Origin of the sequence: Bradyrhizobium genosp. P (assembly GCF_049949265.1) — a bacterium.
GTDB lineage: Bacteria > Pseudomonadota > Alphaproteobacteria > Rhizobiales > Xanthobacteraceae > Bradyrhizobium.
The window spans coordinates 9,623,333-9,678,879 of record NZ_CP188195.1; the positions used below are offsets into that span (position 1 = coordinate 9,623,333).

The window sequence follows — 55,547 nt, forward strand, 5'->3', positions numbered from 1 at the left end:
AAGATGTACGGTCAGATCACCGAACACGCGCAGATGGAGATCTTCGTTCGTGGCATGCCGGCGCCGATCGCGAAGGCGCTCGGCGTCAAGACCGGCTCGCCCGCGCTGACCGTGGTACGCCGCTACTACGGCGTCCGTGAGGAGCTGTTCGAAGTCACCATCACCACGCACCCCGAAGGGCGCTACACCTATACGATGGACATGCAGCGATCCGAGCGCCCGCGGCTTTAGTGCGCGCGGGCCAGGTGAGTAGCGGCGAGTGTGTGCGCCGTCTGCGGCGTGCCGGACACGCCCCAGATCGCGACCGCGATCAGTGCGGCTGCCCAGACATACGGCACAGCATTCGGCTGGTTCTTCATTTCCGGCATCGCCCCAAGATCTGGCTGATCGGACAACCATCACGACCGGCACGGTCAGGGTGTCATTAGCCACGTGTTCTTCACAAGATCGACTAACGTTGGACCTTGTCGGTTTCAGGACGTTGTCGTGCGAATCCTGAAATGATTTCGTCGGAACCGGCTCTCTTATCCAAATTGATGAGATCGCGGCATCTGCAAAATTTTTGATCGGTCTGATGCAATAGCGGGAGAATTTTCTGCCTAAATTTGAGTCAGACGCGCATCGATCATTCCAATGCACACCCACTGAATTCTTTTTGATTGTCGCTTCGACTCCGGCCGTGCCAAGACGCGCCGTGACAATTCGATGACAAGGCTTCCCCTGTGACCGCCTCCCCTGCCAAGCCTCATGGCGCCCTGCGCCGCAGTTCCAAGGAAATGCAAGAGGAGGTTGCGCGGTCGCTGGAACGGGAATTGAGCCTGCTGTCGGAGGAGCGCCGCGAGCGGGCGCTCCAGCTTGGCCTCGACCTTGGGGCCGCGACGAAGCCGCCCAACTAGCACCACAGCCGCGGATCGGCTGCGCGGCGCCTAGGTCTTTGGTCGCAGGCCGCGACTGCAATCTCCATAGTTCTGCTGAATGGCGTGACGTTGCGGCACGGACGCAATGCCCGCCGGCGTGCGCCGGTCGCGGCTTTGCGCGGCCCGCATTAGGGTGGCTTTTATCAATTGCGGTTAAGCCTTTCGGAACCATCGGCGCCGGCTGCGGCTGCCGTGCTCCCGAAAAAGGCATCCCATGCTCGGCAATCTGCGAATCTCGTCCAAGCTCATGATCATGGTCGGCGTGGCGCTGCTCGGCATCGTCGCGGTCGCAGGCGTCGGACTGTCCACGCTGCGCAACAGCCTGCTCGAGGATCGCAAGGCCAAGCTGCAGGACGTCGTGCAGCTCGCCAGGCAGGCCGTCGACCTCAACTACCAGGCCTCGAAGGCCGCCGGGCTGTCCGACGCGGACGCCCTCGAGCGCGGCAAGACGCTGCTGCGCACGCTGCGCTTCGGCCAGGGCGACTATTTCTACGCGTTCAATCCGCAAGGCCTGGTGCAATCGCATCCCAATCCCAAAGTCGAGGGCCAGAACCTCTATAATTCGCCTGACCCGGACGGCGTGCCCTTCACCAAGCGGCAGATCGAGCTCGCAGCCCAGGGCGGCGGTTTCGTGAACTATCGTTTCCAGAAGCCCGGCGGCACCGAACCGATGCCGAAGATCTCCTACGCCGTCGAGTTCAAGCCCTATGGCTGGACCATCGGCGGCGGCATCTATCTCGACGACGTCGACGCGATCTTCTGGAGGCAGGCCGAATGGATCGGCGCGCTGGTCGCTGGTGCGTTGCTGCTGGTGATCGCGATGTGCCTGCTGCTCGGACGCAGCATCGTCAGACCGATTACCGGCATGACCGCAGCGATGCGCAAGATCGCCGCCGGCGATACCGCGACAATGATCCCGGCACAGGATCGCCGCGACGAAGTCGGCGCCATGGCGCAATGTGTCCAGGTGTTCAAGGACAGCATGATCGAGGCGGTGCGGCTGCGCGGCGAGCAGGACGAGATGAAGAAGCGCACCGAAGCCGAGAAGCACGGCCTGCTCGGCCGGATGGCCGACGATTTCGAGAACGGCGTGCGCGCCTCGCTCGATGCGTTGGCCGGTGCAGCCGTCGAGCTCCGCACGACCTCCAACAGCATGTCTGACGCTGCCGAGGTCGCCAGCCAGCAGGCCACTACGGTTGCGGCGGTGGCGCGGCAGGCCTCCGCCAACGTGCAGACGGTGGCTGCGGCGACCGAGGAGCTGTCGTCGTCGGTCTCCGAGATCGGCCGCCAGGTCGCGCAATCGACTGCGATCGCCCACAAGGCGGTCGAGGAGGCCAACCGCACCAACACGACGGTGCAGGGACTGTCCGCCGCGGCGCAGAAGATCGGTGACGTCATCAATCTGATCAGCGACATCGCCAGCCAGACCAATTTGCTGGCGCTGAACGCCACGATCGAGGCCGCGCGTGCCGGCGAGGCCGGGCGCGGCTTTGCCGTGGTGGCGAGCGAGGTGAAGTCGCTGGCCAGCCAGACCGCCAAGGCGACCGAAGAGATCTCGGCGCAGGTTGCGGCGATGCAGGAGGCCACCACCGAAGCGGTGCATGCGATCGAGCATATCGGCGGCACGATCGGCGGCATCAACGAGATCACGGTCGCGATCGCATCCGCCGTCGAGGAGCAGGGTTCGGCCACCCGCGAGATCGCCCGCAATGTGCAGGAAGCCGCGCGCGGCACCAGCGAAGTGTCCGGCAATATCGGCGTCGTTACCCGCGCCGCCGGCGAGACCGGCGCCGCGGCCGGCCAGGTGCGGACCTCGGCGGAAGAGCTCAACGCACAGGCGACGATGCTGCGTGACAAGGTCGATGGCTTCCTCGCCAACATCCGCGCGGCTTGAGGCGGTAGCTCGCGATACTCTCAGAGCCGTCGTCCCGGCGAAGGCCGGGACCCATACTCCGCGGCGGGTGTTGTAGGCGGGACTCGTCGTTCCAGCGTTGCAAGATAATCTGCATTTGTGGCTGATGGTGTGGACGGCCCCCTACGGCATCAGTGTGCCAGAATGAGGTTGTTGCAAATCTCAGACAAGGGAGCCGTCCGTGAGAGAGATTATCCGCATTGGAATGGATACGTCGAAGTATATTTTTGTGCTGCATGGGGTTGATGCGGCGGAACAGCCTGTGTTGCGCAAGAAGCTTGCGCGCAAGCAGGTGCTGGAGTTCTTCGCCAAGTTGCCGCCGACCGTGATCGGGATGGAGGCCTGCGGGGCCTCGCACCATTGGGCACGGGAGCTTCGCAAGCTGGGCCACGAGGTGAAGTTGATGGCGCCGCAATTGGTGAAGCCCTATGTGTCGCGGAACAAGAACGACGGTCGGGATGCGGAGGCGCTGTGTGAAGCGATGAGCCGGCCGAGCATGCGGTTCGCGCCGGTCAAGACGGTCGAGCAGCAGGCCGCGCTGATGCTGACGGGTGTCCGCGCTGGATTGATCGCCCGGCGCACCCAGCTCGGCAATATGATCCGCGGCCATGCGGCGGAGTTTGGCCTGATCGGGGCCCAAGGGACCGACAAGATCGAGCCGCTGCTGGCGCGGATTGCGCAGGACGAGACGCTTCCTGCCCTGGCACGCGAGCTGTTTACGGTGCTGGGCCGCGACTACACCAGACTCGTGGGCGAGCTGCAGGAGATCGAAGCCAGATTGATGGCCTGGCACCGCTCCGACGCCGTGGGCCGGCGTCTGGCGCAGATCCCTTCTGTCGGGCCGATCGTTGCAACGACGCTCGTGATGAAGACACCCGATCCCCATGCTTTCCGCTCCGGCCGTCACTTCGCAGCCTGGCTCGGCCTCACCCCCCAGGATCACTCCACCGCCGGCAAAACCAGGCTTGGCAAGATCACGCGGGCGGGCGACGAGGACCTGCGCCGCCTGCTGGTGATCGGGGCAACGGCGGTCATCCAGCAGGCCAGACGCGGGCGCGGCCATCACTCGCGCTGGCTGCTGGCCCTGATCAAGCGCAAGCCACCGAAGCTTGCCGCCGTGGCGCTCGCCAACAAGGTGGCCCGCATCGCCTGGAAGCTGATGGCGACCGGCGAGAGTTATGACGCCGCACGGATCAATGCCACCGCGGCAGTCGCCGTCTAACAGATTGGCCGGCTGGCGGGCTCGCTCGTCAGCCGACCCGGAGCTGCAGGAGCAGATGGAGCGATCGATCGAGCAACGATGCGAGACAGTCCGTGGGACCCATCGGCCGTCAACAGGCCGCGTGGTTGTTTGGAACTCGCATCGCGCAAACCATCTTGGCCAGCGATCCATCCGATCGCACTCAAAAGGCCGGACATATGGATGCAAGCGATCCGATCCGCTCAAAAAGCTCTTGTGCCACGGGGGCCGTCCACATATGGGTCCCGGCCTACGCCGGGACGACACCGAAATTGTTGCGCCGCCTGTGAATCATACATCCGCGTTCTCGCGACATGATCTGCCCGAGTTTTGCATTTCGTTTGCCCTCTTACTTGGTAGAGGGCGCAGGGAAAGCCGGGTGCCGATCGCACCCATGGGCCCGGTGCAACAGAAAGCACCGGGGTAGGACCACAGGTGTAACCGGGAACGCCGGCTTTCCCTGCGCGATGGTTTTACGGTTTCCTTCGTGCTCTCCCCGGTGAGCGCTTTGTTGCCACCGTCGCTCTCGAGAATTGGTAGCTTCTCGAAAGCTTTCCGCCTGCATTGCAGCGTCAGGACCACACGACTTCGCCGTCCGCTTCATGCGCACTCGTCTGTTGCGCAATCCGCGTCCACCGCATCCCACCGCGCGTTCGTGACGTGCGCTCGCCCCTCAATCGGGTGGGACGGGCCAATTCATACTGACTTTCTCTTCGGATAAATAGAAATATTTTTCGAGCGAGGGCTTGCCCCGTCGGGCAAATCAGCGCTAGGGGCGATGCCCGTTCCAGACCCGTGCTGAGCTCGCAGGCTACCGCGCCCCGGCGACCTCGCCATCCACCTGCACATCGCCACCCAATCGATCCTTGCCGCGCAGGCTGGCCTTGGCGCCGTCGAACGACAGCAGCCATTTGCGGTCGGTGTCGCCGCCCACCAGGCGCAGGTCGACCGCAAAGGTCCGGCTGTCCTGCCACGCCCCCTTCAGCGCCAGCACGCCAAGCGGCGTTGGCGGACCGAGACGATAGAGTCCATCGAGCCCGATCGGGCCGGCCAGTTTGATCACCGGATTGGCCGGATCCGGCGTCGTCATCTCCAGTTCGTAGCGCGCGGGCTGGCCAATTAGATTCAGCGCGAGCGCCCGTACATTGAGGGCGTTGGCCGCGAAGCGATAGGTCTTTCCCGAAATGGCGGCAGCGCTCTCCGGCATTGCACTGACGGGAGACGGCTGTTCGGTCGCGATGTTGCCGAGTGCGCCGGCGAGCAGATTGCCACCGGCGGAATTCACCGCCAGTTCCGTATCGGATTTGACGGCGTCCGAGATGTCATCAGCAAGCCTGCCAAACGAACAATAATCGCGCGCGGTCACGACCGTAACGATGTCGAGCGACAGGAAAACCATGATGAGCTGGCAGCGGTCGCCGACCGCCATGTAGACCTGCCGCGGCGGCATCACCCAGAAGAAGTTGGCGTAGCGCAGCGTGGGATCGAACGACGCATGCATGTCTGTTGTCGCGTGCCTGATACGATCGACCCAGTCCAATGGCAGCAGCCGCTGCCCGTCCCATTCGCCGTCATGCAGATAGAGGTAGCCGATCTTGGCGGCATCGCGCGGCGCCAGCAGAAGCCCGCCGCCGCCCTGCGTCAGTCCCGGGCCGATGCTGTGCCAGTACGGCGCGGCGATGCCGAGCGGGCGGAATAGTCTCGACACCGCATAATCCCGCGCACTCTGCCCGCTGAGCTTGCTGATGATGGCGGCCAACAGCTGGGCATTGCCGGTGTTGTAATAAAACTCCTCGCCCGGCGCGTGCGCCATCGCACGGTCGAGGATGAACTGGATCGCGTCGGGGCTGTGCTCCCATTCGATCAGCGAGTCCGGCCGGCCGCCCTCGACGCCTTCCGTCCAGGCCATCCCCGACGTCATATCGAGCATGGTCTGGATCGTGATCGCCCGCTTGCGGTCGTCGACATTGGCAATGGTGCGATCGCCGAAGAAATCCAGCATGCGATGGTCGAGGCTGTCGAGCAGATGGTCCTTGAGCAGCATCGCGACCAGGGTGCCGGTCACCGCCTTGGTGGCGGAGTTGATGAGGTGCGGGATTTCAGGCGTGTATGGCGCGTAATAGGCGTCGAGAACGATCCGGCCATGGCGTGCGATGAGAAGACTGTCGAGGTTATGCGCCGCGCCAAAGTTGACGAGCCTAGCCAGCGCGGCGGAATTCATGCCCTGCTCTTCGGGCGTCGAGGTCGCCCACTGCCGGGTCGGCCATAGCGGATCGGCCGCGGCTTGGGCGCGGGCTGCATCCGGTAAGACCAGGGCAGCGAGCAACAGCCCACCCAACATCGACACGACTAATCGTCTGAGCATGCGCACCTCGCAGGGTTGCGATTGTGAGCATCACCATCCGTGACCATCGGCGCGCCTGTCAACGCCGACCCGTAAGGGACGCACCGGTGAGAGGGTTCCCTCCCCCTCTTGTCCGCCGTAGCCTTGGCGAAGGCGGATACGGGGGAGGGTTAGGCCTGAGCGGCGTGCTCGCCTTACGTCGCGTAGTGATGGCGCAGGTGTCAATGACTGACACTATCCCGCGCGGCGCGTGCCGCCGTCGCGGCGCGGCGCAGCAGCAGATCGCGCTCGCGGGTGTTGCCGGCGAGATCAGCGGCGGTCTCGAACGCTGCGCTCGCCTCGTCGAAGCGGCTCAATTTCTGCAGCAGGTCACCACGCACGCTCGGCAGCAGATGATAGGATTTCAGCGCCGGCTCGTCGGCGAGGCCGTCGACGATCGCAAGCGCAGCGAGCGGCCCTTCCGCCATGCCGATGGCGACCGCGCGGTTGAGCTCGATCACGGGCGAGCGCACCAGCGCCGCGAGATCGCCGTAGAGCGAGGCGATGTGCGGCCAGTCGGTCGCATCGGGCGTATCGGCGCCGGTGTGGCACGCGACGATCGCGGCCTGCAGCGCATAAAAGCCGCCGGCCCCGCCGAGTTCACGGGCGCGCGCCAGCGCCAATTGCCCGCGGCGGATTTGCAGGCGATCCCACAGCGCGCGGTTCTGGTCCATCAGCAGGATCGGTTCACCATCGGCATCGGTGCGCGCTACAATTCGCGACGCGTTGAGCTCCATCAGCGCAAGCAGCCCGTGCGCCTCCGGCTCCTGCGATGCGATCGAGATCAGCACCCGGCCCATGCGCAGCGCCTCGTTGCAGAGCTGCGGCCGCAGCCATTCGTCGCCGCGCGCGGCGGTATAGCCCTCGTTGAAGATGAGATAGACGACCTCGAGCACGGAGGCGAGCCGCTCGGACAGCTCCTCGCCGCGCGGCGTCTCATAGGCGAGGCCGGAGTCCGACAACGTGCGCTTGGCGCGCACGATGCGCTGGGCGATCGTGGCCTCGGCGACCAGGAATGCGCGCGCGATCTCCTGGGTGGTCAGGCCGCAGATCATCCTGAGCGCCAGTGCCGCGCGCGCCTCGCGCGACAGCCGCGGATGGCAGGCGGTGAAGATCAGCCGCAGCAATTCGTCGCCGATGTCGTCGTCGAGCGCGGATTCGAAATCGGGCATGGTCTGCTGCTCCTGCGCCAGATCGTGCGCCAGCATGCCGTGCTTTTGGCTCAGCATGCGGTTGCGGCGCAGATGATCGAGCGCGCGCCGCTTGGCGGTCGCCATCAGCCAGGCGCCCGGCTTCTCCGGTACGTCGGCCGTCGGCCAGTGCTCCAGCGCCGCGATCAACGCCTCCTGGGTCAGATCCTCGGCGAGCGGCACGTCGCGCAGCATCCGCGACAGGCTGGTGATCAGCCGCGGCTGCTCGATGCGCCATACACCCAGAATCTGTTTGTGAAGCGTGGTGCGGTGAATGTCGGCGTCGGTCACAACAGCCACCGGCATCCGGCCGATGCGCCGGTCAGGGATTGATAAACGGGCGAACCTCGCATGACAGGTCCCAATCCGGCTGGTGATCGATATGGAGCTGCATGAACTCAACCGCGCGCGCCACCGCCTCCTCCTTGTCCTTCAGTTCGAAGATGGCATAGCCGCCGACGACTTCCTTGGTTTCCAGGAAGGGACCGTCGATGACGCTGAGCTTGCCATCCTTGATACGGACTTCCGCGCCGGCGGTGCGCGGCAGCAGCGCGCCGGTGTCGAGCATGCGGCCGGCCTTCACCTCGCGCTCGGCCATTTCGCGGATCGCCTCGCCCAACGCGGGATTCGGCATCATCGGTTTCTCGGCCACCAGGACATACATGAAGCGCATCGCTAACCTCCTCTGATTGGAGCATGATCTTTTTCGAAGAACCGGTTCCCGCTTCTTCGGATCGTACCCTATTCCGGACCCTGGCCGGCGAAGCCAGCGAAGGCACGGACCTCGCAGGTGCCTACCCAGCCGGGCATGTGATCCTTGTGGAGCTGCATGAACTCGACCGCCAGCGCCACGGCCTCCTCCTTGCTGCGCAGCTCGAAGATCGCGTAACCGCCGATCACTTCCTTGGCCTCGACAAAGGGACCGTCGACGACGCTGAGATTGCCGTCCGCGATCCGCACCTGTGCGCCGGTCGCAAGCGGCATCAAGCCGGCGGTATCGACCATCCGGCCGGCCTTGATCTCGCGGTCGGCGAGCTTGTGCATGGCCTCCAGCAGCGCCGGGGTCGGACGGGCGTCGGGCTGCGGCGAGGTGACGATCGACATAAAGCGCATGAGATTCTCCTGTTTCGGGCGAGCGGCAGCAAGATCGGCCCGCTATGGGAGACGACGATCCGGAGGTTGCCGGATCGACAGGCGGCGGGGAATTATTTTGGGCGAGTTAGGACGTAGATGCAGCCGCGGCGGGACTGCGCTCCCTCTCCCGCTTGCGGGGGTGGGCTGGGGTGGGGGTTTGGCAGCGAGTCGCGCGGTTCATCGCGTGGAGAGAGCCCCCACCCGCCGCAAGCGGGAGAGGCGGAGCGCGCCGAGCCGAAAAACCTACTGATCCCGCAGCATGATCAGGGGGGCGACGCTGTCGGGGACGCGGCGCCATTGTGCGTTGTCGTCGGCTTCGAACTGCCAGGTCTCGCCCTTGGCCGACATCAGCAGGATCTGGCCGCGATCGAGCCGCCACAGCGTTGGATTGAACGCGGCGACGGCGGGATCGCATTTCGGCTTCAGGAAGACCTGGAAATTGTCGTGGCCCGCATCGGTGTTGGTCAGCGTCAGGCCGCAGATCGTCTGGCCGTCGCCGCGGACCATCGACCAGTCGCCGATCATCTGGTCCATCGACTTCGCAAGCGAGCGGGCCGCGGCGAGGTTTTGCAGGATGTAGACGCCCTCATTGGTCCGCAGCCCCTCGAAAATGCCGGTCTCGACCTCGGTGAAATCGATCACGGATTCGGCCGTGGCGCTCTGCAGCCGCACGATGTCGCCGAGGCCCTTGATGCTCCAGCCCGCGATGTCCTTGGTGAACGGCAGCGCGGTGGCACAGGATGGTTCAAGCTCGAGCCTGAAGCCCTGCGGCGTCGCATCGCCCTTCAGCGTCACGACGCAGGTCTTGCTGCGGTCGGTGGTGGCGAGCTCCCACTGCCCGATCATGTCCTGCTTCAACGTCGTGACGTCCTGCGCGGCGACCGGACAACATCCGGCGAGCAGCAGCGCGAGCACGACAGTGAAGCGGACAAGCTGCATCAGCGGCCCTTCACCGGGGTTTCGGCGACCGGCGTCAGCGGCGGCTTGCCGGCGAACCAGTTCTTGATGTTGTCGACCACAAGCTGATCCATCGCGTTGCGCGTCACCACGGAGGCTGATCCGATATGCGGCAGCAGCACGACATTTTGCATCGCCTTCAGTTCGTCCGGCACGTTCGGCTCGGCCGCGAACACATCGAGGCCGGCGGCGAGGATGGTGCCCGACTTCAGCGCCGCGACCAGCGCCGGCTCGTCGACCACGGAGCCGCGCGCAACGTTGATCAACACGCCGCGTGGGCCGAGCGCCTTGAAGACCTCGGCGTTGATCATCTTGGAGGTCGACGCACCGCCCGGCACGATGACGATCAGGGTATCGACCGCCTTCGCCATCTCGATCAAATCGGGATAGTGCTTGTAGGAGACGTCCTTGGCCGGGTTGCGCGAGTGGTACGACACCGGCACGAGCGAGGCCTCCAGCCGCCGGCCGATCGCCTGGCCGATCCGACCCATGCCGACGATGCCGACCTTGCGATCGCGTAGCGAGCCGACGCTGAGCGGATAGTTCTGGGTCTGCCACAGGCCGGAGCGCACGTAGCGGTCGGCCTTGACGAATTCGCGCAAGGTCGCGATCAAAAGCCCCATCGCGACGTCGGCGACTTCTTCGGTCAGCACGTCGGGCGTGTTGGTCACCACGATATTGTGATCGCGCGCGTAAGCGGAATCGACATGGTCGTAGCCGACGCCGAAGCTCGCGACGATTTCGAGCTTGGGGAATTGCGTCAGCGCGGTCTTGTCGGTCGCCATGGTGTGATAGGTGACGGCGATGCCGCGGATCTTGCCGAGGATTTCAGGCGTCAGGCGCTCGAGGTCGCCGCGGCTTTCCGCCCGGTGCAGCACGTATTGATCGGGAAAGCCGTTTTCGAGAATTGGCCGGATCGGTCCATAAACCAGCAGATCGATCTTTTCGGAAGAAATCGGGGCCATCAACTTTCCTTTCCTAGTGCACTTTCGTGCCAACGCCGCAGCAACAGATGCGAAATTAGCGCCAGCAACCCATAGATGACAATCCCGGCCAGCGACAGCAGCAGAAGTGCTGCGAACATGCGGGGAATATTGAGGCGGTAGCCCGATTCAGCGATCCGGAAGGCAAGACCCGAGCCGGCCCCCGCGCTGCCCGCCGCGATCTCGGCGACCACGGCGCCGATCAGCGATAGCCCGCCGGCGATCCGCAAACCGCCGAGCATATAGGGCAGCGCCGCGGGCAGTTTCAGGAACAACAGGGTCTGCAGCCGTGATGCGCCATAGAGCTGGAACAGGCCGGCCAGGTTGCGGTCGACCGAGTTGAGGCCGAGCGTGGTGTTGGAGAGCACCGGGAAGAACGCGACGATCCAGGCGCAAACGATCACCGCGGTCTGCTGCTGCAGATAGATCAGCAGCAGCGGCGCGATCGCGATCACAGGCGTCACCTGCAAGACGACGGCATAGGGGAACAGCGAATATTCCAGCCATTTCGACAGGTTGAACAGCAGCGCCAGCGCGACGCCGCCGAGCGCAGCTGCGATGAAGCCCTCGAGTGTGGTGAGCAACGTGACACCGAGCGATTGCGAGAGGATCGACCAATCCGCGACCAGCGTCTTGAGCACCAATAGCGGACTCGGCAGCACATAGGGCTGGATGTCGTAGGCGCGCACAATCAGCTCCCAGACCAGGAGGCTGGCTGCAAACACCACGACCGGGAGCAGGATGCGGATGATGTCTTGCGGAGATCTCATGCGCCCGCCAGCCCTGCATAGGACGGCGCCAGCGCGTTGGAGACCTCGCGGCAGAAAGCGGCATATTCGGCCGAGGTGCGGAACGCCTCGCCGCGCGGCTCGGCTGCGGCGATGCGGAATTCCGCGCCGATCCGGCCCGGCCGCGCGGTCATCACGATCACACGCTGCGAGAGATAGACCGACTCGAACACCGAATGGGTTACGAAGATCACGGTCTTCCGGAGATTGCGCCACAGTGACAGCAGGTCATTGTTGAGGCGGAAGCGCGTGATCTCGTCCAGCGCCGCGAACGGCTCGTCCATCAACAGGATATCCGGATCGGTGACCAGCGCACGCGCCAGGGACACCCGCATCTTCATGCCGCCGGATAATTCGCGCGGATAGGCATTAGCGAATTCCGCGAGGCCGACCTGGTCGAGCGCAGCGTCGATACGCGTATCGGCATCGACGGCGGACGTATGCCCGAGCTTCAGCGGCAGGCGGACATTGTCGCGCACCCTCGCCCACGGCATCAGCGTCGGCTCCTGGAACACGAAGCCTATCCTGTGGCTGCCGCGCCGCTCTGCGCCCTGACGCGAGACTTCGACCGTGCCCGCGCTCGGCGCCGCAAGCCCGGCGATCAGGCGAAGCGCGGTCGATTTCCCGCAGCCGGAGGGTCCGAGCAGCGCGACGAACTCGCCTCGCCCGACATCGAGGTCGAGCGGCCCGAGCGCCGTCACGCCGCTGTCATAGATCTTGGTAACGCCGCGCAAGCGCACAGCGAGACTCGAGGCATTGGTCTCTGGCACTGTCCTCTCTACCATCGGACCCTGAGCGTAGCCTGGCGTGATCGTGCCACAAGCGACACCTCTCCCCACCGGGGAGAGGTCGGCGCGAAGCGCCGGGTGAGGGGGCGCAGGTCCCACGAGAGAGCGGAACCCCTCACCCGTATCGCATCTGGCGATGCGATACGACCTCTCCCACAGGGGGAGAGGTGGAGCGCCGATGCCGCAACATCTCGATCCGATCTCATTGCGTGTCTCGGCTGCAATACAAGGCTCAGTTCTTCGGCCTGAGCTCGACGCCGACCGCCTTGTTGACGAAGCGCAGCGTGTAGCCCTGGCGGTAGTCGATGGTGCTCTTGACCACGCCGGCGCTCACCATCTTCTCGAAGAAATCAGCCATCCGCTCGTCGGTCATGGCGCCGATGCCGTTTGCGATGGTGTCGCCGGAATCGACGATGCCGTATTCCTTCATCTTGGCGACCGAATAGGCCAGCAGTTCGTCGGTCATTTCCGGATTGAGCTTCTTGATCATCGCGTTGCCGGCCGAGTTGTCGCCGTAGAGGTAATGATACCAGCCGACGATCGAGGCATCGACGAAGCGCTGGACGAGGTCCGGCTTCTTGTCGACGAGATCACGGCGGGTCTCGATCAGGGTCGAATAGGCATTGAAGCCGTAATCGGCGATCAGGATGACGTTCGGCTTGAAGCCGGCCGCCTTCTCCACCGCGTAAGGCTCCGAGGTGACGTAGCCTTCCATCGCGATCTCCTTGTTCACGATGAAGGGCTGCGAGTTGAAGGTGTAGGGTTTCACCTTGCTTTCGCTGAAGCCGTATTTGGATTTCATCCATTGGAAATAGGTGACGATGCCTTCCTTCGAGACCAGGAGCGTCAGCGGCTTCAGATCCTCGATCTTGGCGACCTTGACCTCGGGGTGGGTCAGGAAGACCTGCGGGTCCTTCTGGAACATGGCGGCGACCGCGACCAGCGGCACGTTGTTGGTGACCGCGTCGAAGGTCTGCAGCGAATTCGCGCTCATGAAGAAGTCGAGCTTGCCCGCGATCAGGAGCATGCGATTGTTCTCGTTGGGGCCGCCGGGCACGATGGTGACGTCGAGGCCGTATTGCTTGTAGGTGCCGTCGGCGACTGCCTGGAAGAACCCGCCATGCTCGCCCTCGGCGACCCAATTGGTCCCGAACGAGACCTTGTCCAGGGTCTGCGCGCGCGCCGACCCCACGGCAGTCAGGACCGCCAAAGCGGAGATGGCGGCGGCAAGCAGGCCTGTGGTTAACGCTCGCGGCAAAAAGGCCGGGTTCATGGTTGGACTCCGTCGATCATTCTGGCCCATGATGGAAGGCGGAGGGCGTGGCCCGCGCCCGGGGCGGGACGTGGGACGCCCTGGGGACTTGAATGCCCCGCGTGACGAGTGAACAAACTACCCTGCAAATTCATCCAAAGAAACGCTTGTAATGAGACGCTTGGCTTGATGACTTCTCAGCTTCCGCCCCGTGACTGGACCGCCATCCACTGGCCCGACATCGCCAAGGGCGCGGCCTCGCGGTGGATCGCGGTGCTGCCACTGGCCGCGACCGAACAGCACGGTCCGCATCTGCCGCTGGGAACCGACGTCATGATCGGCGAGGCGTATCTGGCGCGGGTGCGCGACCTGCTGTCGGCGACCGTCCCGGCCGCCTTCCTGCCGTTGCAACCGATCGGCATTTCCACCGAGCACATCGATTTTCCGGGCACGCTGACGTTGCCGACCGCGGTCGCGCTGAAGAGCTGGATGGCGCTCGGCGCGAGCGTGGCGCGCGCCGGCGTGAGCAAGCTCGTGATGGTGACGAGCCATGGCGGCAACTCCGCCGCGATGTCTCTGGTGGCGCAGGATCTGCGCGCGCAACACCGGATGCTGGTCGTGACCACGAGCTGGTCGCGGTTCGGCGTGCCGGACGGATTGTTTGACGCTGATGAATTGCGTCATGGCATTCACGGCGGCGCGGTCGAGACCTCGATCATGCTGGCGAAATATCCGCAGCATGTGCGGCGAGATGCGATCGCGGATTTCAAGCCCGCGAGCATCGCGATCGAAACCAGGCACCGCCTGCTGTCGACGCAGCGGCCCGCGCCGTTCGCCTGGCAGGCGCAGGATCTGCATCCAGGCGGTGCGATCGGCGATGCGACCAAGGCCTCCGCGGAAAAAGGCGAAGCGCTGCTCGACCACGGCGCGCACGCGTTCTGCGACCTGCTTGACGACGTCGATAAATTCGACGTGAACGCGCTCGCAACCGCGCCGCATTGGCCGCTTAAGTAGCTGGATCGGCTGGCGAATAGCCGCCACTACCAAACCCATCGCGACGATTCGAACCGGAATCGGAAAGCCTCCGTCCAACGGGCATGCGGACCACACCGGTGCCGCGCCCAGACAGGATGGAGTTTCTCAATGTCGATCAAGTCCAGGATTGCCGCTACTGCCCTCACCGCGCTCGCCGTGACCGGCACCATTGCGTCCACCACCTCGCAGGCTGACGCCAGGCCATTCGGCCTCGGTTGGGGCATTGGTGCGGGAATCGTCGGCGCCGCCGCGGTCGGCAGCGCGATCGCCGCCAACAACGGCTATTATTACGACGGCTATCGCCGCTGCGGCTGGGTGCGCCACCACGGATTGTTGATCCAACGATGTTTTTAGGCGTGTGACGTACCGTGTGACAGACTTTGGTCCGCCGTCCATTGCCGTCCATCCTCGGCTCTTGACGGCGGCATCGCTGCGGGTGTAGGCCATCGCGCAGTCAGCCTGAGTCCGCAATCAGGCGACCCTCGCGGCAGATGTCGCGACTGTCGGTAGCGGCACGGCGCACCAACCCCGCGCAATGACGGCCTAGGCTGTCGGGGTCTCCGAGATCGGAGGCCGTACCGTGCCAAAAATCGATCCCCTCTCCCTCACCATCAATGAGACTGTCGGCGTGCTGCGCGTGTCGCGCGCCAAGGTCTATCAGCTTCTGTCCGAGAAGAAATTGACCGCCCGGCGCGACGGTCAGCGGACACTCGTCGATTATGCCAGCGTCATGGCTCATCACGCAAGCCGCAAGCCGTTCGTCTCCGGCGCCCCAATGGCTAACGCACGGGGGGCCGAACGATGATCAATTTCGCTGAGATCGACCCGAAGGATATCGTCAAAACCCTCCGCGCCGAACGTGATCGGATTCTGGAGCGCAACTTGAAATTCGCGCCAGAGCGCACCCTTGCGCGAGATCGCCGCCTCGCAGCCGTGCACGAAGCGGGTCATGCTGCAATGGCTGGTCACGTCGGTTTTCGTGTCGTGGATGTCCACATCAAGCCGAGCGGCCATAGTCCCCTCGACTTATGCAACAAATCATGGGTCGGCCGTATCACGCTGGATCAGAATGGCTGCTCCAACCGCGCGCTCGCGAAGAAATGGCGATGGGTCGCTCTCGCTGGAGCGGTCGCAGAGCACGCATGGAAGTACAACGAGCGGGTCGGTTACGACGAGGTCGAAGACCCGGCCTTCATGTCACTTAGCGACTGGCATATGGCCGGAAGCACGCCCGCCGCGTTAACCGGTGAGCTGCTAGACGACCTTGATTCGGTCTGCGATTTGCTCGGACGCGAAGGGAGATTGTGGCCTCACTTGCTCCTCATCTCGCGCCAACTCATTACAGCGGCGTCACGTCCGAGCGACAGCGGTGAAGCTAGTCGTCTTCATCTTCCCAAGGTTGGCGGCGCATCAGGTCAATCATGAGTGCGATGGCCGCCGTCTTCGCTTCTGCTGCCGTTGAGATAGTCCTGCTTCCGTGCAGCTCGAAGGAAGTCGGGATATGGCGACAGGCGCCGCGAAAGCCGTTGCCCTTTGGAAGAACGCCGAGCTTATATCGACCGACATCGGCGAATCGCTGACCGTTCGGCCTCATGTGCCAGCTTGCATTTTTAGCTCGGCACTTCGCCGCATTGATGCGTCGCGTTAGAGCCTTTGCCCTAGCTCCGCGCGAGCGCGCCGCCTCCAAATCGTCTTCCATGTGCCCGGCACACTCACACCCGCAATACAGCGGACGTGCGAATTCCGGATGCGTCATGATGTGGACGTAGCGGAGTGATTCCCGTTCGCACATCTCGCAAACGGTCATGTGTCGATATGTGACGCCCGTCTCGGGAGATGCCTGTGGTTCGGCGACGACCTCAGCAAACGTGCGCTGTCTTTGACGGCCGCCCGGGCGCGAATGGCTGCAATCGTAATGACCTTCGTCTTCTACACCGATGCACGACCATCCGCGACGGACCACAAGCCATAGTCTGAACCCTCGGACATGGCTTCCGCACATTTGGTGCCGAACAAGTCCAATAGTTCGCGGCTGTACCTCGGCATGGATCAATCACCTTCGTGGCCGAAGTCGTCCTCAGCCGAACCGGCGCGCTCCCAATGGGCCTTTGTCTTTCCAAAGGCAGACACATAGCGGAGATCGCCGTACTGCTCGCCGCGCTTCATAAAGCGATCGACATCTTTGTAGGTCAGGGCAAAGTCTTCGTTTTGCTCGTTCACGAGTCGCGCCACGTCGCGCGGCGTTTGGCCGTCGCCTTGATTGTTGCGGCAGACTTGAATGCCCTTGTCGATCAGTTCATAGATCGCGCCCAAGGTGGCCTTATACATCGGCTCTTCCTGGGTCTTGACATCGACCGCGCTGGCGGGAACGAAGATGCCATCCGACCACAGAAGCCGGGTTGTGACGGCACCTTTAGCGCCGTAGTTGTTCTTCAACCGCTCCAGCAAAACAAACGGCGTGGCCTTCTCAGCCTTCAGGGCGAGCATGTTGCGCACAGCATTCCGGAATCCCGTCGAGCCAGAATACCCGCTGCCGTCTTCCATCGCCTTCTTGCTCGGATGTCCGAGCACAAGTAGGGTAGCTTTGTGCTTCCGCGCGAGGCCGCCAAGCACGTCTTTCAGGAAGGCATTCGGACCGAGGCGGTCGGCCTCACCCATCTGCGCGATATCGGCGAGGGAATCCAGCACGACGAAGCTGCCGGGCCGCTCCGCCAGCTTGCATTCAAGGTCACGGTAGAAGGGCAACAACTTGATTTGGCCCATCTCGCTCACGCGCGCGAGCGAGATGCTATGACCCGGCAGACACCACGCGCGGAGATCGAGGGTGTCCCAGTCCGCCTTCAGGTACTCGACAGCGGCGGCAATGCGGGGCTGTACCTCACCGACAACGTCTTCGGCGAGCACGAGCAATACGGGCGCCTTGATCGTCTCGCGCCCGAAGATCGGGCGTCCATCGGAAACCGCGACAGCTATCTGGATGGCTAGCGTCGTCTTACCGGTGCCGCCGTCGCCGTAGAGCAGATTGACGTTACCTTCCATAATGAGGTCGGCGACCGAATAGCTCGTGCGCGGAAAGCCACCCTTGCGCAGTTCGTCCTTCGAGATAGGTTCGGGCCGTGGATCACTCTTCACTGTGCCGGTGCTATCAACATCGTCCGCGCCCTCGGTCACGAGCGAGTCCGCGTCGAAGTCGCGATCCTCCTCGAAGTCCATCTCGGCGGTGCGGTCGCCGCCGCGCGATTGACTCGCGTAGCTGTAAGCATTTTTGACTTTTAGCTCCAGCCCCTCAACATCCCATGGCGGAACGCAGCGGTCGTTGTAATACTCCAGCATGAGCGCGAGGCACAGCTCCGGGCTGATTCCTTTATCGCGAACTCCCATCGCTATTTTAAGGGTCTGGAAGTCGCCGCCCTTGCCCTCGATCGCGGGCTCGGCGTCTTCCTTCAGGAAAGCGATGGCCCACTCGACATTGGCGGGCTTGTCGGTTTCGATTGCCATCTCGCCTGCGTCGCTGAGGCCGTGCTTCGCTTTCGCCGCGCTCAACACATCGTAGAACCAGCTCGGCGCGGGCAACGTTGGGCCGGTGGAGGTGGCTTCGTAACGACTGCCATCGGCAAACCGACAGCCCGCGATCAGAACGTAGTTGGGGCTGTCGATGTCAGGCCCGAAGCCATGTTCCCCGAGCGCAAAGACGTGAGGCCCTTCATAGTAGAGGTGACGCCCACCGCTCGGCGTGCGCACTTCCTCGGTCGGCATGGGAAAGGTGTATTCGAGATCGAGATCGGCGAAAGTCGCCTCGCCATTCTTACCGGGCTTCTGGTCAACGTCCACCACGATGACGTTGTCGCCCTTCAGGGCGAGTCCCCAATTGCAGCCCGGGTAGCGATCAGCCCATGCGCGGATTTGCTTCTCGTCGGACGAAGCGTCTTTAAGATTGTTCGGGATGAGCGGGGGATATTTTGCGCCGGGCTTCACGGGGTGGAGGCGACGCCCCGGATGGCGCGCGGTGTAGCTCAGCGCGAGCGCGAGCGACCGGGCTTTCGTAAGGGGCTTGAAATTTTGCGGATTCTTTGCTACATCATCACTCATACTTCTTGCTCCAGTTTCGGCGGTTCAGCGCCGCAGCTCACCGACCCGGCCTTCGCGGCCGGGTTTCGTGTTTCAGGCCCTCTCGAAAATGCGGCGTCGCTGCGCAGCATTGCGCCGGACAGTGGCGATGTCGCCCGGAGTGAAGCCGTCCCGGTCGCGACGATCGACGCAAATCGTTACGGTATAATCCAGCATCATGGCGCAGATGATCCAACGCCGCGCGCGGTCGCGATCTCGCGTTGATAGGCCGATCCACGATCGCCCATAGTAATCGACCGTGAGCAGCGGGTGCCCGGCGTGCAACGCCGTCGATTGCTTGTCGTAGATCGCATGCGGCACTGTGAGGCAGTAAGGCGCAGGCGCAGAAAAGCGCGTCAGCAGCCAATCGGCGGCAGCCTCCGAAATCTCTTCGTCGGTCGCGGATTCTGCAAGCGAGAGAAGCCGATCTTCGGCCTCGCGCGCTTCTGCTTCGCCTGTCAACGGTTGACGCATCTTCATCGTCTTCTGTTCTAGGGGCGCCCCGCTCAACACGAACGTGGCGCCCTTCGCGTATCCGGTGGGGACTTCCGGACTTCTCAACCGTGTGACTGAGCACCATCAAGCACTGGCCGCAACCGTGTTAGGGCGAAAATACTTTCGCACCAGCGCGCCACGTGCGGGCGCGATACTCGCCATCGCTCGCGACCATTGTTCCCAGCTCGCGCGAGCCGGATGCACGCCGCAGAGGCGGCATCTCGCAAGCAAAATAGTTCCTTTAACTCGCGATCATATTTTCGTTTGATGTCTCGCTTGGTCATGTGGTCCCTCTCGCTCGCGATTGCGGCGCGTTCGGGCGGGGACCTTCCCGACAACGCCTCGTGGTGCCTCAGAAACGGCCGCTGAGCGGCCATCCGAGAGCACGCCGTGTTGGGACAGGCTCTCGGAAATAACGTCTGACTGACTCGCGCTCGCCGTTTCCAGCTCCGTCGCGCGCTCTCGGAGGAGCCGGGCTCGATCGAACTGCCCTACGGATTCCAAAATCGCGGCGCGAGTGTACAATGCGGTGATGGTGCTCATCGGTTGGTCGCTTTCGCGTAAGCTTTGGCGATCTCATCCGCATGCCGCTCGAACGCCAATTCAGCCGCAGCGGTCGTCAGCGCCAGCGCTTCGTCAACGGTCAGCGGCGTGAGGCTCCCAACGAGGTCGCGGAAGTGCCGCTCATTCACGAAAACCTCAATGCCGGTCTCCGGGTCTTGCTCGACAAAGACCGGCATTCGCAGCGCGTCAGAGATAGCCAAATAAGCGCGTTGCTCGGTCAGCATGAATTCAGACGACGGCGCGGGCTCGCTCAGCACGAGTCCAAAATCTGGCTCGGCGTGCTGCTGACCGATGCCGACATCGGCCGCTCTGGTCATGAGGTCGTCGAAGTTTATCATTTTACTCTCACCCCTCCGGGTCGCGGCTCATCACCGATGCCTTCCTCGGGATCGTCATATCGGCTCGACTGCGGAGCCGGAGCTGGCCTCACGACCGGCGGCGTAGCACCCTGCGCAAGCGAGGCCTGCTTTTCTTTCCAACGTTGCAAGAGGTCGGCCAGTAGGGGAGTCATCGGTTTCGTCGGCAACGGAGTGGATGGCTTTGGTGCAGGTTCCGGCGCGGGCGCTGAAGCCACCTCTTCGACGGGCGCGGCCTCGATCGCATCATCGCTGTCAAGGCTGTCGAGCCCCAACTCCTCTTCGAGCGTCGGTACATGCTGCGAGATCATAGGCACCTCCTGCACAGGGATCGGCGGAGGTGCGGGGCGCTCATAGGTGTGCTTCACGATAGAGACTCCCGAGGCCCGATTGTTGACTTCGATGTTCTGATGGCTGCCCCACATTTTGGGATGATGCGCGGCGAGCGTTGCCAAAACGCCTGCGACCGGCGGGGCGTGAACAATGGTGTGCTGAATCCGATTGCCGTACTCATCCCGCTTGAAGCGATCAGGCAACCCGAGGATTACCAGCGTCTCGTCATCCACGTTAATCAGTGACTCGTCTTCAACCCAAGTCGGGTGCCCCTTATAAAAGACTTTCTCCACCGTGCCGCGCATCATACGATGCGTAAACAGCGCTTCGATCTCGGCGACGGCGGCCTTGCGCGCCATGCCGACAGCTTCGTGAAACAACACAGTGTCGCCCATGAACTCGATCAAGAAATCGGTAGTATCGCCGGGCTGAGCTTTCTGCGAAGCGCCGAGCCAAGACCACATGGTGCTGAGGCTGATACCAACATGGCGGGCGGCTGCGCGCATAGACGGATTGTCCATCAGCTTGTCGCAGATTGCGGTCAGGTTCTCGGTGTTGCGCTTTGTCACTTGTCGGGGAGTCCTGTCGCTCGGCGGATAAGGTTGGTGAGGCGCTTGGAGACTGCACGCGCCCGTTCGCTCTCATAGGTGCTCAGCTTTCCCCGCCGAGAGAAGCGCACTCCGAGTTGCGCACGCCGCTGTGCGGCTGCCTGCTCGGCGGCTTCCTTCGCGGTCTGGTCGTCCTTCTCCGGCGACAGGCTGAGACTTCCGAAATCGAGAACCACGAGCGTTTACCTTTAGCGAACGGCCGGCCGCGAGCGCTTCATGGCAGCGCGGTCCGCGTCGATGGGGTAAACATGCCGTTGAGGCGGAGGGGGCTCGACAAGACCGAGCGCTAGGTCGAGCTTATGCGCGCGATCTCTCGCGGAGTTTTGGGCGTGAACTTCGGCTTGCGTCGGTGCCGGATGGAGACGCAGCCATTTTTCGAGAGCCCCGGCTACGGCCGCGCGGCTGAGCTTGACGGCGGCCTGCGCCGCCTTGAGGCGATCACGGGCAACTACTACGGCCTGCTCCGCATCTTCGACGGCGCGCGCCGCATCGACAGGCGCAACGGGCTCGGATGGCTCGCGAGCCTCCGCCGCGAGGTTTCTGCGCAAGCGTCCGGACGCTGCCACCTGAGCGCGGGTCAGCGTGGTGGGGGCACCGAGCTGCTTCAAGACGTCCAAGCGAGGTTCACCCGAGTCGGTGAAATGGCCGGGGTTGCTATCGTCCAACTTCAGTAGCGCAGAATTTAGCGACATGATTCGAATTCCTTCGTTGTGTTGAGATCAGAGGCCGGAAGACCATCTAAAACTTCCGGCCTCTTCACTCGTCTCTCGGTATGGCCCCAAAATCGCGTCGATCGCCGCGTCTTTGAATGTCCGGGCGGCACCGAGGTTCAGGACATCACGTCCTGATTCCTGCGGCTCGGCGATTGGCGTCAATCACGGCCTGCATTGCTTGCTGATGGGTCTGAGGAGGATGCGCGAGACGGTGCGCAGCATGTGCTTTGTCGGCCGCGCGCATCGCCGCAGGGACGCCGCGCTGAGCTACGATCAACTCGGTTTCGTGTTCCTGATTCTGGAGTGCAGTTGCTACCAGCTCGGCAAACACATTTCGCTGGTCTTCGGTCAGCCCCGCGATCTCAGCATCCGAGAAATCGGTCCGCAACTTTCCAAATTTATCGAAGATTTCGATCGCCATGAGGCTGGCCTTTCGTTGTTAGGGAGTGCGGGATGCGTGCCCCCAAAGCACGCATCCCGCTGGACCGGCGCGGCTCATGACCAAAGCCGCGCCGATTGGGGGGACCTACCGGCTTCGGCGGTGGGACAGCCCGGCGGGGACGCGAGCGACCGGGTCGGCGGCTCGATTCCGTTGCCCGAAGGCTGGTGGGACGGCGGCTTCATCAGAGATTTTTCTCTCTTGGTCCGAGTAGCCGAATTGCTGCACGAAATCGCGCACAGGATCGTCAGGCGCGTAAGGGCTCGTTTTCGTCGTCTGGCCGGGGAGCAGACTCGACGGGCCGGTATATCGATTGTCGCCGAGCGGGGCGGCCGGGGTACATGGCTTCATTATGGTTGTCCTTTAGTGCTGCGCGGCTTGGCGTGCCAGCCGCCGTTTTCGATTGATGTACAAAGCTGCCTGAAGCGCGGCGCCGCGCTTCGCAGGCGGATTTACAAACCCCGGCGCGGTCTTCGTGTTCACTGCCGGTGATGTCGGTTTCGTCTTCTTCGTGTTGCTCATCAACGCCTCTTCACAGTTCGTGCGCGGGACTTCCAGTTAAAAGGATCGATCGAGGGCTGAAACTCGACCCGATGACCGATCCGGATTTCCGCCATGTTGCGAGTGTCGCGGCCGTCGAAGTACAAGTAGTCCCCCGTCTCATCCGACCTCACGAAGCCATAGTTCATCCCGATTGCATTGACTCGGATGGTCGTCACCAGACCGGTGAGGAAGGGCAGCGGCTTGACAGCGGTCGCCCGTCGCTTTCCCTCTACCCGTTCGATCTCGAAGGACACTCTAAGGCCGCGCTCGATCTCCACCGGAATGATGCCTCTCGCGAGCGAAGCCTGATCAAAGACAACCTTCTCTCCCGACTGGACTCGACGCCCTTTGCTGGCGTCTTCGTCACTGACGATCAGGCCCCAGAGCTTGCCCGGCGGGCAGTGGGTCGCCAAGTTCACAACGCTGCCCAACATGGCTTACTCCGCGCTGTCGAGCCCGGCCGCAACCGCGCCCTGATCGAGGAGATCGAGACCGGCTTGCGGCGCGTGTTGCCCGCGATGTTTTCGGCTCGGTGTGCCGGGATGCACTGCCACGGGGCGCGACTTCGGATGCGTGCCGAGCTGCGCCTGCACCATCGCTGCGCCAAAACCCGGATCACCGGGTTGCGGTCGATAGCGTTGTACGCCCGGTTGCGGGCCGCTCGGATCGCTGGGTGTGGGACCTGGGCCAGTCGAGCCCGCTGCTGGATAAGCAGCTAGGCCGCCCGGGAGCGCCGTGCGAGCCACGCTCGCACCTTGAACCGGAAGCTTGCGAGAAGGACGGGCCATGGGCTAGCACCCATTCGCGGAGTCGCCGCGACGCGAGCGACAACCGGGATTGATCTCGACGGGGGCGAGTTGCTTCTCGATCGTGGGCCGCGCGACCAGCGGAGCGTTACCGCCGTCCAAAATTGCCGTCTCCGTTCGGCTGAGGCCGCGCACCTGAACCTGTCTATCATTGAGGGTAACGCTGTGCGCCATGCCGTCATGCACAGGCGCGGGCGCCGTTGTGGAGGTCTTCGGCTTGCGGCCGTCTCTGCCGATTGATCTCATGGTGGCCCTCCTAGTTGAAAGCTGGATTTGGTTTGGTGGAACCGACGACGCAGCCGCAGGATTTTGCGATCGACTGCGCCCGGGCTAAACCCATCGACCGCACACAGGCACCCTGCCGGGTGATGTTCCAGCCCGCTGCGCTCCACGGATTTTTGGCGCGCTCCGGATCGAATGGCTTCTTGCCGGTCGCACCGGGCTTGGGAGCGCTGCGCGGATCGTAGGGATTGCTGAAGCCGTGTTGCCGCATCACTTCCTCGAAGCGCTGCTTGCCGAGCTGTTTGTACAGCGCACTCACGGCCGTAAGGCTGCCTGCTTTGGCGCGGTCGATGAGATCGCCAGTGTCAGGCGGAAAGAAATGCGGCTTGCTCTCGCGCAGGGCCTTGGTCCACTCCTCAATCGAAACGCCCTCGGCGTTCACGAGGCTGTCGCCGTGCGCCTTGAAGGTCGGCGCGAACGTCGCGATCGCATCGTCTTTCGCCGTGGTGAAGATGTCGGCGAACTCATCGGCCGACAGCAGCTTTTCCATTTCGAGTTTAGCGTCGCGATATGCCATGTGGGGCTCCCCTAGGTTCTGCGCTCGACAATCGGCCACGTATCGACCCAGCGCTGAAGCTCCGTGCGCTCGATCACGACATAGATGCCGTGGCGACGCGCGGTCAGCTCGCCAGCGCGGACGGCCGCGTTGACTTTGTTGCGCGAAATGCCAAGGGCTTTCGCCGCGCTCACTTGTGAGAGCGCGATGGGCTCGACTGTTTCTGACATGTCCGTTGCTTTGCTATATCTGCGCACTGTCGCGCAGCGATTGCGACGACGCTCAGTGCAAGACGTAAGCGCCATGGTCTATAATATGTCCGACCGAATCCGCGAACAACTGGCAATTAACGAACGATCGCAGCGCTCGTGATCGCGTCTCGATCGAGCGCAGCGAGAGTCACGCAAAGCCTATGAAACAAGACGTTTGCAGCTCATTGGCCTTCGATGATCTTGCTAAGCCATCTGACGGAGACGATCGGACCGCGCCGCGCGTCTCAGTGGAAGAGATCGGCGGAGGAGAATGGCTTCAGGTGGTGCCGTCAGCTTCGCCGCGATCCTGTGCGGCGCGGATCGCCGTCTCGACTTCAGCGACGAGCGTCGCGAGATGGTCAGCGAGTTTTGTGAACAGCTCGCGTTTATAAGGGTCGGTGGCGAGATCGCGGATCAGGGCGCACTCTGCTGCATCGGTGCGGAGCTTTTCGAGGTGGGCGCGCATGTCCTTCATGGCGGAGTCTCCCAGTGCGACGGGCGACGCTGTTCGGCGACACGACCGGCCGGACGGTACTGGATCGCGGAACGAGTTGTTAGGTGGTCAGGCTTCCGAGGGGATCAAGCGCGGCGGGCCGGGTCTGTATTTAACGGAATCCCTTCGTCCGGCCTCTCACGTCAGATGGCTTTACCAGACGAGCGAACCGCCCGGAGCCTCCAGCGGAGGGCGAGCGAAGCGAGTAGGGGTATGGGGAGACTTCACCCAAATGGCCATTTTCGACTTCAACCAATGATTTCAATGGCTTGTGCGGTGACTTCACCCTTCTCAACCTGACTTCAACCGATGAGACTTCAACCAATGATTTCAATGACTTAACGATTTGGCGCCTTGAGACTTCAACCCGACTTCAACGGAATTCCGGTTTATTCCCGGGGTCAAATCGGACGATCCGGACACCGCGTGTTTCGTTTTGTTAGGCGATATTGGCCCCGATCGGCCAAAATCCGGTGAAATCGGGGCGGCGAGCATTTCCTGTTAACCTTAACGGAATACGTAACAACTTTATTACGTCTAGTGGCTGATAACAAAACTATAGTTGCGCGTAATGCGGGATGTGTGACACTTTCTTGCTGGAACCCGCGTTAACGTTAAATCCTAGGGTAAAGCTCGGCCCGGCCCGGCCCTTGACGTGCGCCGGGCGCATAGCGCGTGGGATGGCTTCTGGTCTTCCGAACCTCTAAACTTGTCACGATCCGACTGGGCGCACGCGTAGAAGATCGTTCTACGGCCGGGCATGGTTAGCGAATCGTAAACGCCTTGGGCAGGCGCGCAGCGCGAGCTATGCGTTAAGCACGTCTGGCGTGTGGCACGCTTTATGCTCTACCTCGAAAAGATTCCATAATGTGAGTTACGCGAAGCCAATTCCAGCTCTGGCACAGCGCTCTCGTATTGGCACAGCAAACGTGGTTAGCGAATCGTTAAGGCGATCGAACAGCGAACGCTGGTGGGGCGGCCCACGTGGTGGCGGTCCGGTAATCTGCTACGGGGTGCCTTGAGGGAACTCACGAGTGTGTGAAAACGTGATGGCCCCTAGCTTATGCTCTCTCTTCGATCCAAGGCCCCGGAACGAAAAAAGTAGAAGAACCCGCGAACTTCTCAAATTCCGAAATTTCGGAGAATCCCGCAGTGGACCTGTACAAGCACAGAGGGACGATTGCCTTGCTGGCGATTGTGGTGGTGGTGCTATTTGCTGTTGCTCCTCGCTATGCGAGCAAGCCGACGCTGGGCAAGGCCGATCCGCCAGCGTTGCCGACCGAAGCCGAGCGACGCGCGGCCAGTAGCTACGCCACGCTGTCCCAGAGCCTCGATAAACTATGCGAGGCTTTCGAATCCATCTCGGGCCAGATCAACACCCCGGGCGCCTTGGCGGCGATCTCGGAAGAGATGAAGCGGCGCAAGATCGAGAACGACATCCAAGATGCGTGCGAGGGTCATGGCGAGGATGACGTGCGCGACAGGGATGAAGATCGAGGGCTGTAGCCCGGTCGTCAGGCGCATTTACTATGATCACAGACCGGGGCTTGCAGAGGCGCCTTCAGCTCACCACGTCACGGACAGCCGATATAGAGCCTTGAAAATACGCGATCAACCTCGCGTGAGTGTACCGATGGCTCCGAGCGATCATCCCCTTATGTTGGAGATCGCGATGACTGTTATCGATAAGACCAATTCCGACTGGACCCTTTATCGCAGGCCCGACTGCGAAGAGGTCGATCTACATCTTGGCCGACGAGATCGCTGGGCGAAATCATACGAAGACGCCATGGCTGATGTCGCCGAGCTGGTCGAGCACAAGCTACGTGAAGCTCAGCGCGAAGGCAGGCCCTATGTGATGTTCGTTCATGGCCGGAGCACGTCCCGCCCCGGCGCAACCACCGCCCGATCCCAGGTCCGCAACTTCATGCGGTCCAAGGCAGCGACGTTGCTCATCGAACGGCGGCATTGTGTGCAGCACGCGACAATATTTCTAGCGAAGGTCCGGGCGTTCAAGCTCGACGAGGCGATGGGACCCGACCATTAACCATCGGGGTCGAGATCGGTCTCAACCCCTCTTGCGGTCGTGGCGGCGCCGTGCCTATTTGCGCGGTGTCGGAATTAGTTGAACTGGTCCCTTGGGACCTTGGGCCGCAAGCGGCAGAACTCCCGACATCATCCGGGAAGCCACGCGTTCAACAGGCAACCCCTCCGCCAGAGATGGCTTTAGGAGGAATGTTGCAATGTTACCGAGCAGACTCGATCACAAAATTAGAGACGCCGAGACCGCGTGGAACGCCTTGCAGAACGTGCGCTCAGCCATCACCCGAGCGATCAAGAATGGCACGCTATCGAGCACGGAGATCGAGCGCTTCTCCGCCGCAGCGTCAGGTTACAAAAAGGCGCTGCTTCCGCTACTGAAGAGAGCGGAGGCGGCGCGATGACGAGACATCCTCAATCGAGAAGTGCCCCGTGAAGGGAGGCGCAACTCAAACGAAAGAGCCGCCGCTGCCGGATTGGAGAACGGCAGCGGCGGCTCTAAGTGGATTCGAAGCTCGTCCAACGAACCCCACCTGACGACAGTGTCGGCGCAACCCCTGAACAAAGGGTGTAGAAGACACGGTCATAGCGGACGTTCCGTAAGTCTCACCCCATCATGGAGGCGCAAGCCATGTACAGTTCCGAGGGTTGTCGCGCACAAATGGATGAATGCAAGACTCTGCTGTCATCGGCGGAGAGCCCGGCCGAAACGACGGTGCTTAACCTCTTGGTGCGCAATTGGCGGAACATCGCCAGCCAGACAGATCGCTACACTCAGTTAGTGCGTGACAGACCACCGAAAGAGTAAGGTCGCCTCAGCCCGCCGCCCTCAATGCGTCACCAACTTCTTTTCTATGTAGGCGTTCACCGTCTCGGCAAAGGAACGCCGATCCCCAGCCACGGCGTTCGCTTGCACGACGTAAACGACCCGGACCGGCTCCGCGCCATCAAGGCCGCGCAGCGCTACACTGAAGTGGCGACTCGCGCCGAGGCCATACGCAGAGGCCTCATCGAGCGCTGAACTGGAGACACGTCCGCGCGGACCACGATGACTGTTGTGACTTTTTCATCTTGGCGGGTGTAGGTCGGGCGAGGCCAGCAACCCGGTAATGTTGGCAGCGGTTTCGTTGTTGCGCGCCTTTCGGAGCAGGGCTTCCCTCTCCGCGCCCGGTGGCAATTGCTTAGCCTTTTCGCGTAGCTGGCGGGCTCCATCAGCAAGTCGGATTTCAAGCGACTGCTCATGCTTCACTCGACGGCGTTCCAACATGTTCCTCCTCCCGGTACTGAGAAACCCCTACCCGAGAAAAACGACTATTAACGCAGAAAGGGATAGCGGGTTTCCGGGGGAAAGCGTTGACGGTTGCAAAGTTTTCAGCGTTGAAACATGAATTGATCGGGACCTTCGGCACGGTGTTCCGGCTTGATGCGAGGAGGAGGGTCAACGATATGATCATCGCGCCCCTTTGCCCGAAGTGCGACGTTCTGATGTTGCTGGCGCATCGCCGACCCGGACGCGCCAGATTCGAACTCCAAACGTTCGAATGCCCTCGGTGCGACCAAGCGAGGATTGTGGAGGTAGCCGATCCGCTGGAGAAGGCGGCCGGTTGGGTCGCGTCGCGCGAATTGCAGCGGCCTGAGTAAACGCATCGGCGACTCAGCCCGGGGCGCCTGTGAGCAGGCGCCGGACGGCCGCCACCACAGACCGGGGCGCCGGAACGACTCTCAGCGCGCCCCTTATGGCTTCCGACGCGGCTTAAAAGAAAACGACCCAACGCCGTCAGGTCGCGGGGCCGTCTGTCTTCGTGATCCCACGGGGCTGGGGGTTGGGAGCACGGCGGCAGGCGACCAGCTTAGCCGAAAAGCGTCCGCTGTCTCGGCTCGGACTACTTCGTTTCTAGCATCTTTTCGATGTAGGCGTTCACCGTCTCGGCAAAGGAACGCCGATCCCCAACCACGGCGTTCGCTTGCACGACGACATCGTGCTGGATCAACCGAAGGCCGCTTTTTCGGGCGCCGGGTAGAGTGGCATCCCAGTACTCGTTGATGGCTCTTTCGGCGAGCGGGTGGCCGTTCGGGTCACCTTTGGCGATCAGTCGTCGCAGGATGCTTAAGCAGTTGTCCAAATTCGGCATGGGACCGCAGTATGCGACTGATTCGAGATATAGGCACCTAAAACCGGAAGCGCGGACTCAGCCCGGGGCGCCTGTGCGCTGGCGCTGGATGGCCGCCACCATAGACCGGGGCGCCGGACGGCCCCTCAGTGAGACCCTTATGGCTTCCTAGACCGGGCGCGGCGCCCCATCACGAAGTCCGACCAAGCCTGTGTCATTGGAATGCGGACCTTGTAGAGTTCCGGCAGCGGACGGTTATAGGCTCTCACGACGGCGTCGCCGATCGAGTGCGCCAAAGCCATCTCTCGAAGCTCCAGCGGATATCCGTTGATCATGGCCCAGTTCGAAAATGTCGATCGGAAACCGTGCGGCACCGGACAGCGCCCGCCGTCAACCGCCGCGATCTTGCCATCGCGAAGCAGTCGTTTCATCAGGTGGTTCGCGCCGTTGTCCCAGATCGGATACATCGCGCCCTTGGTCGGGCTCGGGAAGACGAATTCGTTGGGCTTGCCGGGCTTGCCAATGACCTTGAGCGCGGCATCGGTCAGGGGGACACGGTGCTCAAGGCCTTCCTTCATCCGGCGCTCACCATCGACAAAGCCCGGGATGATCCATAGCTTTTTCTTCACGTCGATCTCGCGCCAGCGCGCCAAGCGCGTTTCGTCGGTTCGCGTCGCGGTCAGGATCATAAAGGCGAGTGCCCGCGCTGTCGGATCGCCCATGGCGATCAGCTCGCCCATCAGCGCGGGCACGTCATCGGCGCCCATGGCAGGATGGCTTACAGCCTTCGGAGGTTTCGGTCCCGGGAGATGATCGAACACGTCCTTTGCGGCAGGGTTGTCGCCGGACCGCAGACCCCGCGCCTTCGCATTGTTGAGGATCACTTCGACGCGGGAGCGCACCTTATCTCGCGTCACCGGCCGATCGTCCCAACTGGCGAGATGCTTTTGCACGTCTTCGGTCGTGATCTCGGCGACCGGCCGCAGTGCTATGGCGTGGCGTTCGGATTGCTTGGGACTGCCGAGCAATGTGCGGCGATATGATTTCGCCTCACCGCCGTTGGGGCCGCCGCGCCAGTTGTCGGCGATCGGCACGCCAACCATCCGCACAGGCTCTCCGCCGTTCGTTGAGGGCAGCAAGTAGCCTTCGAGGTACTGCGTCACGACATCCCCGAAGAGCTTGTCAGGCGCGTTCGCTGACTCCGCAGCGGCCTGTCTATTTGCAGCAACGCCGCGCGGCCTCACCTGCGCTCGACCCTCGCGCCATTCGAGCCGGAAGCGCTCGCGCTCCTGTCGTGCTTGGTTCGGCGACAGAGCGCCGGTGACGGTTCCGGCCGTGCCCAGCATCTTCGAGCGGATCGAGCGGCCGTCCTTATACTGGAATTGCCAATAGCCGTGGCCGTTGCGCGTCATCAGGGAGAGCGAGCGGCCGTCCGGGATGCGCGCGAACGTGAAGCGTCCCTTGCTGTCTTTGCGATCGACGCTTGCGGCAATGGCCGCCCTCACATCTTCCTGTTTGAGCGCGTTGTAGAGCCGCTTGCGGGACATCGGAATGGCCTCGTTTGTGACGTACTTTGTGACATACTTTTAGCGCTACAGCCGTGGACAGTCAACTACAGCGATAGACGGTCGATTCGCCGATAAAGCACTGAAAACAAGACACTTATGGACAGCCGTAGACAGTGGTGGACAGCGGCAAAACTGTCTGGGTGCGCCAGTTCGACGCCTACGGTAATTACAAAGCCGCGTGCGCACCTGTTACTGATCGGTGAATTCTCTCATAGCGTTTTCGAGCGAAGTGGGCGCCGGTTCGCGTGAAGAAAACGCGTCAAACAAAAATCCAGAGCCGATCAGGCTCTAGGGCTGCGGATCCTGCGTCCGGCGCGGGGCCTCATCCACCCCGTGTCGCACACCGACCCGCCCGGAGTTCCCCGGGCGGGTCAACCTTTTGAGGCGCGGCAGTCAGAGATATTTCGCGATCAGCCTGAAGTCCCGCAGCACGGCCCGGCCCTTTGGGCCTGTGGCCTTCAGCGTGTCTTCCAGACTGTGGCCGATGTGATCGTGGATCAGCGCCTTCTTGGCGCTCTCGATCGCGCTCTCCACGGCCTGCAATTGCTGGGCGATCTGGGCACAGGGACGGCCCTGCTCGATCATCTCGACAATGGTCTCGAGATGACCGTTGGCGCGCTTCAGGCGCCGGGCGATCGCAGCGTGCGGATGGTCGTCGGACATCAGGTTCTCCTATCCTCCCTGGAGGATAATCCTCATCCTCACCGGAGGATAGCGAAATCAGCTTGACAGTCTTCTGCGTCGGGCTTATTTGCCGATCATCGGAACATTCGTTTCGCACCGGGCATCCGGCCCGGCCACGAGCCAGCAAAGAAGGCAAATGGGCAGTAGCAACTCTGGCGACAGGTGCCCGATGACGGGATTTCTGCCGCCGCAAGATAGCAACGCTGATCGCGCAGGCTGCCGCCGCGTGGATGGATGGTCGCGCCTCGCCTGACCGCCCGATCCTCACCGGCCTGCCGCGGACAGCGGAAGTGGAGGTGAGCGATGTTCGCAAAACTCGCAGGATTTCGGCCGTTCGAGCCGCGGCGCATGGTGCCGTGGACTGTCACGGCCACGCATTCCAATGACAACCTTCCGGGCTTTCGCCGCCCCGAGGGTCGCCGCCGGCGTCCAACCCCGGCATGTCATTGGGTTCTGATCGACGGCCGCCTGGAATGCCGGTGGGCTGTCGAAGACAGCACCGAACCGACAAGCGGTGATCTCGATCGTCAGCGACGCGCGGGCCGGCATTCCGGCCCGCGGTCGACAACCACGCGTCGAGCCGCGTTGAAGAACACAGCCTGCGCCTAAGGAGGCCATCTTGGACGAAGGACCTAGTTGTCCCGTCGCGGCCGCCCTCGGCGCAGCAACGGGACTCCAAACCGACATGACATCTGGAATTGCCGCTGCTCACGGCAGCGAAGGTCGCGCGCGCGCCTAGACCCGCTCCGCGTCCCCTACGCCGTGCCCGACAGGCGGCGAGGAGACGATCGGAGCAAACATGACGGGCACCGTCACACCATCCGAAACCGCGCCGTTCCGCCGGCGCGAATACGTCAGGCGTTCCGGAGCGGCCGATGGTCCGCTCGACGCCGTGATACGAAGCGCCGTGGCCGTCGTGCGCGAAAGCGCGGGCCTCCTCTGCCATGTCGCCGAGCTCGGCATCGTGCTCGTTCTGGACGCCGGCAGCACGGCGCCGGCACGCCGGGCTCTGGCAGAGTCGCCGCCCGCGCCGGGCGCGGCCAACATCATCCGCTTTCCCACCCGCCGAAACACCAAACCTCGCAAATGAGAAGGAATGAGTCATGACCGTCGTCAATGACTTGAACACGCACGCTTCAGATCACAAAGCCACCGCCGCCCCGATCCGGACCGCCGTACTGGACAATGCCCATCTCGGCGATATCCACGGCGCGCTCGGCAGCATCGCGCAAGATGATATCGCGCAGCGGACAACGCTGGCCGCGCGCCTGAAGACCCTGCTGGAACCGGAAGGACTGGGCGATCCGCGCCGGCGTGTTCGAGGTGCCGAATGCGCCGAATAGCGACATCCTGGTCGTTAGCACCGACGACAGCGTGACCGGCGGCAGCGTGGTGGAGTTCGAAGGTCGCTACTCGATCTTCGACCAGCCCGGCAAGCTGCGCATCGGAGTGTTCGGCAATCGCGGCTACAGCGGCAATTACAGCCAGGCGCTCGGGATCGAAGCGACGGATCCGATGCTCGACATCAACACCGTGATGGCCGGCATCCGCAAGGACAATTTGAAATACGGCTTCTATCTCAATGCCGAGCAGCAGATCGCGAAGGATGTCGGCCTGTTCGGCCGCCTGAGCTGGAACGACGGACGGAACGAAATCCTCTCGTTCACCGACGTCGACCGCAGCCTCTCCGGCCGCGTGCACGGGGAGTTCTAAAGCACTTTCCAGCGAAGCGGACACCGGTCTGTTTGAAGACGGGCCGGGACTCGAATCAACAATTTCGGTCCTGAGTCTGTCAGCACCGAAGCTCTCGACGCCCTGACAAGGGCATCGATGCGGCGCGCCGAGCGCCGGCACGTTCGCACGAGATAGCCCAGCTCATACCAGCTGCAAATCGATCGCAACATACTTGCGAATAATTCCGAACTGATCTACACTAATGCAAATGAGTTGCATTAGCGTAGCGTAGGCATTTGCGTATTTGGAGAAATTGGGGGCCATTTGCCGCAGCAACCCTGATCATCGCCGTTGCAGCGGGCAAACCCGCCGGTGCGACGGATTTCGCCAGCAGCGAGACCAAGGTCCGGTTCGTGGAGACATCTCGCTTCGACTGGTCCGGCCTCTACTTGGGATGGCACTACGGCTACCTTCGTGGTGCGGCGCACGGGAACGTGCTGTTCGGATCTGGAGCGCTTCCGGATAATGGCTTCGGTAGCCAGTTCAGCGGCGTGCAGATCGGCTTTAATCGACTGTTCTCGTCAGGCGCTTTGCTCGGCATCGAAGCCGATGTCTCGTTTCCGAGCTTTCTTGGCGCCGACGAGGTCGCCCGCCTGCAATGGACCGCGCAAGGCAACATCAGCGAGGTGGTCGGCCATGTCGGCAGGCTTCGCGGCCGGGCCGGGTATCGGCTCGGCGACTGGGTCGCGTTCGCCGCAGGCGGCTTCGCCTGGTCACAGGCACGGCTGATCGACACGCCGGGCTTCGCCGCCGACCAGGACAAGATCATCCTCACACGGCCCGGCTGGACGCTCGGCGCGGGGATCGAGACCGCGCTCTCCTCGGATTGGAGCGTCCGGCTCGAATATCTCTACGATCATTTCGGCATGCTCGACGCGATCTTGCCGTCCGGTACGCCGTGGCAATCCACGCTGGACAGCCACACGGTCCGGATCGCGCTGAACTGGTTTCCGGGCAATGCGATCTCCGACGCGCAGCTCTCGGGTGCGCGAGTCGCACCGCTGATTGCATCCGACGACTGGAATATTCACGGACAGTATACGCTTGTGGGACAAGGCTACCCGAGCTTTCGTTCGCCTTATGAGGGGGCCAACAGCCTGACGGGCTCGAAGCAGGCCGAGTATACGCAGAGCGCCACGGGATATGTCGGGCTGCGTCTTTGGGAAGGCGGGGAATTCTACGTCAATCCAGAGCTGATGCAGGGCTTCGGCCTGAATGACGTGCACGGCGTGGCGGCCTTCCCGAACGGCGAGGCCCAGAAGTCGGACTTCCCGATGCCGCGATTGAACGTCGCGCGCGTTTTCGTACGGCAAACATTCGGGCTTGGTGGCGAACAGGAGACCATCAGCGACGGACCGAACCAGCTTGCCGGCAAGCAGGACGTTTCGCGGATCACCATCACGGCGGGGAAATTTGCGGTGACGGATGCTTTTGACAGCAACGCTTACGCCAACGACCCGCGAACGAACTTTCTCAACTGGAACGTCTATGGCGGAGGCTCGTTCGACTGGACGATGGATAAGTTGAGTTGGACGTGGGGCGCCATCGTCGATTTCAACCAGAAAAGTTGGGCGTTCCGGACCGGATATTTTCTGCTGCCCACCGTGTCCAACGACAATAGCTTCGACACCCATATCCCCGACCGCGGCCAATATACGGCCGAGCTCGAGCTGCGCTATGAGCCATTCGGGCAGCCTGGCAAGCTGCGCCTGTTCGGCTGGATGAACCACGGCACGATGGGCGGCTATCTCGATGCTCTGGCGCTGCCGGTGACCAGCCCCGGCTATCCCGACATCACGCAGACGCGGCGCATCCGCACCAACTACGGATTCGTCGTCAATCTCGAGCAGGCCATCACCGGCGATCTCGGCATGTTCTCGCGCGCGACCTGGAGCCCGGGACAGACCGAGCTGATCGGCTGGACCGATTGTGACGAAAGCCTCTCATTCGGGACAGTGCTGAACGGCACGTCGTGGGGTCGACCGGACGACAAGGTCGGCGTTGCCGGTGTGATCGAGGGCCTGTCCGCCGAAGCGCGCGCCTATCTCGCCGCCGGCGGACTCGGCATCCTGATCGGCGACGGACAACTCAACTACAGCCGCGAGAAAGTGCTCGAGGCCTACTACGCCTATCGCCTCAACAAATGGGCCACGATGACCGCAGACTATCAGTTCATCCAGAACCCCGGTTACAACGCCGACCGCGGCCCGGTACACATCTTCTCGGGCCGTCTGCACGCGGAGTTTTAGTCCCCATCGTCGTCTCGGCGCAGGCCCGGACCTGTAGCCCACTGCGCGTGGTCATGCGAGGCTGGGCCACAGCGAGTACAACCGCAGAGTTTCGTGGTTCTGGGTCCCGGCCTGGGCCGGGACGACAAGAGTCCGCGATGATGTCCGGAAGTGGTTCGGAGCTAAAGCCCTCTCCCCACTCAAATATATGTAGGCACCCCCGGCTTGCCGCAAGCCCCGGGTCTTCCCGTAGAACGCGCGCCCAATCGAAGCGAACCTACGGGAGTGCGGGATGCGAGGACATGCAGGGGTGATCGCCGGCGGAGGTCCGACGGGACTGATGTTGGCAGGCGAGTTAGCGTTGGCGGGCATCGATGCTGCAATTGTCGAGCGGCGCGCCAGCCAGGACGTCATCGGTTCGCGTGCGCTCGGCCTGCACGCACGCAGCATTGAGGTGTTCGATCAGCGCGGCATCGCCGAGCGGTTCATCTCGCAGGGACAGCGGCATCCCGCCGTGCATTTCCAAATCCCGCTTGATATCAGCGACTTTCCGACCCGGCACAATTACACGCTCGGGCTCTTGCAGAACCATATCGAGCGCATCCTGGCCGAGTGGGTCGGCGAGCTGGAGGTCACGACCTATCGTGGACGCGAGGTGACCGACTTCACGCAGGACGATACCGGCGTCGACGTCGCACTTTCCGACGGCACGTTGCTGCGGGCCGGGTATCTCGTCGGCTGCGATGGCGGCCGCAGCCTGATCCGCAAGCTCGCTGGCATCGCATTTCCCGGGTGGGACCCGACGGCGAGTTGGCTGATCGCCGAGGCCGAGATGGCCGACGAGCCGAAATGGGGATTCCACGAGAATGAATTCGGTATCCATGCCATCGGCAAGGCAGAAGATGGCAAATCGGTCCGGATCGTGCTCGCCGAACCGCAACTACAGCTCGACAGCGAACCCACGCTGCGCGATGTCAGCGAGACGCTGGTCGCGGCTTACGGGACCGATTTCGGAATCCACAGCGCCGTTTGGATCTCGAGATTCACCGACATGACACGGCAGGCCGCGGCCTACCGTGACCGGCGCGTTTTACTGGCCGGCGACGCCGCGCATGTGCATCCGCCGATGGGTGGTCAGGGCCTCAACATCGGCGTGCAGGATGCGGTGAATCTGGGATGGAAGCTCGCCCAGGTCGTCAAGCTGACATCGCCGGACAGCCTGCTGGATAGCTATCACGCCGAGCGCCACCCGGTCGGGGCCTGCGTCTTGCGTCGCGCGATGGCACAGGCCGCGCTTCGTCGCAGGGACGCCCGCATCATGGCCCTGGGCGATACCGTGTCCGAACTGCTCGGCATGGACGAGCCGCGCAGACGGCTCGTTTCGGCGCTGTCCGGTCTGGGTGTTCATTACGACTTCGGCGCGGGGCACAGACTGCTCGGGCGGCGCATGCCCGATCTCGATCTGGTCACCGCCGACGGTCCGCTGCGGGTCTTTGCCTTGCTGCACAAGGCTCGGCCGCTGCTTCTCAATCTCGGAGAGGCCGGCAGCTTCGATATCACGCCATGGGCGGATCGGGTCCAGCTTGTCGACGCCGCATACACCGGTGCGTGGGAGCTTCCGGCACTCGGGCCGGTTACCGCTCCCACCGCCGTGTTGATCCGGCCCGACGGATATGTGGCTTGGGCGGGAGAGCGAACCCAAGCGGGGCTGAGCGACGCGCTAACGACCTGGTTCGGCTCGCCACGACACCGAAGCATCACATGACCGTAGTGAGTAGCCCGGATGCAAGCCGTCGTCCCGGCGAAAGCCGGGACGACGCTGTGTTTGCGGTCAGACCTATCCCGCCGGCTGGAACGTGTCCGCACGCGCCATGGTCCAGGCGTCGCGGAAGCGGCGGTCCTGGGTGCCTTCGAGCAATTCGCCCGGACGCAGCGCCGGATAGAGTTCGGCAAAGGAGCAAACGTCGGTGGTCGAGGTCCGTTGCGAGAAGTGGATCGGGCGCAGGTCCTGGGTGTGCTCGAGGCCGGCGGCGGCGAGCAGCTCGGTCAGCGCGTGCAGGGTCGAGTGGTGGTAGTTGTACACGCGCTCGATCTTGTCGGGCACGTAGAGCGCGCGGTTGCGCGACGGATCCTGGGTGGTGACGCCGGTCGGGCAGCGGTCGGTATGGCAGCTCAATGACTGGATGCAGCCAAGCGAGAACATGAAGCCGCGCGCCGAATTGCACCAGTCGGCGCCGATCGCCATCGCGCGCGCCATGTCGAAGGCAGTCGCGATCTTGCCGGAAGCGCCGATCTTGATGCGGTCGCGCGCACCGATGCCTATCAGCGCATTGTGGACGAAATTGACGCCCTCCCGCATCGGCATGCCCAGATGGTCCATGAACTCCAGCGGCGCCGCACCGGTGCCGCCTTCATTGCCGTCGACCACGATGAAATCAGGGTAAATCCCGCTCTCCTTCATCGCCTTGCAGATTGCCAGGAATTCCCAGGGATGGCCGATGCACAGCTTGAAGCCGGCCGGCTTGCCGCCGGACAGTTTTCGCATCTGGGCGATGAACTCCATCATCTGCAGCGGCGTCGAGAACGCCTTGTGGTAGGCCGGCGAGATGCAGTCTTCGCCGAGCGCCACGCCCCTGATCTTCGAGATTTCCTCGGAAACCTTTGCAGCGGGCAGCACGCCGCCATGACCGGGCTTGGCGCCCTGGCTGACCTTGAGCTCGACCATCTTGATCTGGTCGTCACTCGCGACGCGGGCGAACTCGTCCGGATTGAAGGTGCCGTCGCGGTTGCGGCAGCCGAAATAGCCGGAGCCGATCTCCCAGATGATGTCGCCGCCCATCTCGCGGTGATAGGGGCTGACGCCGCCTTCGCCGGTATCGTGCGCAAAACCGCCCTTCTTGGCGCCGGCGTTCAGCGCCCGCACCGCGTTCGGGCTCAGCGCGCCAAAGCTCATCGCCGAGATGTTGAACACCGAGGCAGAATACGGCCTGGCGCAGTCGGGGCCGCCGATGCTGATCCGGAATTTCTCCTCGGCATGCGGCTTTGGCGCCATCGAATGGTGCATCCATTCATAGCCCTCGCGGTAGACGTCCTCCTGGGTGCCGAACGGCCGCTTGTCGAGCACCATCTTGGCGCGCTGATAGACCAGCGCGCGTGTATCGCGGGAGAACGGCATGCCGTCTTTCTCGCTCTCGAAGAAGTACTGCCGCATCTCCGGGCGGATTTCCTCGAGCAGGAAGCGCATGTGCGCCGAGATCGGATAATTGCGCAGCACCGCGTGGTGCTTTTGCGTGAGGTCGCGGATGCCGAGCAGCGTCAGCGCGCCGAAAATGATCAGCGGGATCACGACGACGCCGAAGATCTTGTGGTCGAAAACTCCAATTGCCAGCAGCAGCGCCGTGACGACGGAGCAGATCGTCAGCACGACGAAACGCGGCGAGAACGGAAGCAGCATCGTTTCCATAGAACCCCTCAGCCAATCAGCAAGGCCATCTTGTCGGCGTTAAGCCTAATCCAACTCGCGGAACCAATTCTACACGGTTATACCGCCGAGCGGTCACAGATGTGACAACCGCCCATATGGGCGGTTTCCCCTGCCGCAACCGGTCAAATTGATTCGAAAGCGGCTATTGCGGTGCAACGAAGGGCTCCGCTCCCTCGCCCCGCAAGCGGGGCGAGGTGAAGCGGAGCCCGCGACTCTAATGGTCGTGCGGGCGCAATTCGTGGGGGATATGGCCCTGCTTCAGGGCGTCGCTGGCGAGCCAGGCGTCGGTGGCGTCGATGGCGCGGGCGATATGGTCCGAAGTGCGGGAGAAATCGTAGGGCGATCCGACCAGCGGGCAGAGCGGCGGCACCACGAAATGCTCGATGCCGGGACCGAGGTTCTCCAGCTCGTTGACGAGCTGCCGCGCGATCAGGAGCGTCAGCGCATGCAGTGCGTTGGCGAGCGCGCCGACTGGCGGCGCCTCGTTCGCGCAGGCATGCCCGGTCGGCAGCACGATCAGGCGCCTGGCGCCCTTCTTCACCGCGACGCGGACCGGCGTGTTGCTGGAGATCGCGCCGTCGGCGAGGTAATGATCGCGATAATGCACCGGCGTGAACGCGCCGGGAATCGCCGTCGATGCGACGATCGCCTCGGCGGTCGAGCCTTCCGACAGCACCACGCTGTCGCCGCTGATGATGTCGGTCGTAACTATGTGAATCGGCAATTTGGCGTCCTGCAGATTGCGGAACGGGATGTGATCGTCGATCAGCTTGCGGATGCCATCGTGTGGAATCAGGAAATCCCGCCGCAGCAGGAAGCCGAGCAGCGTCCGCCAGTTTACCGGGAAGACATCATCCCGCTGCAGGCCGCGCCAGATCGCGGCCAGCCGCTCGACGCCCGAGAGCGTCGGATCCCCGGCATAGAAAGCGCCGTTCAGCGCGCCGACACTGGAGCCGACGACCATGTCGGCTGTGACGCCGTGGCGGACCAGCGATTGCAGCATGCCGACCTGGATCGCGCCAAAACTGCCACCGCCGGCAAACACAAAGGCGGTCTTCGGTGCATCAGGATCGGTGATGGACAAGGTGCGGCTCCCCCGGTCGCCGCGTCGGTGAGGTCGCGCGGCGTTGGCGGCGGTTATAGCAGCGGGGAAATGAGTAGCGCCACATACACAATCGTCGTCCTGGCGAAAGCCAGGACCCGACCACAAATGCAAAAGGCTGGAGCTCGATGGGGCTCCAGCCTTCGCCAAACAAACAGCGGTGGTAATGGGTCCCGGGTCGCGCTTCGCTTGCCCGGGACGACGGAGACTAACGCTCGACGAACGCCTTCTCGATCACGAAGTGGCCAGGCGTGTTGCCGCTGCCTTCCTTGAAGCCGCGGGTCTCGAACAGCTGCTTCAGCTCGTCCAGCATCCCCGGGCTCCCGCACATCATGATGCGGTCGGTCTCGATGTCGAGCGGGCCCTGATGCAGATCGGTGAACAGCTGGTTGGAGGTGATCAGGTCGGTGATGCGACCGCGGTTGCGGAATGGCTCGCGTGTCACGGTCGGATAATACAGCAGCTTCTCGGAGAGCAGCGGCCCGAACAATTCGTCGTCGCGCAGCTTGGCGACCAGCTCTTCGCCATAGGCAAGCTCGGAGACCTGGCGGCAGCCATGGACCAGCACGATCGAGTCATACTGATCGTAGACCTCGGGGTCCTTGATCAGGCTCGCGAACGGCGCAAGGCCGGTGCCGGTCGACAGCAGCATCAGCCGCTTGCCGGGGATCAGATTGTCGGTGATCAGCGTGCCGGTCGCCTTGCGGCCGACCAGGATGGTGTCACCCTCCCTGATCTTCTGCAGCTTGGAGGTGAGCGGGCCGTCCTGCACCTTGATCGAGAAGAACTCGAGCTCTTCCTCGTGATTGGCGCTCGCCATCGAGTAGGCACGCAACAGCGGCCGTCCCTCGACCTCGAGGCCGATCATGGCAAACTGGCCATTCTGGAAGCGGAAACCGGAATCGCGGGTGGCTCGGAAGCTGAAAAGCGTATCGGTCCAGTGCTGAACGGAAAGAACCTTCTCTCGATAGAACGCGCTCATGTGTTTTCGTTTTCTCGATTGACCAGATTTGGAATTGTTTTATTTCTAGACTGCCCGTGACAGCCAGGAAGTGACCGAAATCATTGACGATCTCGCATGTTCCTTGCGCCGATACATGAGATAGTCAAGATCACTTGGCGTGCAATTGCGATCTCGGAATGCCAGTCGATTAATTACGTAAAAAGGTTCGGCCACGGCATCGTTAGCACGCCGCAAGAGCGCAATTTACTTGCTGAGTTCGCGGTCGATCTGGCAATTAATTGCTACGAAAACCGCTGCGAAGGGAAAATCATTCAGTGGTCCTGATCAGCCAGCGAATCTTCCTGGAAACCATCAAAAAATATTGTCTCGCGCACGATATCGCGATCGAGGCGCGGTCCGGCGGTTGGCTGGTCATCATGACGAAGGACAGCCAGCGGCGCCTCGCGATCGGCTACGATATCGGCCTGAACAGCGCGGTTGCGCACCAGATCGCCAACGACAAGGCGGCCTGCGCCGAGGTGCTGGCATCGGCAGGCATCGCCGTCATCCCCCACACGCTGTTTCTGGGCGCGAAGCTCAGCGCACATATTCCGGGATCGGGTTCGTTCGACGCGATGCTCCGGCTTCTCGATGCAAATCCGCGCGGCCTTGTCGTGAAACCGAACGAGGGCACCTCGGGTGAGCTCGTCTTCCGCGTGACGACGAAGGCGCAACTGGAGCATGCGGTCGCGCGCATCCTTGGCGCCTATCCCAGTCTCGCTATCTCGCCCTACGTCGCGATCGAGGACGAAGTCCGCGTCGTGCTGCTCGATGACCGCGCGCTGATCGCCTACAGCAAGACGCGCCCGCAGGTCGCCGGCGACGGCACGCATTCGCTGCGAGAGCTGGCGCAGCGCGCCGTCCCGATAGAACAGCTGAAGACCATCAGCGAGGATTTCTCCGCCGCCGAGCTCGACGCCATCCCGCCTGCCGGTGAGCGGCGCATCCTGAACTGGCGGCACAATCTTGATTCAGGCGGGGTGCCGGTCCTGCTGGCCGACGGCGCCGACCGCGACGCTTGTGTTGCGCTGGCGATCAAGGCCGCGCAGACGGTTCGCATCCGCTTCGCCTCGATCGACGTGGTGCACGCCGAGGGCCGCTGGCGAATCCTCGAGGTGAATTCCGGGGTGAAAATGGAGGCATTGGGCGTGCGTCATCCCGACCTGGTCGAAGCGGCGTACGACGCGGCGCTGGACGAGGTGTTCAAGTAGGAAATCCGCACGTCGCTACCGCTTGCTCCGCTTCGCCTCTCCCTTGTGGGACAGGCCGGAGCGCATGAACGAAGCGCAATGCGATCCGGGTGAGGGGTTGCGGTCCCTCGGTGGACTTCCGCTTGCCGATAGACCTAAACCCCTCACCCGGATTGCATCTCACGATGCAACATAGCCCGAAGCTTTTGCTTCGGCGTTCTTAGAGCGGCCGCCGAAGGCGGCCTGCGCCTCTCCCACAAGGGGAGAGGTGGAGTTTTAGGCGCTTCGCGGCTACTCGCTGTCGTCGAGCACCTTGAAGGCGTCTTCGAGCTGCGGCGAGAGCGCGACGTTAAGCTTTTCGCCGGTCGGCAGGCGGCCGACAAACCACTTGTTGTAGAGCGGGATGATATCGTGGTTGGTGGCGAGCTTGCGGAAGGCGCGCTCCACCACGTCCTTCATCTCGGGCTCGCCCTTGCGGAACATGATGCCGTAGGGGTCGTAGGACAGATAATCGCCGGTGACCCGGAACTTGTCCTGCGACTTGTGCTGCGCGATCAGGCCGTAGAGCAGGATGTCGTCGGTTGCGAACGCATCCGCCTTGCCGTCCACCAGCATCTGGTAGGACTGCTCGTGGTCCGGCGAGGTGACGATGTTGAGCCCGAGCTGTTGCTTGGCGTCGACATTGTGCATCGCCTGCTCGTTGGTGGTGCCCTTGGTCACCACTACCGTCTTGCCCTTGAGATCGGCGACCTGCGTGACGCCCGATGCCTTCGGCACCATCAGCTTGGTGCCGGCCACGAACATCAGCGGCGAGAACGCGACCTGCTTGCCGCGCTCGGCGTTCGCCGTGGTCGATCCGCATTCGAGATCGACCTTCTTGTCGACGACCGCAGGAATGCGGTCGTCGGAGGTGACCTTGACGTAGTCGATCTTCAGGCCGGTGTCGTCGACCTCGGTCCCGATCTCGTCGACAATGGCGTCGCACAGTTCGAGGCTGTAGCCGATCGGCCGGTTGGAATGGTCGACGAACGAGAACGGCGGCGAACTCTCGCGATAGCCGACCCGCACGCTGTGGGTGGCCTTGATGTTGGCGAGTGTGGGGCTGAGCCCCTCGCCCGCCTGCTGCGCGGCAGCCGGTGCTGCCAGCAGACAGGCCGACAGCAGACAGGCCGACAGCAGACAGGCCGACAGCAGACTTGCCGCCAGCAAGCATGCTGACAGCGTCTGGGCCTCAAGACGTAGCGGCCTCGATCGGAAGCGATGCATGCATCCCTCCCGTCAATGTGCCGGCACGGCGTCACCGGCAATGGCATCGGAGGGCACGGCGTCGTCGGGATCGAGCTCGTGCTCGGCCTTCAGTTCGCCCTCCCACTTCGCGACCACCGCCGTCGCCAGCGAGTTGCCGATCACGTTGGTGGCGCTGCGGCCCATGTCGAGGAAGGTGTCGATGCCCATGATCATCAACAGGCCGGCCTCGGGGATGCCGAACTGGCCGAGCGTCGAGGCGATCACGACGAGCGAGGCGCGCGGCACGCCGGCGACGCCCTTCGAGGTGATCATCAGCGTCGCCAGCATCGCGAACTGCGTGCCGAGCGACATTTCGATGTGGTAGGTCTGCGCGATGAAGATGCTCGCGAAGGTGCAATACATCATCGTGCCATCGAGGTTGAACGAGTAACCGAGCGGCAGCACGAAGGCCGAGATCCGCGACGAGGCGCCGAACTTGTTCAGCCCCTCGAGCGTCTTCGGATAGGCCGCCTCCGACGAGGCGGTCGAGAACGCGATCATCAGCGGCTCGCGGATCAGCCGCAGCAGATGGCTGTAGCGCGGTCCGATCACGAGGAAGCCGACCATGACCAGGATGCCCCACAGGATAAACAGTGAGACATAGAACCCGCCCATGAAGACGATCAGCTTCCAGAGCACCAGCAGGCCGTTCTTGGCGACGGTGGCCGTGATCGCGGCCCACACCGCGACCGGGGCGAACAGCATCACGTAGCTGGTGACCTTGAGCATGATGTGGGCGAGATCGTCGATCAGCGCCATGATCGGCTTCGCACGCTCCGGCATGGCGCCGAGGGCCACCGCGAAGAACACCGCGAACACCACGATCTGCAGGATCTCATTCTGCGCCATCGCGTCCGCGATCGAGGTCGGGATGAGGTGGGTCAGGAATTTCTCGATCGAGAACGCCGACACCGGCAGGCCGGTCGACTGCGCCTTGTCGGGCAGCGTGCCCGGGAAATTGGCGCCGGGCTGCAGCAGATTGACCATCACGAGGCCGAGCAGCAGCGAGACGAAAGACGCGGAGACGAACCAGCCCATGGTCTTGGCGAAGATGCGCCCGAGCTTGGCACCGGAGCCCATATGAGCGATGCCGCCGACGAGGGTTGCGAAGACCAGCGGCGCGATAATCATCTTGATCAGACGCAGGAACAGCATCGCGATCAGATTGATGTCTGCTGCGATCTCGACGCGACTGTCAGGAAGATAGTTGAAAATGATCGTCCCCATCGCGATACCAAGGACCATCGCGATCAGGATGTACTGCGTAAACTTGTTGGACATTCTTACCCCCGTAAGTTCTGGCTACGCCAAGTGTGGCAGATTTACGCACCTATGCAACACGCTTCGCGTCGGGCGGGACTTTGCCGAAATGTTCCCGTTGTGGATTGCCGGCATGCGGACTAGCGTTCATGCAGCGCACAATCTGTGCAAAGACGCGCCTGCTGCGCAGTCAATTGCATTCGGAACGATCAATCAGAGGGGAAACGTCACCATGAACGACACCGTCAATCGCCAGATCCTGCTTGTTGAAAAGCCGACCGGAAAACTTGGTCCAGAGCATTTTCGTCTGACCAAGGGCACGATCCCTGAACCGAAGGACGGTGAGGCGCTGGTGCGGACGCGTTACATCTCGCTCGACGCGGCCAACCGCGCCTGGATGCATGGCGCCACCTACCGCGCCGCGGTCGAGGCCAACACCGTGATGGCCGGCGGCGGCATCGCCGAAGTGGTGTCGTCGAAGGACCCCGGCCTGAAGGCCGGCGACATCGTGTTCGGCGACACCGGCTGGCAGGACTATGCCGTGGTGCCCGCCAAGCATCTCGCCAGGATGCCCCGGCTGGAGCCGATGACGCACCTGCTCAGCGTCTATGGCATTGCCGGGCTGACTGCCTATTTCGGCCTGCTCCATGTCGGCAAGCCGAAGGACGGCGAGACCGTCGTGGTGTCGGCCGCCGCCGGCTCGGTCGGCTCGATCGTCGGGCAGATCGCGAAGATCAAGGGCTGTCGCGTCGTCGGCATTGCCGGCGGCAAGGACAAGTGCGACTGGCTGACCGGCGAGCTCGGCTTCGATGCCGCAGTCGACTACAAGGACGGCGCCACCTACAAGGCGCTGCGCGCCGCAGCCCCGAAGGGCATCGACGTCTATTTCGACAATGTCGGCGGCGACATCCTGGAAGCCTGCCTTGCGCAGATGAACAATCGCGGCCGCATCGCCTGCTGTGGCGCGATCTCGCAATATGACGGCGTCCCCTCCGCGCACGGCCCGCGCGGCGTGCCCGGCCTGATCGTGGTGAAGCGGCTCATCATGCAGGGCTTCATCGTGATGGACTACATGGACCAGCGCGATGCCGCGCTGGCCGACCTGCAATCCTGGGTCGCCTCAGGCAAGCTCAAAGTGCAGGAAGACGTGATCGACGGCATCGAGAACACGCCGCAGGCGCTGATCGGACTGCTGGCCGGCGAGAACCGCGGCAAGCGGATGGTGAAGGTGTAGCCGGAAGCACGGTGCCGTAGGGTGGGCACGCCGCTTCGCTCCGGTACCCACCCTACTACGCAACTGCCAAAATATCGAAAACAACCCCATGCAAAGTAGCCAGCGGCTGCCGCCGTTCGACACGGCAACTTGACACGTCGGGCAAATCAGCGACATTCTTCCATTATTCAGAAATCGTGGAAGTGAAGAACGGGGAAAGGGAGCTTCAGTGCACCACGCCCGACGGCTGCGGACTGGCGGCCGTCCCCTTCTTCGCCTTGCGCCAGTTCTCGAAATTCTGCACCACGACGAAGAACGCCGGCACGAACAGCACCGCGAGGCAGGTCGAGGCGATCATGCCTGAGAACACCGTGATGCCGATCGACTTGCGGGCGCTGGCGCCGGCGCCGGAGGCGATCACCAGCGGCACAACGCCGAGGATGAAGGCAAACGACGTCATCAGAATCGGCCGGAACCGAGCACGGGCGGCGTCGATGGCCGATTCCAGCACCGGCTTGCCGTCGCGCACGTGATGCTCCAGCGCGACCTCGACGATCAGGATCGCGTTCTTGGCCGACAGCGCAATCAGGAGGATGATGCCGATCTGGGTGTAGAGGTTGTTCTCGATCCGCAAAGCCGTCAGCACCAGCGTCGGGCCGAGCAGCGACAGCGGCACGGCCAGGATCACCGAGATCGGCGCGTACCAGCTTTCATACTGCCCGGCGAGCACGAGATAGACCAGCAGCAGCGCCAGCGCGAAGACGTAGTAGATCTGGCTGCCGACCGCCTTCTCCTGATACGACATCGCGGTCCACTCGAAGCCCGAACCGGATGGCAGCGTTTTCGCGGCGATCTCCTCCATCAGCGCCATCGACTGGCCGGACGAGTAGCCCTGCGCCGGCAGGCCGATGATGGATGCGGACGGATAGAGGTTGTAGAGGCTGATCAGCGACGGTCCGATCGACGGCGTGATTGTCGCCACCGTGCCGAGCGGGATCATGTCGCCGTTGCTGTTGCGGACCATCAGGTTCTCGATATCGCGCAACGTCAGGCGATACTGGGCGTCAGCCTGGGTGTAGACTTGGAAGGTGCGGCCGAACTTGGTGAACTGGTTGACGTAGCTGGCGCCGAGATAGGACGACAGCGTCGAGAAGACCTGGTCGGTGGTGACGTGCAGGGTCTGCGTCTTGATGCGGTCGACGTCGACGTCGAATTGCGGCACCATCGAGCGGAACGAGGACTGCACGCGCTGCAGCGCGCTCTGCGTCTGCGCGTTGCCAACGATCGCACCGGTCACGGCCTGCAGCTTGCCGTAATCGGCGTTACCGTCGCGGAGCTCGACCTGCATGGCAAAGCCGGCGGCATTGCCGATGCCCTGGATCGGCGGCGGCGGAATCACCAGGATGCGCGCCTCCGGGATCACCGCGAGCTTGTCGTTGAGGCCATACACCAGCGAGCGCAGGTCCTCGCCCTTGCCGCGCGAACCCCAGTCCTTCAGGATCAGATAGGCGACGCCGGCATTGGCAAGGCTCGACGAGTTGTCGAGCGCGGAAATGCCGGCGATGGAGACCACCTGCTCGACACCCGGTGTCTTGCCGGCGATCTCGGTGACCTGGTCAAGCACGCGCTGGGTGCGGTCCAGCGCCGCGCCGTCAGGCAATTGCACGGCGGCCAGCAGATAGCCCTGGTCCTCGATCGGGATGAAGCCGGTCGGCACCCGCGACAGGCCGTAGCCGGCGAGCCCGATCAAGACCAGCGCAATCAGGACCGACGCCTTGGCATGCGCGGTGATGCGGCTGATCAGCCTTGCATAGCCGCGCTCCACGCGGTCATAGACCGCGTTGAAGCCGCGGTAAAAGAAGTTGCGCTGCTCGGGCGGCACTGGTGGGCGCAGCCACAGCGCGCACTGAGTGGGCTTCAAGGTCGCGGCATTGACCGCGCTGAGCAGCGCGGTCGCGGCGATGACAAGCGCGAATTGCGCATACATCCGCCCGGTCAGCCCGGGCAGGAAGGCCGCCGGCAGGAACACCGAGATCAGCACCAGCGTGATGCCGACGATCGGCGCGAACAATTCGTCCATCGCCTTGATCGCGGCGTCGTGGCCGTTCATGCCGCGCTCGATATTGTGTGCGGCGCCCTCGACCACCACGATGGCGTCGTCGACCACGATGCCGATCGCCAGCACGATCGCAAACAGCGTCGAGAGATTGATGGTGAAGCCGAGTGCTGCCATCGCGGCGAAGGCGCCGATAATGGTGACCGGCACGGTCGTCGCCGGCACCAGCATGGCGCGCCAGTCCTGCAGGAAGACCAGGATGACGACCAGCACCAGGACGCCGGCCTCGATCAGCGTCTTGTAGACTTCTTCGATTGAAGCATTGACAAATTTGGTGGTGTCGAACGGCGTATCGTATCGGATGTCCTGCGGGAACTGCTTTGCCAGCTCCGCCATCTTGGCCTGAACTGCCTTTTCGACCTGCAGCGCGTTGGCGCCGGGCGATTGGAACACGCCGATGCCGGTGGCCGGTTTCTGGTTCAGCGAGAATATCTGGCTGTAGGTCTGTGCACCGAGTTCGACCCATCCGACGTCGCGGACACGGGTGACGTCGCCGACACTGCCTGATTTGACGATGATGTCCTCGAACTGCGTCTTGTCGTCGAGCCGGCCGTTGACGTTCAGCGTATACTGGAACGCCTGGCCCGGCGGCGTCGGCGGCGCGCCGACCTGGCCGGCGGTGACCTGCTGGCTCTGCTGCTGGATCGCCTGGATGACGTCCTGCGGCATCAGCCCGCGCACCTGCAGCTTGTTCGGATCGAGCCAGACCCGCATCGAATACTGCCCGGCGCCGAACACGGTGACATTGCCGACACCTGATAGCCGCGAGAGCTCGTCCCGGATGTTGATGGTGGCATAGTTCGATAGGAACAGGCTGTCGTAGGTCTTGTTCGGTGAGGTCAGCGTCACGAACAGCAGGATCGAGGTCGACCGCTTCTGCACCGTGACACCCTGGTTCTGCACCGATGTCGGCAGCTGCGACAGCGCGCTGGAAACGCGGTTCTGCACCAATACTTGCGCGAAGTTGAGATCGGTGCCGATCTTGAACGTCACCGTCAGCGTGTAGGTGCCGTCGGCGCCGCTGTAGGACTGCATGTAGAGCATGTCCTCGACGCCGTTGACCTGCTGCTCGATCGGCAGCGCCACGGTGTCGACCACCGTCTTGGCCGAAGCACCTGGATAGCGCGTCGTCACCTGGACGGTCGGCGGCACCACGTCGGGATATTGCGCGACTGCGAGATTGTACAGCGCGACGCCGCCAAGCAGTATCATCAGGATCGCGATGACGTTGGAAAGGACCGGGCGCTCGATGAAGAATTTCGAGATCATGGCGCGTCCTATTTGGCCGGTGCCGGTGCCGGCGCCGCGTCGGCCTTCTGCATTTGCGGATCGACCTTCTGCCCGGGGATCGCGCGCAACAGTCCGGCGGTCACGACGTGATCGTCCGGTTTGAGACCGCTCTCGATGACGCGCAAGCCGTCATCGAGCGGGCTGGTCCGCACCTTGCGCTGCTCCACCACATTGTCGGCGTTGACGACCAGCACGTAGCGCCCGGACTGGTCGCTGCCGATAGAGGTGTCGGGCACCAGAAGCGCATTCTCCTGCTTGTCGAAGGGAACACGTACGCGGACGTAAAATCCCGGCAGCAGCACGCGATCCGGATTGGGCACCAGGCCGCGCACCGGAAGCGTGCCGGTCGACTGGTTGACGGTCGGCGAGATGTAGTCGAGCTTGCCCTTGTGCGGATATCCGGTCTCGGTCTGCAGGCCGACCTCGATCGACAATTGCTTGATGTCGGTGGTGGTCAGGCCACGCTTGCGCGCTTCGTCGCGCACGCGCTGCACGTCCTGTTCGCTGACGTTGAAATTCACATAGATCGGGTCGAGCTGAACGATGGTGGCAAGCTGGGTGGGCGACGCGACGCCGACCAGTTCGCCGACCGAGACCAGATGAGTGCTGACGATGCCGTCGAACGGCGCGGCCACATTGGTGTAGCCGTAGTTGACCGCGGCGATCCTGGTGTTGACCTGGGCCTGTTGCAAATTGGCCTGCGCGTTGTCGCGCGTCGAGGTCGAGCTATCCAGCGTCGCCTGCGAGACCGCCTGCCGCTGCACCAGATCGGATTGCCGCTTGAAGTCGGCCTCGGCCTGCTTCACCGTCGCCTGCGCGCCGACTTCGGCAGCCTGCGCCTGCTCGAGCTTCAGCTTGTAGGTCTCGGGCTCGATCGTGAACAGCGTCGTCCCCTCCTTCACAAAGCTGCCGTCCTGATAATTGATTGCCTGCAGAAAGCCCTGCACGCGCGCGACCAGATCGACACTTTTGATCGGCGCGGTGTTGCCGGTGGCGTCAAGATAGCGGGTAATGGCGCGCTGCACCGGCGGCGCGACCTCGACCTTTGGAGGTGGAGGCGCGACAAAACTATTTTGTTCGCAGGCACTTAAACTGACGAAGGCGAATGTGACGATAGCAATGCGCGTCAGGAGCGACGTTCGCAGTCGCACAAAATTGCTCAGCGTGGAATGTGCCGGTACGCGCGCATGCCTCATTCCAAGCCTCGATTCAGAATGCTCATCGTCAAAGACGTCGTATCGGGCGGAGACCAGCTTGATTCAATCCATAGCAACAATCTGCTTGCCGTGGAACTCGAAAGCGAAAATGATGTCGCGCGAAGGTTGCGACATCAAGACATTCTCGAAATCGAGTTCGGTTGGAGCGGCGGCTTCCCGCGACAACAAAGGAATAAGGAATAGAGTGAGATGATGAACACGTTGAGACGTGCGGCCGCGCTGTCGGCGTTGATCGCGCTGGCCGCCTTCGTAAACGCTGCGCCGGCTCTGGCGCAGGCACCGACCCAGGCACAGCGCGATGCCATCAAGTCGCAGTGCCGCAACGACTACATCGCGCATTGCTCCAACATTCCGCCTGGTGGTGCGGCCTCATTGCAATGCCTGCAAAAGAACATGGCGAGTCTCGCCCCGGGCTGCGCCGGCGCCGTGCGTGCCGTCGAAGCGCCGGCTGCGGAGTCCGCGCCGAAGGCCGACACCGCGCCAGCGAAGACGGAAGCAGCTCCCGCCACGGAGACGGCCAAACCCGCCGCAGAGGCCGCGGCGCCGAAGACGACGGCCAGGAAGCCGAGCGGCGCGCAGATCTCGGCGATCCGTAGCGCATGCCGGTCCGATTATCCCCGAGTTTGCGCAGGCGTACCCACCGGCGGCGCGCCGGCGCTGCAGTGCCTGGAGAAGAATAAGGCGAAGCTCTCGCCGGCCTGCGAGAAGGCGGTTGCCGCGGCGAGCGGCGGAGACGCAGCACCCGCTGCGACCGAAGCCGCCGCGCCGGCTGCGGCACCCGCGCCGCCTGTGATCGTGCTGCGGCCGATGCGGCCACGCGAAGAACTGTTCGTACTGCGCTCCGCCTGCGGCGGCGACGTCCGCTCGATCTGCGGTGGCGTGCAGCCCGGCGGCGGCCGGATCATCCAATGTCTGGCGACCAATGCCGGCTCGCTCTCGCCGGCGTGCCGCGACGTGCTGGGGTCGTTTGCGGCGCAATAGGCTTGATTGCACCGACGATGTGACTGAAGGAAGCGACCGATGCTGCGTATCATCCTGGCTGCCGCGCTGCTTGGCGCATCAAGTGCCTGCATGGGCGACTACCAGAAATATTGCAAGGACGTGACGCCCGGCGGCGGCCGCATCATCGCCTGCCTGTCCAAAGAGAGCGACAGGCTGACGCCGGCCTGCAAGAAGATCCTGGCGGAATCCGAGAAGAAGTAACGGCGCACATTTTCCCTCTGGCGTTCCCGCCGGAGGCGGATTAGTGTGACCGAAATAGTAAGTACACTGTCAATCTGGGAGGCAGACGTTGCGGATCGCCGTGATCGGCGGAGGGCCCGGCGGGCTCTATTTCGCCTATCTCTGGAAGAGGCGTCACCCGGACGCCGACATCGACCTGTTCGAACAGAACGCCGCGGGCGCCACCTGGGGCTTCGGCGTGGTGTTCTCCGAGCAGGCGCTGGAGTTCCTGCGCGCCGATGACCCCGAGACAGTCGATGCCATCGCGCCACAGATGGAGAGCTGGAAAAACATCACGCTCAATTTGCGCGGTGAAAGCGTCGAGATCGACGGCGTCGGCTTCGCCTCGATCGGCCGGCTGGCGCTGCTGACGCTCCTGCAAGCGCGCGTGCGCAGCACCGGCGTCATACCGCGCTTCGACACCATTGTGCAGTCGGTCGATCAGCTCGCGGGCTATCACCTGATCGTCGCCGCCGACGGGCTGAACTCGATGGTCCGCCGCGATTTCGAGACCGCGTTCCACGCCTCGGTGTCGTATTCGACCAACAAATTTTCCTGGTACGGCACCACCAAAAGCTTCGCGACGCTGTCGCAGACCTTCGTCGCAACCGAGCGCGGCAGCTTCAACGCCCATCATTACCGCTATGCCAAGGACATGAGCACCTTCCTGGTCGAGTGCGATGCGGCGACTTGGGCCGCTTACGGCTTCGCCGACAGGAGCATCGAGGAGTCGCAGGCAATTTGCGAGACGGTGTTCGCCGCGACGCTCGACGGCCATAGGCTGATCTCGAACAAGTCGCTGTGGCGCAATTTCCCGTGGATCTGGAACGAGCGCTGGTCGCACGGCAACATGGTGCTGATCGGCGACGCCCTGCATTCGGCGCATTTCTCGATCGGCTCGGGCACGCGGCTGGCGATCGAGGATGCGATCGCGCTGACCAAGGCGCTTGAGGCGGAGCCAGGCATTCCGGCGGCGCTCGCCCGCTACGAGAGCGAGCGTAAGCCGATCGTGAAGAAGCTCGTCACCGCCGCACGCACCAGCGCCGACTGGTACGAGCATTTCCCTGCGCACATGAAGCTCGATCTGATGGATTTCGCCTACAGCTACATCACCCGCTCCGGCCGGATCGACCATGCGCGGCTGCGCGCGATGTCGCCGGCCTTCATGGCCCGCTATGAAGCGGCAAAGGGAAAGTCATGACCGAGATCGCCGACCAGGTCCCGCCGGAGACTTCAGGCTCGCGCGAGATCGGCTTTGCGATTCCTGAACGCTACAATGCAAGCCGGATCCTGTTCGACAATCTCACCAATGGAAACGCCGATCGCATCGCGCTGACCGGCCCGGCCGGCACGCGCAGCTATCGCGAGCTGTGCGCCGAGGCGGCGCGGTGGGGCCACGGCTTCCAGTCCCTCGGGCTGAAGCGCGGCGACCGCATCCTGCTGTTCCTCGACGACACCCCGGCCTATCCGGCGGCGTTCTTTGGTGCGGTGCGTGCGGGCTTCGTGCCGTTGCTGATCAACACGCTGACGGCGCCGGACCTGCTGCAATTCTATCTATCGGATGCCAGCGCACAGGCGGCCGTCGCCGACGCCGAATTCTGTTCGCGCTTCAACGCCGAGGCCTGCAAGGACACGCCGCTGCACACGCTGATCGTGGTCAACGGCCCGACCGGTGATCACGCGGAAGCCGATGCGTACGTCGCAGACGAATGGCTGAAAGCCTTCGCCGACGAACTGCCGGAGGCCGATACACATCGCAACGAGATGGCGTTCTGGATGTATTCGTCGGGATCGACCGGACGCCCCAAGGGCATCGTGCATCTGCAGCACGACATGGCCTACAGCGAGCAGGCGTTTGCCCGCAGCGTGCTGAAGCTGACACCAGACGACATCTGCTTCTCGGTGCCGAAGATCTTCTTCGCCTATGGCTTCGGTAATTCGATCACGTTTCCCTTTTCAGTCGGCGCCGCCACGCTGCTGTTGCCGGGCCAGCCGAAGCCGGCGGCGATCTTTGCCGCGATCGCGCAATATCGCCCAACCGTGTTCTTCGGCCTGCCGACCCTCTACATCTCGCTGACCAAGGCCGGAGGCGCCGATGCCACCGACTTCTCCTCGCTGCGGATGGCGGTTTCGGCGGCGGAAGTGCTGTCGGCGGAGGTCTTCAACGGCTGGAAGCAGCTCGCCGGACTCGAGATCATCGAAGGCCTCGGCTCGACCGAGGTGTTGCACATCTATCTCTGCAACCGTCCGGACCACAAGAAGCTCGGCGCCGCCGGACTTCGTGTGCCCGGCTACGAGATCATGCTGCGCGACAGCGACGGCCGCGAGGTCGGCGACAATGAGGAAGGCATCCTGTGGGTGCGCGGCGATTCCGCGACGCCGCTGTATTGGAACCGGCCGGACAAGACCGCCGAGACCGTGCGCGAGGAGGGCTGGATCTATACTGGCGACCGCTTCGTGCGCGACGGCGACGGCTTCCACTTCTTCCGTGGCCGCGCCGACGATTTGATCAAGATCTCCGGCCAGTGGGTCTATCCGCTGGAGGTCGAGCTCTGCCTCGCCGATCACCCCGATGTCCGCGAATGCGCCGTCTACGCCGCCGAGCTGCCCGACCGCCGCATGACGCTGAAGGCCGTGGTGGTAATGAACCGCGACGGCTTCGACAGCGGCGAAGCGACGCGGCAGTTGCAGGATTACGTCAAGGCAAAGCTGCTGCCGTACAAATATCCGCGCGAGGTGAAGTTCATCGATGAACTGCCGAAGACGGGCACCGGGAAGATCGATCGGCAGGCGGTGATGCGGATGTGAGCCGCCACAGTCTCAGTGTCGTCCTGGTGTCGAACGGGAGCACATGTCGATCATCTCGCCCGGGGCCACCCCTCTCCCCAACCCTGCCCCGCAAGGGGGGGGAGGGAGCCTGACCAGGGTGCTCTCCTCACGTATGCGTACTCATCTTGCGGATAGCTGATTCGCGCCACTCGAGGCCTACCGATGTAAGGGACGCGCCGATGAACGGGTTCCCTCCCCCCTTGCGGGGGAGGGTCAGGGAGAGGGGTACCGCACGGCGTGCTCTATCAGTATGAATCATCGACAATCAACGGCGCCTGTTGTTATCCCGCGCTGGCGCCGTGGCGAGCCGCCCCATCAGCCCGATTTCCCGAGATGTTCGAGCGCGTCCTCGGCGCGCAGCGGGACGCGCGAGGCTTCGTTGTTGAGATCGACCAACTGGGTGAGCAGCGCCAGCAGTGTCTTGCGGTCGGCCGGCTTCAGCGGCTGCAACATCCGCGCCTGCGCCTTGTCGACCGAGGGCATGATGCTATCGAGCACGGCGGCTCCGGCCTTGGTGAGGTAGAGCAGCTTGACGCGCCTGTCCTCGAGCGTCGGCCTGCGCACGATGAACTCCTTGGCCTCCAGCCGTTCGATCACGTTGCCGAGCGTCGAACGGTCGAACGCGATCACCGCCGAGAGCCGCGTGGCGTCGATGCCGGGATGGGTCGAGATCGCGACCAGCGCTGCGTACTGCACCGGCGTCAGGTCGAACGCCTTGCATTCCTCGACGAACAGCGCGACGGCGATCTGCTGCATGCGCCGGAACAGATAGCCGGGCGCGGTGTAGACCGCGTCCATCGTCACTGATGATGGCTTGCTACTCGGCATCGGGCTGCTGGTCCGGGGCGGCATCGGCGAATGCCTTCACCGCCTTGGCGGCCGTTTCGGCCTTGATCAGGCGCGGA

At 63.1% G+C, this 55,547-nt stretch carries 59 protein-coding genes (2 of these 59 running past the window's edge); 23 read left to right on the forward strand and 36 right to left on the reverse strand.

From position 1 onward, the window contains the following. Positions 1-231, forward strand: the 3' end of a protein-coding gene (locus tag ACP2YO_RS46230; protein WP_426437779.1) for a GntR family transcriptional regulator. 525 nt of this gene lie to the left of the window's left edge; 231 of the gene's 756 nt are visible here — the last part of the coding sequence; the start codon falls outside the window, past its left edge; it ends in the stop codon at positions 229-231. On the opposite strand, the gene ACP2YO_RS46235 is transcribed toward ACP2YO_RS46230, so the two are convergent. Then, positions 228-395, reverse strand: a complete 168-nt coding sequence (locus tag ACP2YO_RS46235; RefSeq protein ID WP_426437780.1) for a hypothetical protein — start codon at positions 393-395, stop codon at positions 228-230. The two genes, ACP2YO_RS46230 and ACP2YO_RS46235, sit on opposite strands and share 4 nt — an antisense overlap. Positions 396-1,131: 736 nt before the next feature. Here ACP2YO_RS46235 and ACP2YO_RS46240 point away from each other — a divergent pair. Further along, complete coding sequence (locus ACP2YO_RS46240) at positions 1,132-2,811, forward strand: methyl-accepting chemotaxis protein (RefSeq protein WP_426437781.1); 1,680 nt, start codon at positions 1,132-1,134, stop codon at positions 2,809-2,811. A 199-nt stretch (positions 2,812-3,010) separates the two neighbouring features. Further along, the gene (locus ACP2YO_RS46245) at positions 3,011-4,051 is read left to right on the forward strand and encodes an IS110 family transposase (RefSeq protein WP_426437609.1); all 1,041 of its coding nucleotides are present in this window, start codon (positions 3,011-3,013) and stop codon (positions 4,049-4,051) included. Positions 4,052-4,880: 829 nt separating this feature from the next. On the opposite strand, the gene ACP2YO_RS46250 is transcribed toward ACP2YO_RS46245, so the two are convergent. The 9 genes from ACP2YO_RS46250 to ACP2YO_RS46290 form a co-directional block, all read right to left on the reverse strand. Next, entirely contained in the window at positions 4,881-6,434 is a 1,554-nt protein-coding gene (locus ACP2YO_RS46250; RefSeq protein ID WP_426437782.1) for a serine hydrolase domain-containing protein, read from the reverse strand. 200 nt (positions 6,435-6,634) lie between these two features. Next, positions 6,635-7,948 (reverse strand): RNA polymerase sigma factor, encoded by a 1,314-nt coding sequence (locus ACP2YO_RS46255; RefSeq protein WP_426437783.1) that lies wholly within the window; start codon positions 7,946-7,948, stop codon positions 6,635-6,637. Between the two features lie 16 nt (positions 7,949-7,964). Continuing rightward, the gene (locus ACP2YO_RS46260; protein WP_426437784.1) at positions 7,965-8,315 is read right to left on the reverse strand and encodes a YciI family protein; all 351 of its coding nucleotides are present in this window, start codon (positions 8,313-8,315) and stop codon (positions 7,965-7,967) included. A gap of 68 nt (positions 8,316-8,383) precedes the next feature. Next, positions 8,384-8,755 carry a YciI family protein gene (locus ACP2YO_RS46265; RefSeq protein WP_426437785.1) on the reverse strand — a complete coding sequence of 124 codons (372 nt, stop codon included), beginning with the start codon at positions 8,753-8,755 and terminating at the stop codon, positions 8,384-8,386. Positions 8,756-9,019: 264 nt separating this feature from the next. Continuing rightward, a complete protein-coding gene (locus ACP2YO_RS46270; protein WP_426437786.1) occupies positions 9,020-9,715 on the reverse strand; it encodes an AprI/Inh family metalloprotease inhibitor in 696 nt (231 codons plus the stop codon). Beyond that, positions 9,715-10,698, reverse strand: a complete 984-nt coding sequence (locus tag ACP2YO_RS46275; protein ID WP_426437787.1) for a 2-hydroxyacid dehydrogenase — start codon at positions 10,696-10,698, stop codon at positions 9,715-9,717. The genes ACP2YO_RS46270 and ACP2YO_RS46275 overlap by 1 nt, the downstream gene beginning before the upstream one ends. After that, positions 10,698-11,486 (reverse strand): ABC transporter permease, encoded by a 789-nt coding sequence (locus ACP2YO_RS46280; protein ID WP_426437788.1) that lies wholly within the window; start codon positions 11,484-11,486, stop codon positions 10,698-10,700. The genes ACP2YO_RS46275 and ACP2YO_RS46280 overlap by 1 nt, the downstream gene beginning before the upstream one ends. Further along, positions 11,483-12,289, reverse strand: a complete 807-nt coding sequence (locus tag ACP2YO_RS46285) for an ABC transporter ATP-binding protein (RefSeq protein ID WP_426437789.1) — start codon at positions 12,287-12,289, stop codon at positions 11,483-11,485. Before ACP2YO_RS46285 ends, ACP2YO_RS46280 begins: the two co-directional genes overlap by 4 nt. A 235-nt stretch (positions 12,290-12,524) precedes the next feature. Next, positions 12,525-13,565 (reverse strand): ABC transporter substrate-binding protein, encoded by a 1,041-nt coding sequence (locus ACP2YO_RS46290; protein ID WP_426437790.1) that lies wholly within the window; start codon positions 13,563-13,565, stop codon positions 12,525-12,527. Between the two features lie 168 nt (positions 13,566-13,733). On the opposite strand from ACP2YO_RS46290, the gene ACP2YO_RS46295 reads away from it, so the two are divergent. The 4 genes from ACP2YO_RS46295 (at position 13,734) to ACP2YO_RS46310 (ending at position 16,004) form a co-directional block, all read left to right on the forward strand. Beyond that, on the forward strand, positions 13,734-14,558 hold the full coding sequence (locus tag ACP2YO_RS46295) for a creatininase family protein (RefSeq protein WP_426437791.1): 825 nt from the start codon (positions 13,734-13,736) through the stop codon (positions 14,556-14,558). A gap of 129 nt (positions 14,559-14,687) precedes the next feature. Next, positions 14,688-14,933, forward strand: a complete 246-nt coding sequence (locus ACP2YO_RS46300) for a hypothetical protein (RefSeq protein ID WP_426437792.1) — start codon at positions 14,688-14,690, stop codon at positions 14,931-14,933. A 226-nt stretch (positions 14,934-15,159) separates the two neighbouring features. Continuing rightward, positions 15,160-15,384 (forward strand): helix-turn-helix domain-containing protein, encoded by a 225-nt coding sequence (locus ACP2YO_RS46305; RefSeq protein WP_426437793.1) that lies wholly within the window; start codon positions 15,160-15,162, stop codon positions 15,382-15,384. Further along, entirely contained in the window at positions 15,381-16,004 is a 624-nt protein-coding gene (locus tag ACP2YO_RS46310) for a hypothetical protein (protein WP_426437794.1), read from the forward strand. Before ACP2YO_RS46305 ends, ACP2YO_RS46310 begins: the two co-directional genes overlap by 4 nt. Positions 16,005-16,628: 624 nt before the next feature. On the opposite strand, the gene ACP2YO_RS46315 is transcribed toward ACP2YO_RS46310, so the two are convergent. From ACP2YO_RS46315 to ACP2YO_RS46335, 5 genes are all read right to left on the reverse strand, one after another. Next, positions 16,629-18,668: an AAA family ATPase gene (locus ACP2YO_RS46315; protein ID WP_426437795.1), complete on the reverse strand. Its 2,040-nt coding sequence runs from the start codon at positions 18,666-18,668 to the stop codon at positions 16,629-16,631. 72 nt (positions 18,669-18,740) lie between these two features. Further along, entirely contained in the window at positions 18,741-19,199 is a 459-nt protein-coding gene (locus tag ACP2YO_RS46320; RefSeq protein WP_426437796.1) for a hypothetical protein, read from the reverse strand. Positions 19,200-19,720: 521 nt separating this feature from the next. Further along, complete coding sequence (locus ACP2YO_RS46325; RefSeq protein ID WP_426437797.1) at positions 19,721-20,083, reverse strand: hypothetical protein; 363 nt, start codon at positions 20,081-20,083, stop codon at positions 19,721-19,723. After that, positions 20,080-21,003, reverse strand: a complete 924-nt coding sequence (locus ACP2YO_RS46330; protein WP_426437798.1) for a hypothetical protein — start codon at positions 21,001-21,003, stop codon at positions 20,080-20,082. Before ACP2YO_RS46330 ends, ACP2YO_RS46325 begins: the two co-directional genes overlap by 4 nt. After that, on the reverse strand, positions 21,000-21,218 hold the full coding sequence (locus tag ACP2YO_RS46335; RefSeq protein ID WP_426437799.1) for a hypothetical protein: 219 nt from the start codon (positions 21,216-21,218) through the stop codon (positions 21,000-21,002). Before ACP2YO_RS46335 ends, ACP2YO_RS46330 begins: the two co-directional genes overlap by 4 nt. 153 nt (positions 21,219-21,371) lie before the next feature. Here ACP2YO_RS46335 and ACP2YO_RS46340 point away from each other — a divergent pair, with 153 nt between their 5' ends. Beyond that, positions 21,372-21,716, forward strand: a complete 345-nt coding sequence (locus ACP2YO_RS46340; RefSeq protein ID WP_426437800.1) for a hypothetical protein — start codon at positions 21,372-21,374, stop codon at positions 21,714-21,716. Between the two features lie 163 nt (positions 21,717-21,879). On the opposite strand, the gene ACP2YO_RS46345 is transcribed toward ACP2YO_RS46340, so the two are convergent. From ACP2YO_RS46345 to ACP2YO_RS46380, 8 genes are all read right to left on the reverse strand, one after another. Beyond that, the gene (locus tag ACP2YO_RS46345; RefSeq protein WP_426437801.1) at positions 21,880-22,176 is read right to left on the reverse strand and encodes a hypothetical protein; all 297 of its coding nucleotides are present in this window, start codon (positions 22,174-22,176) and stop codon (positions 21,880-21,882) included. A 381-nt stretch (positions 22,177-22,557) separates the two neighbouring features. Further along, on the reverse strand, positions 22,558-22,716 hold the full coding sequence (locus ACP2YO_RS46350) for a hypothetical protein (RefSeq protein WP_426437802.1): 159 nt from the start codon (positions 22,714-22,716) through the stop codon (positions 22,558-22,560). Then, a complete protein-coding gene (locus tag ACP2YO_RS46355) occupies positions 22,716-23,171 on the reverse strand; it encodes a hypothetical protein (protein ID WP_426437803.1) in 456 nt (151 codons plus the stop codon). The genes ACP2YO_RS46350 and ACP2YO_RS46355 overlap by 1 nt, the downstream gene beginning before the upstream one ends. Positions 23,172-23,174: 3 nt before the next feature. Continuing rightward, entirely contained in the window at positions 23,175-23,333 is a 159-nt protein-coding gene (locus tag ACP2YO_RS46360; protein WP_426437804.1) for a hypothetical protein, read from the reverse strand. A 195-nt stretch (positions 23,334-23,528) separates the two neighbouring features. Continuing rightward, positions 23,529-23,789 carry a hypothetical protein gene (locus ACP2YO_RS46365; protein WP_426437805.1) on the reverse strand — a complete coding sequence of 87 codons (261 nt, stop codon included), beginning with the start codon at positions 23,787-23,789 and terminating at the stop codon, positions 23,529-23,531. A gap of 10 nt (positions 23,790-23,799) precedes the next feature. Then, the gene (locus ACP2YO_RS46370) at positions 23,800-24,342 is read right to left on the reverse strand and encodes a hypothetical protein (RefSeq protein ID WP_426437806.1); all 543 of its coding nucleotides are present in this window, start codon (positions 24,340-24,342) and stop codon (positions 23,800-23,802) included. Positions 24,343-24,353: 11 nt separating this feature from the next. Continuing rightward, positions 24,354-24,551, reverse strand: coding sequence for a helix-turn-helix domain-containing protein (locus ACP2YO_RS46375; protein WP_426437807.1), 198 nt, complete (start codon positions 24,549-24,551; stop codon positions 24,354-24,356). 298 nt (positions 24,552-24,849) lie between these two features. Further along, complete coding sequence (locus tag ACP2YO_RS46380; RefSeq protein ID WP_426437808.1) at positions 24,850-25,047, reverse strand: hypothetical protein; 198 nt, start codon at positions 25,045-25,047, stop codon at positions 24,850-24,852. Positions 25,048-26,217: 1,170 nt separating this feature from the next. On the opposite strand from ACP2YO_RS46380, the gene ACP2YO_RS46385 reads away from it, so the two are divergent. Then, positions 26,218-26,571, forward strand: coding sequence for a hypothetical protein (locus ACP2YO_RS46385; protein ID WP_426437809.1), 354 nt, complete (start codon positions 26,218-26,220; stop codon positions 26,569-26,571). Between the two features lie 166 nt (positions 26,572-26,737). Next, entirely contained in the window at positions 26,738-27,112 is a 375-nt protein-coding gene (locus ACP2YO_RS46390; protein ID WP_426437810.1) for a hypothetical protein, read from the forward strand. Between the two features lie 1,059 nt (positions 27,113-28,171). Here ACP2YO_RS46390 and ACP2YO_RS46395 read toward each other — a convergent pair. Next, on the reverse strand, positions 28,172-28,372 hold the full coding sequence (locus ACP2YO_RS46395) for a hypothetical protein (RefSeq protein WP_426437811.1): 201 nt from the start codon (positions 28,370-28,372) through the stop codon (positions 28,172-28,174). Between the two features lie 86 nt (positions 28,373-28,458). Between ACP2YO_RS46395 and ACP2YO_RS46400 the strand changes: the two genes are divergently transcribed. Beyond that, positions 28,459-28,746 carry a hypothetical protein gene (locus ACP2YO_RS46400; RefSeq protein WP_426437812.1) on the forward strand — a complete coding sequence of 96 codons (288 nt, stop codon included), beginning with the start codon at positions 28,459-28,461 and terminating at the stop codon, positions 28,744-28,746. A 242-nt stretch (positions 28,747-28,988) separates the two neighbouring features. Here the strand turns inward: ACP2YO_RS46400 and ACP2YO_RS46405 are convergent, their stop codons facing one another. From ACP2YO_RS46405 to ACP2YO_RS46415, 3 genes are all read right to left on the reverse strand, one after another. Further along, positions 28,989-29,237, reverse strand: a complete 249-nt coding sequence (locus tag ACP2YO_RS46405) for a hypothetical protein (RefSeq protein WP_426437813.1) — start codon at positions 29,235-29,237, stop codon at positions 28,989-28,991. 137 nt (positions 29,238-29,374) lie between these two features. Continuing rightward, the gene (locus tag ACP2YO_RS46410; RefSeq protein WP_426437814.1) at positions 29,375-30,763 is read right to left on the reverse strand and encodes a tyrosine-type recombinase/integrase; all 1,389 of its coding nucleotides are present in this window, start codon (positions 30,761-30,763) and stop codon (positions 29,375-29,377) included. A 414-nt stretch (positions 30,764-31,177) separates the two neighbouring features. Continuing rightward, complete coding sequence (locus ACP2YO_RS46415) at positions 31,178-31,447, reverse strand: metal-sensing transcriptional repressor (protein ID WP_426437815.1); 270 nt, start codon at positions 31,445-31,447, stop codon at positions 31,178-31,180. Between the two features lie 820 nt (positions 31,448-32,267). On the opposite strand from ACP2YO_RS46415, the gene ACP2YO_RS46420 reads away from it, so the two are divergent. The 5 genes from ACP2YO_RS46420 to ACP2YO_RS46440 all read left to right on the forward strand — a co-directional run bounded on the left by ACP2YO_RS46420 (position 32,268) and on the right by ACP2YO_RS46440 (position 37,195). Further along, positions 32,268-32,558 carry a hypothetical protein gene (locus tag ACP2YO_RS46420; RefSeq protein WP_426437816.1) on the forward strand — a complete coding sequence of 97 codons (291 nt, stop codon included), beginning with the start codon at positions 32,268-32,270 and terminating at the stop codon, positions 32,556-32,558. A 13-nt stretch (positions 32,559-32,571) separates the two neighbouring features. After that, entirely contained in the window at positions 32,572-32,811 is a 240-nt protein-coding gene (locus ACP2YO_RS46425; protein ID WP_426437817.1) for a hypothetical protein, read from the forward strand. Beyond that, complete coding sequence (locus tag ACP2YO_RS46430; RefSeq protein WP_426437818.1) at positions 32,783-33,181, forward strand: carbohydrate porin; 399 nt, start codon at positions 32,783-32,785, stop codon at positions 33,179-33,181. Before ACP2YO_RS46425 ends, ACP2YO_RS46430 begins: the two co-directional genes overlap by 29 nt. A gap of 257 nt (positions 33,182-33,438) precedes the next feature. Then, positions 33,439-35,451: a carbohydrate porin gene (locus tag ACP2YO_RS46435; RefSeq protein ID WP_426437819.1), complete on the forward strand. Its 2,013-nt coding sequence runs from the start codon at positions 33,439-33,441 to the stop codon at positions 35,449-35,451. Positions 35,452-35,722: 271 nt separating this feature from the next. Further along, on the forward strand, positions 35,723-37,195 hold the full coding sequence (locus tag ACP2YO_RS46440) for an FAD-dependent monooxygenase (RefSeq protein ID WP_426437820.1): 1,473 nt from the start codon (positions 35,723-35,725) through the stop codon (positions 37,193-37,195). A gap of 72 nt (positions 37,196-37,267) precedes the next feature. On the opposite strand, the gene ACP2YO_RS46445 is transcribed toward ACP2YO_RS46440, so the two are convergent. The 3 genes from ACP2YO_RS46445 to ACP2YO_RS46455 all read right to left on the reverse strand — a co-directional run bounded on the left by ACP2YO_RS46445 (position 37,268) and on the right by ACP2YO_RS46455 (position 40,998). Continuing rightward, positions 37,268-38,893, reverse strand: coding sequence for an FMN-binding glutamate synthase family protein (locus ACP2YO_RS46445; RefSeq protein WP_426437821.1), 1,626 nt, complete (start codon positions 38,891-38,893; stop codon positions 37,268-37,270). Between the two features lie 235 nt (positions 38,894-39,128). After that, complete coding sequence (locus tag ACP2YO_RS46450) at positions 39,129-39,998, reverse strand: patatin-like phospholipase family protein (protein ID WP_426437822.1); 870 nt, start codon at positions 39,996-39,998, stop codon at positions 39,129-39,131. 226 nt (positions 39,999-40,224) lie between these two features. Next, positions 40,225-40,998: a ferredoxin--NADP reductase gene (locus ACP2YO_RS46455; RefSeq protein ID WP_426437823.1), complete on the reverse strand. Its 774-nt coding sequence runs from the start codon at positions 40,996-40,998 to the stop codon at positions 40,225-40,227. Between the two features lie 296 nt (positions 40,999-41,294). Between ACP2YO_RS46455 and ACP2YO_RS46460 the strand changes: the two genes are divergently transcribed. Next, positions 41,295-42,230 (forward strand): ATP-grasp domain-containing protein, encoded by a 936-nt coding sequence (locus ACP2YO_RS46460; RefSeq protein ID WP_426437824.1) that lies wholly within the window; start codon positions 41,295-41,297, stop codon positions 42,228-42,230. A 270-nt stretch (positions 42,231-42,500) separates the two neighbouring features. On the opposite strand, the gene ACP2YO_RS46465 is transcribed toward ACP2YO_RS46460, so the two are convergent. After that, complete coding sequence (locus tag ACP2YO_RS46465) at positions 42,501-43,475, reverse strand: amino acid ABC transporter substrate-binding protein (protein ID WP_426437825.1); 975 nt, start codon at positions 43,473-43,475, stop codon at positions 42,501-42,503. 12 nt (positions 43,476-43,487) lie between these two features. Then, on the reverse strand, positions 43,488-44,777 hold the full coding sequence (locus tag ACP2YO_RS46470; protein WP_426437826.1) for a dicarboxylate/amino acid:cation symporter: 1,290 nt from the start codon (positions 44,775-44,777) through the stop codon (positions 43,488-43,490). A gap of 211 nt (positions 44,778-44,988) precedes the next feature. Between ACP2YO_RS46470 and ACP2YO_RS46475 the strand changes: the two genes are divergently transcribed. Beyond that, positions 44,989-45,990 carry an NADP-dependent oxidoreductase gene (locus ACP2YO_RS46475; RefSeq protein WP_426437827.1) on the forward strand — a complete coding sequence of 334 codons (1,002 nt, stop codon included), beginning with the start codon at positions 44,989-44,991 and terminating at the stop codon, positions 45,988-45,990. A gap of 205 nt (positions 45,991-46,195) precedes the next feature. Here the strand turns inward: ACP2YO_RS46475 and ACP2YO_RS46480 are convergent, their stop codons facing one another. Next, the gene (locus tag ACP2YO_RS46480) at positions 46,196-49,354 is read right to left on the reverse strand and encodes an efflux RND transporter permease subunit (RefSeq protein ID WP_426437828.1); all 3,159 of its coding nucleotides are present in this window, start codon (positions 49,352-49,354) and stop codon (positions 46,196-46,198) included. 8 nt (positions 49,355-49,362) lie between these two features. Then, complete coding sequence (locus tag ACP2YO_RS46485; RefSeq protein WP_426437829.1) at positions 49,363-50,526, reverse strand: efflux RND transporter periplasmic adaptor subunit; 1,164 nt, start codon at positions 50,524-50,526, stop codon at positions 49,363-49,365. 63 nt (positions 50,527-50,589) lie between these two features. Between ACP2YO_RS46485 and ACP2YO_RS46490 the strand changes: the two genes are divergently transcribed. From ACP2YO_RS46490 to ACP2YO_RS46510, 5 genes are all read left to right on the forward strand, one after another. Continuing rightward, positions 50,590-50,775: a hypothetical protein gene (locus tag ACP2YO_RS46490; protein WP_426437830.1), complete on the forward strand. Its 186-nt coding sequence runs from the start codon at positions 50,590-50,592 to the stop codon at positions 50,773-50,775. 6 nt (positions 50,776-50,781) lie between these two features. Beyond that, entirely contained in the window at positions 50,782-51,573 is a 792-nt protein-coding gene (locus tag ACP2YO_RS46495) for a cysteine rich repeat-containing protein (protein ID WP_426437831.1), read from the forward strand. 39 nt (positions 51,574-51,612) lie between these two features. After that, entirely contained in the window at positions 51,613-51,795 is a 183-nt protein-coding gene (locus ACP2YO_RS46500; protein WP_426437832.1) for a hypothetical protein, read from the forward strand. 88 nt (positions 51,796-51,883) lie between these two features. After that, positions 51,884-53,014, forward strand: a complete 1,131-nt coding sequence (locus ACP2YO_RS46505; protein ID WP_426437833.1) for an FAD-dependent monooxygenase — start codon at positions 51,884-51,886, stop codon at positions 53,012-53,014. Then, positions 53,011-54,621, forward strand: coding sequence for a benzoate-CoA ligase family protein (locus ACP2YO_RS46510; RefSeq protein ID WP_426437834.1), 1,611 nt, complete (start codon positions 53,011-53,013; stop codon positions 54,619-54,621). Before ACP2YO_RS46505 ends, ACP2YO_RS46510 begins: the two co-directional genes overlap by 4 nt. Positions 54,622-54,957: 336 nt before the next feature. Here ACP2YO_RS46510 and ACP2YO_RS46515 read toward each other — a convergent pair whose 3' ends face one another. Further along, positions 54,958-55,470 carry a MarR family winged helix-turn-helix transcriptional regulator gene (locus ACP2YO_RS46515; protein ID WP_426437835.1) on the reverse strand — a complete coding sequence of 171 codons (513 nt, stop codon included), beginning with the start codon at positions 55,468-55,470 and terminating at the stop codon, positions 54,958-54,960. Continuing rightward, positions 55,460-55,547, reverse strand: the 3' portion of a protein-coding gene (maiA, locus tag ACP2YO_RS46520) for a maleylacetoacetate isomerase (protein ID WP_426437836.1). Its footprint extends 545 nt past the window's final position; only the last 88 of its 633 coding nucleotides appear in the window; its start codon lies beyond the right edge, outside the window — the gene reads right to left on this strand; the stop codon is at positions 55,460-55,462. The genes ACP2YO_RS46515 and maiA overlap by 11 nt, the downstream gene beginning before the upstream one ends.

What these genes read in the sequence shown, in the direction of transcription:
- ACP2YO_RS46495 (WP_426437831.1), top strand. Translation starts at nt 50,782, where the DNA reads ATGATGAACACGTTGAGACGTGCGGCCGCGCTGTCGGCGTTGATCGCG.
- ACP2YO_RS46515 (WP_426437835.1), bottom strand. Translation starts at nt 55,470, where the DNA reads ATGCCGAGTAGCAAGCCATCATCAGTGACGATGGACGCGGTCTACACC.
- ACP2YO_RS46425 (WP_426437817.1), top strand. Translation starts at nt 32,572, where the DNA reads ATGACCGTCGTCAATGACTTGAACACGCACGCTTCAGATCACAAAGCC.
- ACP2YO_RS46360 (WP_426437804.1), bottom strand. Translation starts at nt 23,333, where the DNA reads ATGGTGCAGGCGCAGCTCGGCACGCATCCGAAGTCGCGCCCCGTGGCA.
- ACP2YO_RS46510 (WP_426437834.1), top strand. Translation starts at nt 53,011, where the DNA reads ATGACCGAGATCGCCGACCAGGTCCCGCCGGAGACTTCAGGCTCGCGC.
- ACP2YO_RS46325 (WP_426437797.1), bottom strand. Translation starts at nt 20,083, where the DNA reads ATGATAAACTTCGACGACCTCATGACCAGAGCGGCCGATGTCGGCATC.
- ACP2YO_RS46365 (WP_426437805.1), bottom strand. Translation starts at nt 23,789, where the DNA reads ATGAGATCAATCGGCAGAGACGGCCGCAAGCCGAAGACCTCCACAACG.
- ACP2YO_RS46265 (WP_426437785.1), bottom strand. Translation starts at nt 8,755, where the DNA reads ATGCGCTTTATGTCGATCGTCACCTCGCCGCAGCCCGACGCCCGTCCG.
- ACP2YO_RS46260 (WP_426437784.1), bottom strand. Translation starts at nt 8,315, where the DNA reads ATGCGCTTCATGTATGTCCTGGTGGCCGAGAAACCGATGATGCCGAAT.
- ACP2YO_RS46500 (WP_426437832.1), top strand. Translation starts at nt 51,613, where the DNA reads ATGCTGCGTATCATCCTGGCTGCCGCGCTGCTTGGCGCATCAAGTGCC.
- ACP2YO_RS46250 (WP_426437782.1), bottom strand. Translation starts at nt 6,434, where the DNA reads ATGCTCAGACGATTAGTCGTGTCGATGTTGGGTGGGCTGTTGCTCGCT.
- ACP2YO_RS46310 (WP_426437794.1), top strand. Translation starts at nt 15,381, where the DNA reads ATGATCAATTTCGCTGAGATCGACCCGAAGGATATCGTCAAAACCCTC.
- ACP2YO_RS46440 (WP_426437820.1), top strand. Translation starts at nt 35,723, where the DNA reads ATGCGAGGACATGCAGGGGTGATCGCCGGCGGAGGTCCGACGGGACTG.
- ACP2YO_RS46390 (WP_426437810.1), top strand. Translation starts at nt 26,738, where the DNA reads ATGACTGTTATCGATAAGACCAATTCCGACTGGACCCTTTATCGCAGG.
- ACP2YO_RS46270 (WP_426437786.1), bottom strand. Translation starts at nt 9,715, where the DNA reads ATGCAGCTTGTCCGCTTCACTGTCGTGCTCGCGCTGCTGCTCGCCGGA.
- ACP2YO_RS46240 (WP_426437781.1), top strand. Translation starts at nt 1,132, where the DNA reads ATGCTCGGCAATCTGCGAATCTCGTCCAAGCTCATGATCATGGTCGGC.
- ACP2YO_RS46480 (WP_426437828.1), bottom strand. Translation starts at nt 49,354, where the DNA reads ATGATCTCGAAATTCTTCATCGAGCGCCCGGTCCTTTCCAACGTCATC.
- ACP2YO_RS46285 (WP_426437789.1), bottom strand. Translation starts at nt 12,289, where the DNA reads ATGGTAGAGAGGACAGTGCCAGAGACCAATGCCTCGAGTCTCGCTGTG.
- ACP2YO_RS46470 (WP_426437826.1), bottom strand. Translation starts at nt 44,777, where the DNA reads ATGTCCAACAAGTTTACGCAGTACATCCTGATCGCGATGGTCCTTGGT.
- ACP2YO_RS46475 (WP_426437827.1), top strand. Translation starts at nt 44,989, where the DNA reads ATGAACGACACCGTCAATCGCCAGATCCTGCTTGTTGAAAAGCCGACC.
- ACP2YO_RS46420 (WP_426437816.1), top strand. Translation starts at nt 32,268, where the DNA reads ATGACGGGCACCGTCACACCATCCGAAACCGCGCCGTTCCGCCGGCGC.
- ACP2YO_RS46315 (WP_426437795.1), bottom strand. Translation starts at nt 18,668, where the DNA reads ATGAGTGATGATGTAGCAAAGAATCCGCAAAATTTCAAGCCCCTTACG.
- ACP2YO_RS46350 (WP_426437802.1), bottom strand. Translation starts at nt 22,716, where the DNA reads ATGAGCAACACGAAGAAGACGAAACCGACATCACCGGCAGTGAACACG.
- ACP2YO_RS46290 (WP_426437790.1), bottom strand. Translation starts at nt 13,565, where the DNA reads ATGAACCCGGCCTTTTTGCCGCGAGCGTTAACCACAGGCCTGCTTGCC.
- ACP2YO_RS46380 (WP_426437808.1), bottom strand. Translation starts at nt 25,047, where the DNA reads ATGAAGGACATGCGCGCCCACCTCGAAAAGCTCCGCACCGATGCAGCA.
- ACP2YO_RS46255 (WP_426437783.1), bottom strand. Translation starts at nt 7,948, where the DNA reads ATGCCGGTGGCTGTTGTGACCGACGCCGACATTCACCGCACCACGCTT.
- ACP2YO_RS46415 (WP_426437815.1), bottom strand. Translation starts at nt 31,447, where the DNA reads ATGTCCGACGACCATCCGCACGCTGCGATCGCCCGGCGCCTGAAGCGC.
- ACP2YO_RS46345 (WP_426437801.1), bottom strand. Translation starts at nt 22,176, where the DNA reads ATGGCGATCGAAATCTTCGATAAATTTGGAAAGTTGCGGACCGATTTC.
- ACP2YO_RS46405 (WP_426437813.1), bottom strand. Translation starts at nt 29,237, where the DNA reads ATGCCGAATTTGGACAACTGCTTAAGCATCCTGCGACGACTGATCGCC.
- ACP2YO_RS46300 (WP_426437792.1), top strand. Translation starts at nt 14,688, where the DNA reads ATGTCGATCAAGTCCAGGATTGCCGCTACTGCCCTCACCGCGCTCGCC.
- ACP2YO_RS46445 (WP_426437821.1), bottom strand. Translation starts at nt 38,893, where the DNA reads ATGGAAACGATGCTGCTTCCGTTCTCGCCGCGTTTCGTCGTGCTGACG.
- ACP2YO_RS46455 (WP_426437823.1), bottom strand. Translation starts at nt 40,998, where the DNA reads ATGAGCGCGTTCTATCGAGAGAAGGTTCTTTCCGTTCAGCACTGGACC.
- ACP2YO_RS46410 (WP_426437814.1), bottom strand. Translation starts at nt 30,763, where the DNA reads ATGTCCCGCAAGCGGCTCTACAACGCGCTCAAACAGGAAGATGTGAGG.
- ACP2YO_RS46490 (WP_426437830.1), top strand. Translation starts at nt 50,590, where the DNA reads ATGCTCATCGTCAAAGACGTCGTATCGGGCGGAGACCAGCTTGATTCA.
- ACP2YO_RS46355 (WP_426437803.1), bottom strand. Translation starts at nt 23,171, where the DNA reads ATGTTGGGCAGCGTTGTGAACTTGGCGACCCACTGCCCGCCGGGCAAG.
- ACP2YO_RS46280 (WP_426437788.1), bottom strand. Translation starts at nt 11,486, where the DNA reads ATGAGATCTCCGCAAGACATCATCCGCATCCTGCTCCCGGTCGTGGTG.
- ACP2YO_RS46375 (WP_426437807.1), bottom strand. Translation starts at nt 24,551, where the DNA reads ATGTCAGAAACAGTCGAGCCCATCGCGCTCTCACAAGTGAGCGCGGCG.
- ACP2YO_RS46370 (WP_426437806.1), bottom strand. Translation starts at nt 24,342, where the DNA reads ATGGCATATCGCGACGCTAAACTCGAAATGGAAAAGCTGCTGTCGGCC.
- ACP2YO_RS46465 (WP_426437825.1), bottom strand. Translation starts at nt 43,475, where the DNA reads ATGCATCGCTTCCGATCGAGGCCGCTACGTCTTGAGGCCCAGACGCTG.
- ACP2YO_RS46295 (WP_426437791.1), top strand. Translation starts at nt 13,734, where the DNA reads ATGACTTCTCAGCTTCCGCCCCGTGACTGGACCGCCATCCACTGGCCC.
- ACP2YO_RS46395 (WP_426437811.1), bottom strand. Translation starts at nt 28,372, where the DNA reads ATGTTGGAACGCCGTCGAGTGAAGCATGAGCAGTCGCTTGAAATCCGA.
- ACP2YO_RS46275 (WP_426437787.1), bottom strand. Translation starts at nt 10,698, where the DNA reads ATGGCCCCGATTTCTTCCGAAAAGATCGATCTGCTGGTTTATGGACCG.